Origin of the sequence: Streptomyces cavernicola, assembly GCF_029968035.1 — a bacterium.
In the GTDB taxonomy this organism is placed as follows: domain Bacteria; phylum Actinomycetota; class Actinomycetes; order Streptomycetales; family Streptomycetaceae; genus Streptomyces; species Streptomyces cavernicola.
On record NZ_JASCIQ010000007.1, the window covers coordinates 1 to 57,052 of the forward strand.

The 57,052-nt window shown below is 72.5% G+C and carries 47 protein-coding genes (1 of these 47 cut by a window edge); 21 read left to right on the top strand and 26 right to left on the bottom strand.

Translation table 11 applies throughout. The features are described 5' to 3' along the window. Positions 1–624: 624 nt before the first annotated feature. Both QIS96_RS08515 and QIS96_RS08520 read right to left on the bottom strand, forming a co-directional pair. Positions 625–1,503, bottom strand: a complete 879-nt coding sequence (locus QIS96_RS08515) for an AraC family transcriptional regulator (RefSeq protein WP_282541820.1) — start codon at positions 1,501–1,503, stop codon at positions 625–627. A gap of 293 nt (positions 1,504–1,796) precedes the next feature. Next, on the bottom strand, positions 1,797–3,236 hold the full coding sequence (locus QIS96_RS08520; protein WP_282541821.1) for a dihydrolipoyl dehydrogenase family protein: 1,440 nt from the start codon (positions 3,234–3,236) through the stop codon (positions 1,797–1,799). 157 nt (positions 3,237–3,393) lie between these two features. On the opposite strand from QIS96_RS08520, the gene QIS96_RS08525 reads away from it, so the two are divergent. Continuing rightward, positions 3,394–3,795, top strand: a complete 402-nt coding sequence (locus QIS96_RS08525; protein ID WP_282541822.1) for a thioredoxin family protein — start codon at positions 3,394–3,396, stop codon at positions 3,793–3,795. 100 nt (positions 3,796–3,895) lie between these two features. Here the strand turns inward: QIS96_RS08525 and QIS96_RS08530 are convergent, their stop codons facing one another. Together QIS96_RS08530 and QIS96_RS08535 are read right to left on the bottom strand one after the other, a co-directional pair. Next, entirely contained in the window at positions 3,896–5,332 is a 1,437-nt protein-coding gene (locus QIS96_RS08530) for an aldehyde dehydrogenase family protein (protein ID WP_282541823.1), read from the bottom strand. Positions 5,333–5,472: 140 nt separating this feature from the next. Continuing rightward, the gene (locus QIS96_RS08535) at positions 5,473–6,552 is read right to left on the bottom strand and encodes a LacI family DNA-binding transcriptional regulator (protein ID WP_282541824.1); all 1,080 of its coding nucleotides are present in this window, start codon (positions 6,550–6,552) and stop codon (positions 5,473–5,475) included. 200 nt (positions 6,553–6,752) lie between these two features. On the opposite strand from QIS96_RS08535, the gene QIS96_RS08540 reads away from it, so the two are divergent. Continuing rightward, positions 6,753–8,171, top strand: a complete 1,419-nt coding sequence (locus QIS96_RS08540) for an amidase (RefSeq protein ID WP_282541825.1) — start codon at positions 6,753–6,755, stop codon at positions 8,169–8,171. Positions 8,172–8,184: 13 nt separating this feature from the next. On the opposite strand, the gene QIS96_RS08545 is transcribed toward QIS96_RS08540, so the two are convergent. The 5 genes from QIS96_RS08545 to QIS96_RS08565 form a co-directional block, all read right to left on the bottom strand. After that, complete coding sequence (locus QIS96_RS08545) at positions 8,185–9,282, bottom strand: DUF6183 family protein (protein WP_282541826.1); 1,098 nt, start codon at positions 9,280–9,282, stop codon at positions 8,185–8,187. A gap of 27 nt (positions 9,283–9,309) precedes the next feature. Further along, positions 9,310–9,543 carry a hypothetical protein gene (locus tag QIS96_RS08550; protein WP_282541827.1) on the bottom strand — a complete coding sequence of 78 codons (234 nt, stop codon included), beginning with the start codon at positions 9,541–9,543 and terminating at the stop codon, positions 9,310–9,312. A gap of 131 nt (positions 9,544–9,674) precedes the next feature. Further along, on the bottom strand, positions 9,675–10,094 hold the full coding sequence (locus tag QIS96_RS08555; RefSeq protein WP_282541828.1) for an SRPBCC family protein: 420 nt from the start codon (positions 10,092–10,094) through the stop codon (positions 9,675–9,677). 54 nt (positions 10,095–10,148) lie between these two features. After that, positions 10,149–11,159, bottom strand: coding sequence for an aldo/keto reductase (locus QIS96_RS08560; RefSeq protein ID WP_282541829.1), 1,011 nt, complete (start codon positions 11,157–11,159; stop codon positions 10,149–10,151). A gap of 219 nt (positions 11,160–11,378) precedes the next feature. Beyond that, positions 11,379–13,751 (bottom strand): excinuclease ABC subunit UvrA, encoded by a 2,373-nt coding sequence (locus tag QIS96_RS08565; protein WP_282541995.1) that lies wholly within the window; start codon positions 13,749–13,751, stop codon positions 11,379–11,381. Positions 13,752–13,923: 172 nt separating this feature from the next. Here QIS96_RS08565 and QIS96_RS08570 point away from each other — a divergent pair, with 172 nt between their 5' ends. From QIS96_RS08570 to QIS96_RS08600, 7 genes are all read left to right on the top strand, one after another. Next, positions 13,924–14,400: a type II toxin-antitoxin system PemK/MazF family toxin gene (locus tag QIS96_RS08570; protein WP_408907148.1), complete on the top strand. Its 477-nt coding sequence runs from the start codon at positions 13,924–13,926 to the stop codon at positions 14,398–14,400. A 229-nt stretch (positions 14,401–14,629) separates the two neighbouring features. Next, entirely contained in the window at positions 14,630–16,591 is a 1,962-nt protein-coding gene (locus QIS96_RS08575; protein WP_282541831.1) for a serine/threonine-protein kinase, read from the top strand. Positions 16,592–16,858: 267 nt separating this feature from the next. After that, positions 16,859–18,145, top strand: a complete 1,287-nt coding sequence (egtA, locus tag QIS96_RS08580) for an ergothioneine biosynthesis glutamate--cysteine ligase EgtA (protein WP_282541832.1) — start codon at positions 16,859–16,861, stop codon at positions 18,143–18,145. Continuing rightward, on the top strand, positions 18,142–19,521 hold the full coding sequence (gene egtB, locus QIS96_RS08585; RefSeq protein WP_282541833.1) for an ergothioneine biosynthesis protein EgtB: 1,380 nt from the start codon (positions 18,142–18,144) through the stop codon (positions 19,519–19,521). The genes egtA and egtB overlap by 4 nt, the downstream gene beginning before the upstream one ends. Continuing rightward, entirely contained in the window at positions 19,521–20,339 is an 819-nt protein-coding gene (gene egtC / locus QIS96_RS08590) for an ergothioneine biosynthesis protein EgtC (RefSeq protein ID WP_282541834.1), read from the top strand. Before egtB ends, egtC begins: the two co-directional genes overlap by 1 nt. Further along, positions 20,336–21,295, top strand: a complete 960-nt coding sequence (egtD, locus tag QIS96_RS08595) for an L-histidine N(alpha)-methyltransferase (protein WP_282541835.1) — start codon at positions 20,336–20,338, stop codon at positions 21,293–21,295. Before egtC ends, egtD begins: the two co-directional genes overlap by 4 nt. Before the next feature lie 1,062 nt (positions 21,296–22,357). Continuing rightward, complete coding sequence (locus QIS96_RS08600; protein WP_282541836.1) at positions 22,358–22,576, top strand: dodecin; 219 nt, start codon at positions 22,358–22,360, stop codon at positions 22,574–22,576. Between the two features lie 18 nt (positions 22,577–22,594). On the opposite strand, the gene QIS96_RS08605 is transcribed toward QIS96_RS08600, so the two are convergent. Further along, positions 22,595–23,083, bottom strand: coding sequence for a phosphatase domain-containing protein (locus QIS96_RS08605; RefSeq protein WP_282541837.1), 489 nt, complete (start codon positions 23,081–23,083; stop codon positions 22,595–22,597). A gap of 59 nt (positions 23,084–23,142) precedes the next feature. Here QIS96_RS08605 and QIS96_RS08610 point away from each other — a divergent pair, with 59 nt between their 5' ends. Both QIS96_RS08610 and QIS96_RS08615 read left to right on the top strand, forming a co-directional pair. Then, on the top strand, positions 23,143–24,189 hold the full coding sequence (locus QIS96_RS08610; RefSeq protein WP_282541838.1) for an MsnO8 family LLM class oxidoreductase: 1,047 nt from the start codon (positions 23,143–23,145) through the stop codon (positions 24,187–24,189). Between the two features lie 65 nt (positions 24,190–24,254). After that, the gene (locus QIS96_RS08615) at positions 24,255–26,651 is read left to right on the top strand and encodes an excinuclease ABC subunit UvrA (RefSeq protein WP_282541839.1); all 2,397 of its coding nucleotides are present in this window, start codon (positions 24,255–24,257) and stop codon (positions 26,649–26,651) included. Between the two features lie 11 nt (positions 26,652–26,662). On the opposite strand, the gene QIS96_RS08620 is transcribed toward QIS96_RS08615, so the two are convergent. Further along, the gene (locus QIS96_RS08620) at positions 26,663–27,220 is read right to left on the bottom strand and encodes a YceI family protein (RefSeq protein WP_282541840.1); all 558 of its coding nucleotides are present in this window, start codon (positions 27,218–27,220) and stop codon (positions 26,663–26,665) included. A 101-nt stretch (positions 27,221–27,321) separates the two neighbouring features. Between QIS96_RS08620 and QIS96_RS08625 the strand changes: the two genes are divergently transcribed. Continuing rightward, positions 27,322–28,176 (top strand): helix-turn-helix domain-containing protein, encoded by an 855-nt coding sequence (locus QIS96_RS08625; RefSeq protein ID WP_282541841.1) that lies wholly within the window; start codon positions 27,322–27,324, stop codon positions 28,174–28,176. 37 nt (positions 28,177–28,213) lie between these two features. Here the strand turns inward: QIS96_RS08625 and QIS96_RS08630 are convergent, their stop codons facing one another. The 4 genes from QIS96_RS08630 to QIS96_RS08645 form a co-directional block, all read right to left on the bottom strand. After that, complete coding sequence (locus QIS96_RS08630; RefSeq protein WP_282541842.1) at positions 28,214–28,687, bottom strand: protease inhibitor I42 family protein; 474 nt, start codon at positions 28,685–28,687, stop codon at positions 28,214–28,216. Positions 28,688–28,793: 106 nt separating this feature from the next. Next, positions 28,794–29,543, bottom strand: a complete 750-nt coding sequence (locus QIS96_RS08635) for a succinate dehydrogenase/fumarate reductase iron-sulfur subunit (protein ID WP_282541843.1) — start codon at positions 29,541–29,543, stop codon at positions 28,794–28,796. Beyond that, entirely contained in the window at positions 29,543–31,492 is a 1,950-nt protein-coding gene (locus QIS96_RS08640) for a fumarate reductase/succinate dehydrogenase flavoprotein subunit (protein WP_282541996.1), read from the bottom strand. Before QIS96_RS08640 ends, QIS96_RS08635 begins: the two co-directional genes overlap by 1 nt. Before the next feature lie 9 nt (positions 31,493–31,501). Continuing rightward, positions 31,502–32,215: a succinate dehydrogenase gene (locus QIS96_RS08645; RefSeq protein WP_282541844.1), complete on the bottom strand. Its 714-nt coding sequence runs from the start codon at positions 32,213–32,215 to the stop codon at positions 31,502–31,504. Between the two features lie 96 nt (positions 32,216–32,311). Here QIS96_RS08645 and QIS96_RS08650 point away from each other — a divergent pair, with 96 nt between their 5' ends. Beyond that, on the top strand, positions 32,312–33,199 hold the full coding sequence (locus tag QIS96_RS08650) for a LysR family transcriptional regulator (protein ID WP_282541845.1): 888 nt from the start codon (positions 32,312–32,314) through the stop codon (positions 33,197–33,199). Between the two features lie 375 nt (positions 33,200–33,574). On the opposite strand, the gene QIS96_RS08655 is transcribed toward QIS96_RS08650, so the two are convergent. Next, positions 33,575–35,731 (bottom strand): putative bifunctional diguanylate cyclase/phosphodiesterase, encoded by a 2,157-nt coding sequence (locus tag QIS96_RS08655; RefSeq protein WP_282541846.1) that lies wholly within the window; start codon positions 35,729–35,731, stop codon positions 33,575–33,577. Continuing rightward, positions 35,728–36,537: an SAM-dependent methyltransferase gene (locus QIS96_RS08660; protein ID WP_282541847.1), complete on the bottom strand. Its 810-nt coding sequence runs from the start codon at positions 36,535–36,537 to the stop codon at positions 35,728–35,730. Before QIS96_RS08660 ends, QIS96_RS08655 begins: the two co-directional genes overlap by 4 nt. 693 nt (positions 36,538–37,230) lie before the next feature. Between QIS96_RS08660 and QIS96_RS08665 the strand changes: the two genes are divergently transcribed. Continuing rightward, a complete protein-coding gene (locus tag QIS96_RS08665) occupies positions 37,231–37,464 on the top strand; it encodes a hypothetical protein (protein ID WP_282541848.1) in 234 nt (77 codons plus the stop codon). A 265-nt stretch (positions 37,465–37,729) separates the two neighbouring features. Beyond that, positions 37,730–38,320: a hypothetical protein gene (locus tag QIS96_RS08670; RefSeq protein WP_282541849.1), complete on the top strand. Its 591-nt coding sequence runs from the start codon at positions 37,730–37,732 to the stop codon at positions 38,318–38,320. A gap of 388 nt (positions 38,321–38,708) precedes the next feature. Here the strand turns inward: QIS96_RS08670 and QIS96_RS08675 are convergent, their stop codons facing one another. Then, complete coding sequence (locus QIS96_RS08675) at positions 38,709–39,203, bottom strand: hypothetical protein (protein ID WP_282541850.1); 495 nt, start codon at positions 39,201–39,203, stop codon at positions 38,709–38,711. 335 nt (positions 39,204–39,538) lie between these two features. Here QIS96_RS08675 and QIS96_RS08680 point away from each other — a divergent pair, with 335 nt between their 5' ends. Then, positions 39,539–40,201 (top strand): class F sortase, encoded by a 663-nt coding sequence (locus QIS96_RS08680; RefSeq protein WP_282541851.1) that lies wholly within the window; start codon positions 39,539–39,541, stop codon positions 40,199–40,201. 76 nt (positions 40,202–40,277) lie between these two features. Here QIS96_RS08680 and QIS96_RS08685 read toward each other — a convergent pair whose 3' ends face one another. Continuing rightward, entirely contained in the window at positions 40,278–41,123 is an 846-nt protein-coding gene (locus QIS96_RS08685; RefSeq protein WP_282541852.1) for a polysaccharide deacetylase family protein, read from the bottom strand. A gap of 398 nt (positions 41,124–41,521) precedes the next feature. Here QIS96_RS08685 and QIS96_RS08690 point away from each other — a divergent pair, with 398 nt between their 5' ends. Then, the gene (locus QIS96_RS08690) at positions 41,522–41,950 is read left to right on the top strand and encodes a PPOX class F420-dependent oxidoreductase (protein WP_282541853.1); all 429 of its coding nucleotides are present in this window, start codon (positions 41,522–41,524) and stop codon (positions 41,948–41,950) included. Positions 41,951–41,967: 17 nt separating this feature from the next. On the opposite strand, the gene lysX is transcribed toward QIS96_RS08690, so the two are convergent. Continuing rightward, positions 41,968–45,300 carry a bifunctional lysylphosphatidylglycerol synthetase/lysine--tRNA ligase LysX gene (lysX, locus tag QIS96_RS08695; RefSeq protein WP_282541854.1) on the bottom strand — a complete coding sequence of 1,111 codons (3,333 nt, stop codon included), beginning with the start codon at positions 45,298–45,300 and terminating at the stop codon, positions 41,968–41,970. Between the two features lie 97 nt (positions 45,301–45,397). Here lysX and QIS96_RS08700 point away from each other — a divergent pair, with 97 nt between their 5' ends. Then, positions 45,398–45,862, top strand: coding sequence for a universal stress protein (locus QIS96_RS08700; RefSeq protein ID WP_282541855.1), 465 nt, complete (start codon positions 45,398–45,400; stop codon positions 45,860–45,862). A gap of 108 nt (positions 45,863–45,970) precedes the next feature. Next, positions 45,971–47,398, top strand: a complete 1,428-nt coding sequence (locus QIS96_RS08705; RefSeq protein ID WP_282541856.1) for an amino acid permease — start codon at positions 45,971–45,973, stop codon at positions 47,396–47,398. 205 nt (positions 47,399–47,603) lie between these two features. On the opposite strand, the gene QIS96_RS08710 is transcribed toward QIS96_RS08705, so the two are convergent. After that, entirely contained in the window at positions 47,604–48,920 is a 1,317-nt protein-coding gene (locus QIS96_RS08710) for a CapA family protein (protein ID WP_282541857.1), read from the bottom strand. Between the two features lie 497 nt (positions 48,921–49,417). Here QIS96_RS08710 and QIS96_RS08715 point away from each other — a divergent pair, with 497 nt between their 5' ends. Beyond that, the gene (locus QIS96_RS08715; protein WP_282541858.1) at positions 49,418–49,927 is read left to right on the top strand and encodes a hypothetical protein; all 510 of its coding nucleotides are present in this window, start codon (positions 49,418–49,420) and stop codon (positions 49,925–49,927) included. A 78-nt stretch (positions 49,928–50,005) separates the two neighbouring features. Here QIS96_RS08715 and QIS96_RS08720 read toward each other — a convergent pair whose 3' ends face one another. The 3 genes from QIS96_RS08720 to QIS96_RS08730 all read right to left on the bottom strand — a co-directional run bounded on the left by QIS96_RS08720 (position 50,006) and on the right by QIS96_RS08730 (position 54,578). Continuing rightward, positions 50,006–50,869 carry an Fpg/Nei family DNA glycosylase gene (locus QIS96_RS08720; protein WP_282541859.1) on the bottom strand — a complete coding sequence of 288 codons (864 nt, stop codon included), beginning with the start codon at positions 50,867–50,869 and terminating at the stop codon, positions 50,006–50,008. Between the two features lie 64 nt (positions 50,870–50,933). After that, positions 50,934–53,036 (bottom strand): SpoIIE family protein phosphatase, encoded by a 2,103-nt coding sequence (locus tag QIS96_RS08725; protein ID WP_282541860.1) that lies wholly within the window; start codon positions 53,034–53,036, stop codon positions 50,934–50,936. 363 nt (positions 53,037–53,399) lie between these two features. Beyond that, positions 53,400–54,578, bottom strand: a complete 1,179-nt coding sequence (locus QIS96_RS08730) for a DUF6777 domain-containing protein (RefSeq protein ID WP_282541861.1) — start codon at positions 54,576–54,578, stop codon at positions 53,400–53,402. A gap of 94 nt (positions 54,579–54,672) precedes the next feature. On the opposite strand from QIS96_RS08730, the gene QIS96_RS08735 reads away from it, so the two are divergent. Next, positions 54,673–56,109 carry a lipase maturation factor family protein gene (locus QIS96_RS08735; RefSeq protein ID WP_282541862.1) on the top strand — a complete coding sequence of 479 codons (1,437 nt, stop codon included), beginning with the start codon at positions 54,673–54,675 and terminating at the stop codon, positions 56,107–56,109. Here QIS96_RS08735 and QIS96_RS08740 read toward each other — a convergent pair. Then, complete coding sequence (locus QIS96_RS08740) at positions 56,097–56,945, bottom strand: amidohydrolase family protein (RefSeq protein WP_282541863.1); 849 nt, start codon at positions 56,943–56,945, stop codon at positions 56,097–56,099. The genes QIS96_RS08735 and QIS96_RS08740 overlap by 13 nt on opposite strands. After that, a protein-coding gene (locus QIS96_RS08745; RefSeq protein WP_282541864.1) for an L-rhamnose mutarotase crosses the window boundary here: on the bottom strand, positions 56,942–57,052 show its 3' end. The gene runs 204 nt beyond the window's last position; the window shows 111 of its 315 coding nt (coding positions 205–315); its start codon lies beyond the right edge, outside the window — the gene reads right to left on this strand; the stop codon is at positions 56,942–56,944. The genes QIS96_RS08740 and QIS96_RS08745 overlap by 4 nt, the downstream gene beginning before the upstream one ends.

Below are 57,052 nucleotides of genomic sequence, written 5' to 3' on the forward strand. Positions count from 1 at the left end.
CTGCTTCGCAAGGGACGGTGCGGCCACCTTGGTGGTCGTCGGTTGCTCGCTCATGGGTTCCTCGGAGTTCGAAGGAGTTCGGGGCGTGCTTCAGCGGGAAGTCGGGCTCCGCGAGAGGGGGTTGGGGCAGCACGCTGGTCCGCGCATCCGGCTGCCGACCCGGCACCGATCGGGCATCCCGTCACGGGAATGCCGTACGCGGACGGAAGTGCTGGCGTGGCGGTGCGGGCGAGGTGCACCGGGTGGCCGGGTGGGCCAAGGCCAGACCGTAAGCCATGAACGGGGAATTGAAAACCGTCGGTTCGCCGGGGCACCCCCGGCACGTCACCGGCGCCTCACCGGGTTTGAGCAGATGTATGAAACCGGCTGCTCGGGCCTCTTGCATCTGTCCATGGTGCGGGCGAGCGGCCGCTCCTAGGTTCGCTGTACGCGGGAAAGCGCCGGGTGATCCCCGGCGCTCCCGTCAGTCAGGGCGGCCCCGCCGGGGCCCGGCGAGACCTGGCACTCCCAGTCCCACGTAAACCTTGCGCACCCGCCTCTCCAACCCACCCTCCACACAGGTCGGTTGACGGTTCCGGCGGCGGCCCGCCCGCCGTACGCCTCCGTAAAGTCCCCTCAGTACCCTCAGTCCCCGTCCCGCTCCACCGGGATCCACAGTTCCGCGTCCGCATGCGTGCCGTCCTCGGACAGCCGAGTGCGGGACAGCGAAGGGCCCGGCCGGCTGCGGTACGGGTTCGACGGGAACCACTGCGTGTACACGTCCCGCCACAGGTACTGCACCGCCTGCGGGAACACGCCCGACGACTCGAACACCGCCCAGGCCCCCGCCCCGACGTCGAGGCTCTCCGAAGCGCCCGGCACCTCCACCTCGCTCACGAGGCCGTGGAAGTAGTCGAGTTCGGTGCCCTCGGCGTCGTCGGCGGAGTGGTTGCTCACGGCGGCCACGACACCGCCGGGCTCCCCGTCCGCGTACTCCTCCCAGCGCGCCAGCGTCTCCTTGCCGATGCTCTTGACGAACTCCACGATCGCCGGGTTCATCCCCTCGTAGACCAACGGGACCCGGGCCCCCCTGCCGACGAGCCTGAACGCGTCCTTCTCCACTACCCGGTACCGCATGCTGCTGCTCCCTTCGACGATCAGCCGGAAGGACATCCGGGGCTGGGAGTGCAGGGCCGCGCCCGTCCGCCGCGCCTCGCCGGGGCCGACCCCGTGCACGGCGCGGAAGGCACGCGCGAACGCCTCGCCCGAGCTGTAGCCGTACCGCACCGCGACATCGAGCAACGTCCGCTCCCCCGCGAGCACTTCGGCCCCCGCGAGCGTCAGCCGCCTGCGGCGGACGTACTCGGAGAGCGGCATGCCCGCGAGCGCGGAGAACATCCGCCGGAAGTGGTACTCCGACGTCATCGCGATACGGGCCAGCTCGGCCGCGTCGACGGACTCCTCGGGGTGGCCCCCGATGCGGCCCTCGATGTGGTCCATCGCCTGGTTGAGCCGCTCCAGCACTCCTGGCCGTCCTTCCCTCACTGACCCCCACGCTAGGGACGCCCCACCGTGCCGCACCCGACAACCTGTGCCCGCTGCGGTCGGGGCGCACCGCCCCGCCGCCACCCTGTCGCGCCGCAGTCCCGCACTCCTGCAATCTGCGGCCTACGGGTCCGACTCCCTCTCCGACAGGGGTACTTGCGGCCGAGGAGAACACGGCGGCCGGTCGTACCCGTACTCGTATCCGTATCCGAATCCGAGCCCGAGTCCCGACCGGCCGCCGTCGCCGTCGCCGTCGCCGTCGCCTACCGGGCCTAGCCCCGGTAGGCCTCAAGGAGCCGCAGCCACACCTCGCTGATCGTCGGGTAGGCCGGCACCGCGTGCCAGAGGCGTTCCAGGGGGACCTCGCCGGCGATCGCGATCGTCGCCGCCTGGAGCATCTCGCCCGCGCTCGGCCCCACGAACGTCGCGCCGAGCAGGATCTCCCGGTCCAGGTCGACGACCAGGCGGGCGCGGCCCGTGTAGCCGTCGGCGTAGAGGCCGGCCCCCGCTGCCGAGGCCATGTCCTGGTCGACGGCGCGGACCCGGTGGCCCATGGCCTCGGCCTCCGCGGCGGAGAGGCCGACGGCGGCGACCTCCGGGTCCGTGAAGACGACCTGCGGCACGGCGGCGTGGTCGGCGGTGGCCGCGTGGGCGCCCCAGCGGTCGGTCTCCAGGATCGGCGTGCCGGACGCTCGCGCGACGATCGCGGCCCCCGCGATACGGGCCTGGTACTTGCCCTGGTGGGTCAGGAGCGCGCGGTGGTTGACGTCGCCGACCCCGTACAGCCAGGTGCTGCCCTCCACCCGGCAGCTGTCGTCGACGCTCAGCCACGAGCCGTCCGGGAGGCCCACCGATTCGAGGCCGATGCCGTCGGTGCGCGGGGCGCGGCCGGTGGCGAAGAGGACCTCGTCGGCCTCGACCTTCGAGCCGTCGTCGAGGGTGAGTGTGACGATGTCGCCATCGCGGGCGACGGAGGTCACGGAGACGCCGGTGCGGACCTCCGCGCCCGCCTCGCGCAGCGAGTCCGCGACCAGCTCGCCCGCGAACGGCTCCATCCGGGGCAGCAGGCCCTCGCCGCGTACGAGCATCGTGACCTGGGCGCCGAGGCCCTGCCAGGCCGTGGCCATCTCGGTGCCGACGACGCCGCCGCCGACCACCGCGAGCCGGCCCGGCACCGCGTGCGCGCTCGTCGCCTCCCGGCTGGTCCAGGCGCGGGCGCCCGGCAGGCCCGGCAGGTCGGGCAGGACGGCGCGGCTGCCGGTGCTGACGACGACCGCGTGCCGTGCCTTCAGGGTGTGGTGCTCGCCCTCGGGCGAGGTCACCTTGACCTGCTTGGGCCCGTCGAGGCGTCCCTCGCCGCGGTAGAGGCGCGCGCCGACCGAGTCGAGCCAGCCCGCCTGGCCGTCGTCCTTCCAGTGGCTCGTGTACGCGTCGCGGTGGGCGAGGACCGCCGCGGCGTCGAGCGGGCCCTGCACCGCCTGGCGCAGGCCGGGCACGCGGCGGGAGTCCGCGCGCGCGATGACGGGGCGCAGCAGTGCCTTGCTCGGCATGCACGCCCAATAGGAGCATTCGCCGCCGACGAGCTCGCTCTCCACGACCGCGGTGCTGAGGCCCGCCGCGCGGGTGCGCTCGGCGACGTTCTCGCCGACCGGGCCCGCGCCCAGGACGACGACGTCGTACTCGGTGGCTGCTGTTGCGTGTGGCTGTCCCATAGGCGCCAGTCTTCCCGCATGTGTGCGCGCGGGCCACAGGGGCAGGGGCATCGGTGTCCCGCGTTCCGGGTGCGCACAGGCACCGGAATAGGGAGCTGACCCGCACCGTTGTGCGGGGCAGTACCACGCACCCCCGACCGCGAAGAGGTAGGTCAACTTGAGCACCCAGGAACTCACCAAGGAGAACTTCGACGAGATCGTCACCGGGAACGATTTCGTCCTCATCGACTTCTGGGCGTCCTGGTGCGGCCCTTGCCGCCAGTTCGGCCCGGTCTACGAGGGTGCGTCGGAGCGCCACCCCGACCTCGTCTTCGGCAAGGTCGACACCGAGGCGCAGCCGGAGCTCGCGCAGGCCTTCGGCATCCAGTCGATCCCGACGCTTGCGATCATCCGCGACAAGGTCGCGATCTTCGCGCAGCCGGGCGCGCTGCCGGAGGACGCCCTGGAGGACGTGATCGGCCAGGCCAGGAACGTCGACATGGACGAGGTGCGCAAGCAGATCGCCCAGGAGCAGGCGCAGCAGGCGCAGGGCGAGGGCCAGCAGCAGCCCGAGGCCTGAAGCGCCCCCTTCTCGTAGGCCGGGCCCGGATCGCATTCCGGGCCCGGCCTTCGTGCGTACGGAGCCTTCGTGCGTACGTGACCTGTTCTGGGCCGTGTCCTCAGAACGGGTACGTGGCCGTGTCCCCGCGCACCGTCGTCCAGCGCAGCTCGGTGAACGCCTCCAGGTTGGCCTCGCCGCCGAAGCGCGCGCCGGTACCGGAGGCCGCGATGCCGCCGAAGGGGGCGACGGCCTCGTCGTTGACCGTCTGGTCGTTGATGTGCGCGATGCCGGTGGGGACGCGGTCGGCGAGGGCCAGGCCGCGCGCGACGTCGCGGGTGAGGATGCCGAGCGAGAGTCCGTACGGGCTCGCGGCGGCGAGGGCGGCGGCCTCGTCCTCGGTGCGGAAGGCGCGGACGGGCGCGACGGGACCGAAGACCTCCTCGCGGTACGCGGGGGTGTCGTCGTCGACGTCGGCGAGGACCGTCGGCCGGTAGCAGAGGCCGACGTGGCTGCCGCCGGCGGCGAGCCGGGCGCCACTCGCCGTGGAGGCCTCCACCAGGCCGTGCACCTTGGCGAGTTGGCCGTGGTCGATGAGCGGGCCGAGGTGCACCGGGTCGCGGTGCGGGTCGCCGACGGCGAGCGAGTCGGCCTTGGCGGCGAGGCGGTCCACGTACTCGTCGTAGAGGGAGGCGTGCACCAGGTGGCGGCCGGTCGTCATGCAGATCTGGCCCTGGTGGAAGAAGGAGCCCCAGGCGGCGGTGGAGACGGCCGCGTCGAGGTCGGCGTCTTCCAGGACGAGGAGGGCGGAGTTGCCGCCCAACTCCAGGTGGGCGCGCTTGAGTTGGCGTCCTGCGGCCTCTCCGACGGCGCGGCCGGCGGCGGTGGAGCCGGTGAAGGAGATGACCGGGACGCGCGGGTCCGCGACGAGGGCCTGTCCGGTCGCGGCGCCGCCGGGCAGCACCTGGAGGAGGCCCTCGGGCAGGCCGGCCTCGGCGAAGACCGCGCCGAGCGCGAGGCCGCCGCAGACCGCGGTGCGCGGGTCGGGCTTCAGGAGTGCGGCGTTGCCGAGGGCGAGGGCGGGCGCGACGGAGCGGATGGAGAGGATCAGCGGGGCGTTGAACGGGGCGATGACGCCGGTCACGCCGACCGGGACGCGCCGCGTGTACGACAGGCGCGGGGCCTCGCTGGGCAGCACCTGGCCCGCGGGCCGGGAGGCGAGCGCGGCGGCCTCGTAGCACTCCTGGGCGGCGACGTGCAGTTCGAAGTCGGCCTTGCCGGGGACGGAGCCGGACTCGCGGACCAGCCATTCGCGCAGTTCGTCGGCGTGCGCGGTGAACAGGTCGCCGGCCCGGCGCAGTACGGCCGCGCGCGCGAAGTGCGGGGTGGCGGCCCAGGCGCGCTGTGCGGCCTGCGCGGCTTCGGCGGCCGCGGCGACGTCGTCGCCGTCGGCGAGGTCGAGCGTCCCGAGTTCCTCGCCCGTCGCCGGTTCCCTGACGGTGTGCGCACCGCCGAGCAGCGGGTGCGGCTGCCAGGTCTTCGGGTCGAGTAGCGGCATGCCGGTTCTCCGTTCCACGAATTTGGTTAAGCGTGCAACATCCTAGCCATGCGGCACGTGCCGGGAGCCGTGCGGGAGGACCGTCTTTGAAACCTCAACTCCCTTATGTACAAGGAGAGTTGAGGCAGGAGAAGCAGGCCTCAGGTGGAGTCCCTCGGCACCGCCTCCGCACCGAGCAGCCGATGGACCTCCGGGTCGCCGGACGGGTCGCGCACCGCCCGGTCCACGAGCTCCGCAAGCCGCTGCCCGGAGGGGAGTTCCATCCGGACGGTGCTCAGGCGGGGCCGCAGGAGCCGGCCGAGCAGCAGGTCGTCGGCGCCCATGACGGCCGTCTCGCCCGGCACGTCGACGCCTGCGTCCTGCAGCGCGCGGAGCAGCAGCATCGCGTACTCGTCGTTGTACGCGAAGACCGCGTCGAGCCCCGACTCCCGCCAGCGCGCGGCGAGTTGGGCCGCCGACTGCTCGTTGTAGCCGAGCTCCAGGGGGACCACGCGGGCCCCGGCCGGCTCGGCGGCGGCGCGCACGCCCGCGAGGCGGGGCACGGAGAACGTCTCGAAGCCCGGCTCGCGCGGCACGACCACGCCGATGCCGCCGCGCCCCCGGTCGAGGAGGTGCGCGGCCGCGCACCGGCCGACGGTGCGCTGGTCCATGAGCAGCGCGTGCGCCCCCTCGACGCGCTGCGGCCCGAGCGTCACGACGGCCTTCGCACCGGAGCGCTTGAGCACCTGCACGCCGCGCGGGGTGAGCGTGCCGTCGCCGGGCGCGAGGACGGCGACGGGCCGCAACTCGGCCCAGGCGCGGGCCGCTTCGTCACCGCTCGTCCCGAGGCTGCCGAACTGCACCACGGTGTAGTCGAGCCGGCGAAGCGCCCACTGGAGCTCGTTGAAGAAGTGGCGGTAGAGGGCGCCCACGGGCATGGACGGCGCGGGCATCAGGACCATCCGGCTGTGCCCGGCGCGCAGGCTGCGGGCGGCGGCGTGCGGCACGTACCCCAGCTCGTCGGCCGCCTCCCGGACGCGGCGCCGGGTCGGCTCGCTGATCCGTACGGAGGTCGCGTTGTTCAGGACGTACGAGACGGTGGCGCGGGAGACGCCGGCGAGGCGGGCCACGTCCGCGCTGGTCGGCACCGGCGCGGGGGACTGCCGCGCCCCGGCGCGCGCGAGATCGGACGCGCTGTCCGCGTCCCGCCGTACTGACTGCTGCTCCGGTATGTGCGCCATGAGCCCCGCATCCTCGCAGACGCTCGCCAGGAGGGCGCGGGCCGGTACCCGTACCCCCGGTTACCCGGCTGCCACCTGCGCCAACTCCCATCCCCTCGTACCCATTTCGGCCGCTCGCCGCTAACGTTCGTGCGTACGAACGAGTAACCGCCAGGCATGACCGAGTCCCGTCGAACCGAGTCCCGTCGAGAGGCACCCCCATGACCCCCGACCGCCCCGCAGGTCTCGTACGCAGCGCGCGGGCGCTCGCCGACGGCGACGTGTCGTCGCGGGAGCTCGTCGAGCGCGCGCTCGCCCGGATCGAGGCCGCGCAGCCGAGCCTCAACGCCTTCCGGCTCCTTCGCCCCGAGGCCGCGCTCGCCGAGGCCGAGGACGCCGACGCCCGGCTCGCCGCGGGCGAGCGCCTGCCGCTGCTCGGCGTGCCGGTCGCCGTCAAGGACGACATGGACGTGGCCGGCACGCCGACCGCGTTCGGCTGCGCCGGCGACTTCCCGGTGCGGACGGCGGACGCGGAGGCGGTACGGCGGCTGCGCGCGGCGGGCGCCGTCGTCGTCGGCAAGACCAACAGCAGCGAGCTGGGGCAGTGGCCGCACGCCGAGGGGCCCGCGTTCGGCGACACCCGCAACCCGTGGAACACCCGCCACACGCCCGGCGGTTCGTCCGGCGGTTCGGCGGCCGCCGTCGCGGCGGGGCTTGTGCCTGCGGCGCTCGGCTCGGACGGCGCGGGCTCGGTGCGCATCCCCGCGGCCTGGACGCATCTGGTCGGCGTCAAACCGCAGCGCGGCCGGATCTCGACCTGGCCCGACCCGGAGGCCTTCCAGGGCATCACCGTCAACGGGCCGCTCGCCCGGACCGTCGCGGACGCGGCCCTGCTCCTCGACTGCGCGAGCGGCAACCACCCCGGCGATCTGCACCGGCCGCCCGCCCTGCGCCTGAGCGACGCGGTCGGCCGCGAGCCCGGCCGGCTCCGCATCGCCCTGTCGACCAGGATGCCGTTCACGGCCACCCCGAAGCAGCTCAGCGGCGAGGTGCGGGCCGCGGTGCACGGGCTCGCCGACCGGCTCGCCGCCCTCGGCCACGAGGTCGAGGAGGCGGACCCGGCGTACGGCCCCATCGGCCTGACCTTCGTGCCGCGCGCGACGGCCGGGATCGCCGAGTGGGTCGAGCGCGTGCCGGACCCGGCGCTGCTCGACCCGCGCACCCGGGAGTCGGCCCGGCTCGGCCGCGCGCTCAGCCGCACGCTCGGCGGTGCGCCGCTGCGCTGGGCCCGGCGCGCGGAGGCGGGCCTGCACCGGCGGGTCGGCGCGGTGTTCCGCCGCTACGACGTGGTGCTCGCGCCGACCACGGCCGCTCCCCCGCCCCGCGTGGGCGCCCTCGCGGGCCTTGACGGCCTGGCCACGGACCGGGCGATGATCGCGGCGTGCCCGTACGCCTGGCCGTGGAACGTCCTCGGCTGGCCCGGCGTCAACGTGCCTGCGGGCTTCACCGCCGACGGCCTCCCGCTGGGCGCCCAACTCCTGGGCCCGGCCAACAGCGAGCCGCTGCTGATCTCCCTCGCCGCCCAACTGGAGGACGACCAGCGGTGGTTCGAGCGGTGGCCCACCGCGTACGGGGCATGACGGGCGGGTCCGCTCAGTCCGTGTCCGTCGCCGCGAGGACCGCGAGGCGGTGGCGGTCGTCGGTGACCGCGGCGAGCCCGAAGTCCCAGGCCACCTGCTCGAACCAGGGCGCGTCCGACTCGAAGCCGTACCAGGCGCAGGCCCGGACGCATCCCTCCAGGTCCGCGAACTCGGCCCCTTCCTCGGCCCCGGCGAGCGCGCCCAGGGACTGCCACGCTTCCAGCCGGCCGTAGGCGCCCTGCACACCGGAGTTGTACGCCCCGCCGGAGCAGGCCGCGCCGAACAGCGCGCGCCAGGCGTACGCCGGGTGCACCGGCGTGACGGAGAGCGCGGGGCGGCCCTTCCTCCCGTCGCCCGCCAGGCAGTGGAGGCCCAGGGAGCGGAGTGCGCCCGGTATCGCGTCCTCGGCCAGGGGCTGGTCGAGGAGGAACTCCCGTGCTTCGACACGGCCGTTGGAGCCCTCGGTCCAGTTCCGTGCGGCCGTGCCGATGGACCGGGCCACGGCTTCGGTCGTCGTCTCCGAGGCGTGCGGGACTTGCGGGGTACGGGTGCGCGCGCGGGTGCGGGCGTCCCCGCCGGCGGGTGGTCGGTCGCCGTCGGTCTCCAGGTCCGAGCGGGTCAACGGCAGTCGGCCCAGCGGGTGGTAGCGCCAGTGCCGGGACGTCGCCCAGGCCTCGGCGGCCGGGATGCGGCTCAACTGCACGTCCCTGAGCACCAGTTCGTGGACGAGGCAGGCTCGCAGCTCCTCCGAGGCGTGTCCGGTGAAGGCGGCCGCGAGATGCTCGGGCGGCTGCTGGAACGCGAGGAGCGCTGCGGTGCTGCGATCAAGGGCCCGGCCCGCGACCTCCGGCGCGCGGACGAGCCGCAGAGCCTGGACGACGCCCGCGCGGCCGGGGGTGGCGGCGACGAGCCGCAGTACGTGGTCGAAGACGCAGCGGTACGGCCAGGGTTGACGCCCGCCGGGGCGGAACGCCTCGGTGAGCGCGATGCCGAAGTCTGCGGTCAGGGCCACGTCCCCGTACGCATGGACGTGCTCGGCGAATGCCCACACGGCGTGGATGTCCTGCATCTCGTGGAGTCTGGCGACGATCTTCGCTGTCCATTCGGTCACGGGGCCGAGCCTAGAAGGCAGGGCCCTTCAGACCCCGTCCGCCATAGCGATCAGCACCCTGCGGTGCACCCGCTTCAGCCCGCTGACGAGCGTGACCAGGATCAGCGCGAGCAGCAGCACGGAGGCCGGTGGCGGCGGCCACATCGTGAGTTCCGCGCCGACGGCGAGCGCGACCAGGCCCGCCAGGGTGGCGCGGGACCGGGGTCGGTGCGGTGAGCGCGGCTGTGACGTCGGCCAGGAGCGGATCGCCGGCAGGGGCACGACGAACACCCGACGCGAAGGCGTCCGGGTATGCCGCAGCCCCGGGCACGCTGGTGCGTGTCCGGGCTTGCGTGGTACGGCAGTCGGGCCTCGTACGCCCGGGTGCCCGGTGCGGGCTTGTGCCTGTGGGGTCAGGCGGACAGCTTCTGGTGGAGGGCCTCGAGGCCGTCGCGGTAGATCCCGGCGAAGAGGTCTTCCGCTTCCTCGTCGCTGACGCCGTCGGGGTTGAAGCGGCCCGACCACTGGACCTCGGCGACGTCGTCCCGGCCGGGGAGGGTGTGGACGCGGAGCGTGGAGACGTACCCGTTGACGGGGAACGGGGCTTCGAGGATGGCGTAGCTGTAGTGCCGCTCGGCCTCGTCGAAGCCGACGAGACGCTCGACGATCACTTCGCCGTCCGGGTTGGCGAGGCGACGGACCCGGCCGCCTTCGAGAGCGGTGCTCTCGGGGATGTACGGGAGCCAGTCGGGGAGGGCGTCGAAGCCGCCGATGAGGTCCCAGACCTGCTGCGGGGGTGCGGGTACGACGCGGCTGACGGAGGTGGATGCCATGGGTCTTGCTCCAGGTTCAGGCGTGGGGGTGCGGAGAAAGGAGGGTGCGGGTGCTCAGGCGTTGTTCGGGAGCGGGGCGGCCGGGCTGACGAGGCCGGCGGCGCGCAGGCCGGTCCAGAAGGCGGCGGGGATCTTCTCGTTCAGGGCCGCGGTGTCCTCGGCGATGCGGCTGGGCCGGGTCGCACCGGGGATGACGGCGGCGGCCGCCGGGTGGGCGAGGGAGAACTGCAGGGCGGCGGCCTTGATGGAGATGCCGTGCTCGGCGGCGAGCCCCTTCAGGCGGGTGACCTTCTCGATGATCTCGGCCGGGGCTTCCTGGTACTCGAAGTGGGCGCCGCCGGCGAGGACGCCGGAGCTGTACGGGCCGCCCACGACCATGTCCACGTTCTGCTGCTGCGCCATCGGCAGCAGTCGCTGCAGGGCGTGCTCGTGGTCGAGGAGGGTGTAGCGGCCGGCGAGGAGGAAGCCGTCGGGCTGCGGCTCGTCGAGGGCGAGGGTCATCTCGATGGGCTCGGTCTTGTTGACGCCGAGGCCCCAGGCCTTGATGACGCCCTCGTCGCGCAGCCGGGACAGGACCCGGAACGCACCGGTGCGGGCCTCCTCGAACTTCTGGACCCAGGCGTCGCCGTGGAAGTCCTGCGCGATGTCGTGGACCCAGACGATGTCGAGGCGGTCGGTGCCGAGGCGCTTGAGGGATCCCTCGATGGAGCGCTCGGTGGCCTCGGCCGTCCACTCGTGGAGGATCTTGTTCGGGTTGCCGTGCTCGAACAGGCCGCCCTTCTCACCGAAGTCGGGGGTCTCGGTCTCGTGCTCGTCGAGGATGACGCGGCCGACCTTGGTGGACAGGACGTACGAGTCGCGGGGCCTGGTGGAGAGGACCTCGCCGAGGCGCTCCTCGGCGAGTCCCGCACCGTAGAAGGGGGCGGTGTCGTAGAGGCGGATGCGCTGGTCCCAGGCGGCTTCGACGGTGGCACGGGCCTCGTCGTCGGGGATCGCGCGGAACATGTTGCCGAGCGGGGCGGTGCCGAAGCCGAGCTTGCCGGGGAGGATTTCCTTGAGCGACATGTGAGTACCTTTGCGGGGGGATGGCCCGCGTTCGCATTTACCTGCAAACGCGCCTTACACGCAGAGACAATACTTGCAGACGCCGACTAATGCAAGGGCGGGCTGCTCGCGTTCTTCGCAGAAGGGACACAACGACCGAGGGCGGGCCGCAGAGCGACAACCGGAACCCGGTCAACTCCCCACAGCCCGCCCTCCGTTGAGAGCTCCACTCAGCTCCGCTCAGCTCCCCACGTACTCCCCCAGCGCCTGCCCCGTGAGCGTCGACCCGTCCGCGACCAGCTCCGCGGGCGTGCCCTCGAAGACGACCTTGCCGCCGTCGTGGCCCGCGCCGGGGCCGAGGTCGATGATCCAGTCGGCGTGGGCCATCACCGCCGGGTGGTGCTCGATGACGATCACCGACTTGCCCGCGTCCACCAGACGGTCGAGGAGCCCGAGCAACTGCTCCACGTCGGCCAGGTGGAGACCGGTCGTCGGCTCGTCCAGGACGTACACGCCGCCCTTGTCCGCCATGTGCGTGGCCAGCTTGAGGCGCTGCCGCTCGCCGCCGGAGAGCGTGGTGAGCGGCTGGCCGAGGGTGAGATAGCCGAGGCCGACGTCGGCGAGCCGCTCCAGGATCTTGTGCGCGGCCGGGATGCGGGCCTCGCCCGCGGCGAAGAACTCCTCGGCCTGCGCCACCGACATCGCGAGGACCTCGCTGATGTCCCGGCCGCCGAAGCGGTACTCCAGGACCGGGGCCTGGAACCGCTTGCCCTCGCACTCCTCGCAGGGCGTCGAGACCCCCGCCATCATCGCCAGGTCGGTGTAGATCACGCCCGCGCCGTTACACGTGGGGCACGCGCCCTCGGAGTTGGCGCTGAACAGGGCCGGCTTCACGCCGTTGGCCTTGGCGAAGGCCTTGCGGATGGGCTCCAGGAGACCCGTGTACGTGGCCGGGTTGCTGCGCCGCGAACCGCGGATCGGCGTCTGGTCGACGGACACCACGTCCGCCGAGGCCGGCACCGAGCCGTGGATCAGGGAGCTCTTGCCGGACCCGGCGACCCCGGTGACGACGCAGAGCACGCCGAGCGGCACGTCCACGTCGACCTTGCGCAGGTTGTGCGCCGTGGCCTTGCGGATCTCCAGGGCGCCGTCCGCCTTGCGCACCGTGTCCTTGAGCGCGGCCCGGTCGTCCAGGTGCCGTCCGGTGACGGTGCCGCTCGCGCGCAGCCCGTCGACGGTGCCCTCGAAGCAGACCGTGCCGCCCTCCGTACCGGCGCCGGGGCCGAGGTCGACGACGTGGTCGGCGATGGCGATGGTCTGCGGCTTGTGCTCCACGACCAGCACGGTGTTGCCCTTGTCCCGCAGGCGCAGGAGCAGGTCGTTCATGCGCGCGATGTCGTGCGGGTGCAGCCCGGTGGTGGGCTCGTCGAAGACGTACGTGACGTCGGTGAGGGAGGAGCCGAGGTGGCGGATCATCTTGACGCGCTGCGCCTCGCCGCCGGAGAGGGTGCCGGAGGGCCGGTCGAGGGCGAGATAGCCGAGGCCGATCTCCACGAACGAGTCGAGGGTCTGCTGCAGCGCGTCGAGCAGCGGCGCGACCGAGGGCTCCGCGATGCCGCGCACCCACTCGGCGAGGTCGCGGATCTCCATCGCGCAGGCGTCGGCGATGCTCTTCCGCTTGAACTTCGACGCGCGGACGGCCTCGCTGAGCCGGGTGCCGTCGCAGTCGGGGCAGGTGGTGAAGGTGACCGCACGCTCTACGAAGGCCCGGATGTGCGGCTGCATCGACTCCTTGTCCTTGGCCAGGAACGACTTCTGGATCTTCGGGATCAGACCCTCGTACGTGAGGTTGACGCCGTTGACCTTGACTTTGACCGGCTCCCCGTACAAGAAGGCCTGGAGTTCCTTCTTGGTGTACTCGCGGATCGGCTTGTCCGGGTCGACGAAGCCGGACTGGGCGTAGACCTGCACGGTCCACTGGCTGTCGGACTTCCAGCCGGGGATGGTGAAGGCGCCCTCGGAGAGCGACTTGGAGTCGTCGTACAGCTCACTGAGGTCGATGTCGGAGACCGAGCCGCGGCCCTCGCAGCGGACGCACATGCCGCCGGTGCGGCTGAAGGTGACCTTCTCCGTCTTCGTCTTGCCCGCCCCCTTCTCCACGCGGAAGCCGCCGCTGGCGGAGACGGAGGCGGTGTTGAAGGAGTACGCGCCGGGCGGGCCGACGTGCGGCTTCGCGAGGCGGCTGAAGAGGATGCGGAGCATCGCGTTGGCGTCGGTGGCGGTGCCGACGGTGGAGCGCGGGTCGGAGCCCATGCGCTGCTGGTCGACGATGATCGCGGTGGTGAGCCCGTCGAGGACGTCCACCTCGGGGCGCGCGAGCGCCGGCATGAAGCCCTGCACGAAGCTGCTGTACGTCTCGTTGATCAGCCGCTGCGACTCGGCGGCGACCGTGTCGAAGACCAGGGAGCTCTTGCCGGAGCCGGAGACGCCCGTGAACACCGTGAGGCGGCGCTTCGGGATCTCGATGCTGACGTCCTTCAGGTTGTTCTCGCGCGCGCCGTGCACCCGGATCAGATCGTGGCTGTCGGCCGCGTGCGGCTCGGTCTTCGCCATGGTGGTCGTCTCTCCGTCCGTCCGCGGGGCGGTGTGCACGCCCCGGCTGCTCCTGCCCGTCACATTAGGGGCGCGGCGCGGCCGGTGCTTCTCCATTCCTGACCTACTTCGTGACCGGTGTTCCTGACGGCATTCCTGACCGCCGGGACCCCTCCCGAGGCGACCGCCTAACCTGCCCTGCGTGACGACCTTCAGCGAAGACCGCCGTACCCCCGACTCCCCCGACTCCCCCGGCCGCAGCGGCCCTTGGGCCACCGTGGAGGCCGCGCCGCACGAGGTGCGCGCGGTCCGCACGGAGTACGCGCCCGCCCACGACGGCGACCCCGACCCGGGCGAGATCATCTGGACCTTCGTGCCGTACGAGGAGAACGACGGCCGCGGCAAGGACCGGCCCGTCCTGATCGTGGCCCGCGAGACGGCCGGCACCGTGCTCGGCGTGCAGCTGTCCAGCCGCCGGCACGCGGGCGACCGCGAGTGGGTGCCGCTGGGCAGCGGCCCCTGGGACAAGTCGGGCCGCGACTCCTGGGTGGACCTGGACCGGGTGCTGCGGGTGCACGAGCAGGGCATGCGCCGCGAGGCCTGCGCCCTCGACCGGATGCGCTTCGACCTCGTCGTGAAGCGGCTGCGGGAGCGGTACGGCTGGCGGTGAGCGCGGCGGGCGGACGGCGGTGCGCGCTCGCGGCCCGGTGATCGCCGCGCGCCGCCGTACGTCGTAAGGTGAGTACCGCTCAGCTCCGAACCACCGTCCGTGAGTGGCGAGTTGGGAAGAACCGGGCCGCCCTCGCAGGCGTCGTGACCATCGGTGTGGCGCACACGCCGACAGACGCAGCCGGGCGGGCCACGGCGCCAGGCCGGACGATCAGGGGGAACAGACCGCGATGACCAGTGCGACCGGCGGGGGCGACGCGCACACCGAGGGCGCGGGCGGCGTCAAACCGCTCACCGCGGCGGACCCGACCCACTTCGGGCCCTATCTGCTGCTCGGCCGGCTCGGCGCGGGCGGCATGGGGCGGGTGTACCTGGCCCGTTCGGAGAGCGGCCGCACGGTCGCGGTGAAGGTCGTGCACGAGGAGCACGTCACGGACGACCAGTTCAGGGCGCGGTTCCGGCGCGAGATCGGCGCGGCCCGCAAGGTCGGCGCCCGGTACACCGCGCCCGTCCTCGACGCCGACCCGGACGCCGAACTCCCCTGGGTCGCCACCGGATACGTGCCGGGGCTCTCCCTGGAACAGGTCGTACGCGGCCACGGCCCGCTGCCCACGGAGGCGGTGCACGCGCTCGGCGACGGCATGCTGCGCGCGCTCGCGGACATCCACGGCGCCGGGATCGTGCACCGCGACCTGAAGCCGTCCAACGTGATGCTGACCGTGGACGGGCCGCGCGTCATCGACTTCGGCATCGCACGGGCCGTCCAGACCGACGTCGAGTCGATGCTGACCAGCACCGGCATGGTCATCGGCTCGCCCGGCTTCATGGCCCCGGAGCAGATCCTCGGGGAGAGCTCGGGCCCGAAGTGCGACGTGTTCGCGCTCGGCTGCCTGCTGATGTACGCGGCCACGGGCGTGCTGCCCTTCGGCCACGGGGCCAGCAACCAGCACGCCGTGATGTACCGCATCGTCGAGGGCGAGCCGGACCTCGGCAGGCTGGACGACGAGCGGCTGCGCGCCCTGGTCGCCCGCTGCCTGACGAAGGACGTGGCCGAACGGCCCGACGTGGCCGAGCTGTTGGCGGACGAGGAGCGGCTCGCGGCGGTGCCGTCGGGTACGCGGCTGCCCGGCGCGGTCGTCACGCACCTCGCGCAGCAGTCCGCCCGGCTCCTGGACGCGGAGGCCACCACGCCCGTACGCGAGGAGTCCGCACCGCCCGCGGAACGGGAACGGGACCAGGCCCCGGACCCGGACCCGGACCCGGACCGGGCGACGGCCCACCTCGGCGGGCCCAGGCCGAAGCCCGCGGCACCGGCCGGAGCGGCCGGAGCCGCCGGTTCGGAAGAGGCGGCAGGAGCGGAAGGGGCGGCAGAGGCGGCAGGAGTGGCAGGAGCGGCTCTGGCCGAGCCGAAGCGTGTGCGGCGGCGCAGCCCCTGGCTGCTCGCCCTGCCGGTGGTCGCGGTGCTCGCCCTCGGCGGCGGCACGTTCGCCTTCCTCCAGGACTTCGGCGGCCCCGGCGGCGACGACGCGCCCCCGCAGGGCGGCCCGGCCGCCTCGTCAGGCCCCAACTCCCTTTCCAAGCCGAGCAGTTCACCCTCCGGTGACGGCAAGGACGACAAGAAGAAGGACGGCAAGGACAAGGACAAGGACGGCGGCAAGGAGGCGGGCGGCGCCGGCGACGACCAGGGCGAGGCCGGCTCCGGGGGCCCGTCCGGCACGGACTCCGCCGGGTCCGACGGCGACGCGGCGGGCACCGGGGCCGACGGCACCGGCTCCGGAACGTCCACCGGTAGTGACTCCGGGTCGGCGGACGGCGGCGGCTCCGACGGCTCCGGCTCCTCCGACGGCGACGCGAGCGGCGGAGGTGCGGTGCCTGACTTCTTCGTCGACACTTGGAGGTACGCCGAGTCCGCCAACGTCAACAGTCAGCCCGAGACGGTCACGATCTCCGCGGGCGGCTCGGTGCGCATGGTCGTCGATGTGAACGGCTCCAGCTGCTCGTACACGGCCCATGTGACGTCCAAGTCCAACCAGAACACCCGCATCGACATCGGTACGGCGACGCTCACCACCACCGGCGTCCCCTACTGCTACAAGACGAAGGACCCGTCGTACTTCACCGTGAACGGCAGCGGGATCCAGCACAACGTGGGCCCCGCACACAGCGACGGCTACTACTACAAGCGCTCCTGACCGTGTGCCCGCACCGGCGCCCCCGCCCCGGGGAACGCCGGGCGGAACCGCCCCGTGACAGCGGCGGTCGCCGCGCCCCGTGAACGGTGGGCGACGGCGCCGCCAACGGCCGCCCAACGGCGACCGGCCGTCGTCGGGGCGCTCTTGTGCGGACCGTCGCGAGGGTCTTGGGTGGACGGATGCGTCTTCCGGGGCGGTGTGCGCGCACCGTGTGCGCGCACACTCGCGGAGGTCGCCGCAACGGCCTTCGAACAGGAGGAACCGGCCATGAGTGAGGCCGACTGTACGGAGCACGAGACGCTGGTGACCGAGGACGAGGTGGAGGCGCTCGTCCACGGCATCTGCTTCAAGACCGGACCGCCCAGGACCGTGGGCGTGGAACTCGAATGGCTCGTCCACGAGGTGCGCGCCCCCCGACTCCCCGTGACCCCCGAACGGCGCGCGGCGGCCGCCGCCGCACTGCGCGCCCTGCCCCTCGGTTCGGCCCTGACGGTCGAACCCGGCGGCCAGCTGGAGCTGAGCTCGCTGCCCGCCGCCTCCCTGACGGAGTGCGTCGCCTCCGTCTCGGCCGACCTCCGCCTCGCCCGCACCGCCCTCGGCGACCTCGGGCTCGGCCTCTCCGGGCTCGGCCAGGACCCCTGGCACCCGCCGCGCCGCCTCCTCGACGACGCGCGGTACGTCGCCATGGAGCGCTACTTCGACCGCTTCGGGCCCGCCGGGCGCGCCATGATGTGCTCCACGGCCTCGGTGCAGATCTGCCTCGACGCCGGGTACGAGGAGCCGGGCCCGCTCGGGCACGGGCGGCGCTGGCGACTGGCCCATCTGCTCGGCGCGGTCCTGGTCGCCGCGTTCGCCAACTCCCCGTTGGGCAGGGGCCGTTCGACCGGTTGGCGGTCCACCCGGCAGGCGGTGTGGGCGGCCATCGAACCGGGCCGCAGCGCCGCCCCCGCGGAGACCGCCGAGCCCCGCACCGCCTGGGCCCGGCACGCCCTGGACGCCCCGGTGATGTGCGTGCGCACCCCCGAGGGGCCGTGGCTGGTGCCGGAGCGGGTCAGCTTCCGGGACTGGCTGCGCGGCGGCGCGCTGCCCCGGCCGCCGACCCGCGCGGACCTCGACTACCACCTGACGACGCTGTTCCCGCCGGTCCGGCCGCGCGGCCACCTGGAGCTGCGGATGATCGACGCGCAGCCAGGGCCGGACGGCTGGCTCGTGCCGCTCGCCGTCACCGAGGCCCTGTTCGAGGACGCGCAGGCCGCGGAGCGCGCGTACCGCACCGTGAAGCCCCTGGCCGAGCGGGCGCTCGGCGAGGACGGCGAGACCGCCCCGGCGCCGTGCAACCCGCTGTGGCTGGACGCGGCGCGGCACGGCCTGGCCGACCCGGAGCTGCGCGAGGCCGCCGCGGACTGCTTCGCCGCCGCCCTGGAGGCGCTGCCGCGGCGCGGCGCGTCCACGGAGGTGGTGGACGCCGTCGGCGCGTTCGCGGAACGCCATGTCGCGCGGGGCCGCTGCCCCGCCGACGACCTGCTCGACGAAGTGCACGGGAGGACACCTTGAGCACCCCCCTGGACCCGCCCGACGAGGAAGCCCTCCGCACCGCCGCGCGGGCCGCCCTGACCACGGCGAGGGACCGCACCCGGCTGCTCACCACCTGCGTGGACGAGGCCGAACTCACCGCCCAGCACTCGCCGTTGATGTCCCCGCTCGTCTGGGACCTCGCGCACATCGGCAACCAGGAGGAGCAGTGGCTGCTGCGCGCCGTCGCGGGGCGCGAGCCGATGCGGCCCGAGATCGACTCGGTGTACGACGCGTTCGAGCACCCGCGCGCGGAGCGCCCCTCGCTTCCGCTGCTTCCGCCGGACGAGGCGCACCGGTACGCGGCGGAGGTGCGCGGCCGCGCCCTGGACGTCCTGGACACCAGCGCGCTGCGCGGCTCGACCCTGGTGGACGCGGCGTTCGCGTTCGGCATGATCGCCCAGCACGAGCAGCAGCACGACGAGACGATGCTGATCACCCACCAGCTCCGCAAGGGCCCGGCGGCGCTCACCGCGCCCGAACCGCCCCCGGTCGCACGACCCCTGACGGTGCGTGAAGTCCTCGTACCCGGCGGCCCGTTCACCATGGGCACGTCGACGGAGCCGTGGGCCCTGGACAACGAGCGCCCGGCGCACCGCCGCGAGGTGGCGGCGTACTGGATCGACACGGCCCCGGTGACCTGCGGCGCGTATCTGGAGTTCCTGGCCGACGGCGGCTACGACGAGCCGCGTTGGTGGGACCCGGCGGGCTGGGCGTACGTACGCGAGCACGGCCTCGCGGCGCCGCTGTTCTGGCGCCGGGACGGCGGGCAGTGGCTGCGCCGCCGCTTCGGCGTCACGGAGCCGGTGCCGCTGAACGAGCCGGTGCTGCACGTGAGTTGGTACGAGGCGGACGCGTACGCCCGCTGGGCGGGCCGCCGCCTGCCGACCGAGGCCGAGTGGGAGAAGGCCGCCCGGCACGACCCGGCCGCCGACCGCTCCCGGCGCTACCCGTGGGGCGACGCCGACCCGACCCCGGACCTCGCCAACCTCGGCCAACGCCACCTGCGCCCGGCCCCGGCGGGGGCGTACGAGGCGGGCCAATCACCCCTGGGCGTACGGCAGTTGATCGGTGACGTGTGGGAGTGGACGGCGAGCGACTTCCTGCCGTACCCGGGGTTCGCGGCGTTCCCGTACCGCGAGTACTCGGAGGTGTTCTTCGGCGGCGACCACAAGGTGCTGCGCGGCGGCTCGTTCGCCGTGGACCGGGTGGCCTGCCGGGGCACGTTCCGCAACTGGGACTATCCGGTGCGGCGGCAGATCTTCTCCGGCTTCCGCACGGCGCGGGACGCGAGCGTGGACGAGGCTGCGGGGGCCGCGGGGGCCGCGGGGGCCGCGGGCGGGGCGGTGGTGCGCTGATGTGCCGCCACCTCGCCTACCTGGGCCCACCGGAACCCCTCGGCGAGCTCCTCGTCCGCCCGCCGCACAGCCTGTACGCGCAGTCCTGGGCGCCGCGCCGGCAGCGGCACGGGACGGTCAACGCCGATGGTTTCGGGGTGGGTTGGTACGCGGACGGCGACCCGGTGCCGGCCCGCTACCGGCGCGCGGGGCCGGTCTGGGGCGACCTGTCCTTCGCCGACCTGGCGCGGGTGGTGCGCAGCGGCGCGCTGCTCGCGGCGGTACGGGACGCCACGCGCGCGGACGCGGACGGGGAGGCCGCGGCGGCCCCGTTCGCGTACGGCCCGTGGCTGTTCAGCCACAACGGCATGGTGGCCGGCTGGCCCGACTCCCTTGCCGATGCCGCCCGTTCACTGCCGCCGGCCGAGTTGCTGTCCCTGGAGGCACGCTGCGACTCGGCGCTCGTCTGGGCGCTGCTGCTGCACCGGCTGCGGTCCGGGGACGAGCTGCCGCAGGCGCTCGCCGACACGGTCGCCGAGGTCGCGGCCGCCGCGCCGCATTCCCGCCTCAACCTGCTCGTCACGGACGGCACGGTGATCGCGGCGACGGCCTGGGGCGACAGCCTCTGGTACCTGCACGACCCGGCCGCCGGCCGCACGGCCGTCGCCTCCGAGCCGTACGACGACTCCCCCGAGTGGCACGAAGTGCCCGACCGGACACTGCTGACCGCGATCCGCACGGACGTGCTGCTGACCCCGCTGAAGGACCCGGACCCGAAGGACCCCGAACCGCGGAACCCCGACCCGCGGAACCCCGAGCCGAAGGAGCCGATGGCGTGAGCACGTTGCAGTTCACCCGCACCCTGCCCGAGGACGCCACCGGCGCCGCCCTGCGCACCGACGTCCGTACCGGCCTGACCGCCTCGCCGAAGACGCTGCCGCCGAAGTGGTTCTACGACGCGCGCGGCAGCGAGCTGTTCGACGAGATCACCACCCTGCCCGAGTACTACCCGACCCGCGCCGAGCGGGAGATCCTCCTGACCCGCGCCGACGAGATCGCCGCCGCGACCGGGGCGCGCACCCTCATCGAGCTGGGCTCCGGCTCGTCCGACAAGACCCGCCATCTCCTGGACGAGCTGGGCGAGTTGAAGATGTACGTGCCGGTCGACGTCAGCGAGAGCGCGCTGCGGCAGGCGGGCGAGTCACTGCGTGCGGAGCACCCCGCCCTCGACGTGCACGCCCTGATCGCCGACTTCACGGCCCCGCTCACGCTGCCCGCCACGCCGGGGCCGCGCCTGGTGGCATTCCTCGGCGGCACGCTCGGCAACCTGCTCCCCGCGGAGCGCGCCGCGTTCCTGTCGTCGGTACGGGCCCTGCTCTCGCCGGGCGACACGCTGCTGCTCGGCACGGACCTGGTCAAGGACGAGGGGACGCTGGTGGCGGCGTACGACGACGCGGCGGGGGTGACGGCACGGTTCAACAAGAACGTCCTGAACGTCATCAACCGCGAACTGGGCGCCGACTTCGACCCGGCCGCGTTCGACCACGTGGCCCGCTGGGACCGCGAGCGGGAGTGGATCGAGATGCGGCTGCGGGCGCGGGCGGACCTGTCCGTGAAGATCCCGGAACTGGAGCTCGCGGTGGACTTCGCGGCGGGTGAGGAGTTGCGCACGGAGATCTCGGCGAAGTTCCGCGAGGGCGGCGTCCGCACCGAACTCCAGGCAGCGGGCCTCACCCCCACCCACTGGTGGACGGACGAAGCGGGCCGCTTCGCACTGTCCCTGTCACGGGCGTAGCAAGCGGGCCTGAGGCTTTCCGGCTTCCCCCTCCCCACCCCTTCCCGAAAGCCCTACCGGACAGCCCCGGGGGCCAGCCCCCGGACCCCCGCTCCTCAAACGCCGGAGAGGCTGGATTTTGCGGGCTCGGCCTGGATTCAGCCCGGGTTGGACCCGAGGCTGAGGCAGGCCCCGCAAGACCTGGCCTTTCAGGGGCGCGAGGAACTGCGCGACCAGCCACGACGCACCCGGCAGCCGAAAACACAGCGCCGCAGGCTTTCGGAAAGGGGCGGGGAGGGGCAGGCCCCGCAAGACCTGGCCTTTCAGGGGCGCGGGGAACTGCGCGACCAGCCACGACGGCGCCGGCAGCCGAAAGACAGCCGGGGAACGGGGGCGCAGCCCCCATAGCCGTCCGCAGGACTTTCGGGAAGGGGCGGGGAGGGGATAACCACGACGGCACGACCGCCAAGGCCACAGCCGGAGGGAACTGGGCCGGGGCAGCCCCGGGACGGGGGGCGGGGTTGTCCGCAGAGCGGGGCGGGGCCGTCTCCGGAAGCGGGGGCGGGGTTCTCGCCGGAGCGGGGCTGGGCGGCAGCCCCGGCACGGGCGGGGGCGAACGCGGAGCGGGGCGGGGCCACCCCCGGAACAGGGCGGGGTTGTCCACGAAGCGGAGCGGCGGCACCCCCGAAGCCGGGCGGAGGCGTCCCCAGAGCAGGGCTGAGGCATCCCCAAAGCCGGACTGGGGCGGCAACCCGGCACGGTGCGGGGTTGGCCGCGAAGCAGGGCAGGGCCGTCCCCGAAGCAGGGGCGGGGTTGTCCGCAGAGCAGGGCAGGGGCACCCCCGAAACGGGGCGGAGGCCCCCGGAGCGGGGCAGGGCTGGGGCGGCAACCCGGGGCGGTGCGGGGTTGGCCACGAAGCAGGGCAGGGGCACCCCCGAAGCAGGGCGGTGGCACCCCCAAAACAGGGCGGGGCCCCCGAAGCGGGGTGTCAGGGGCTGCCCCTGGCGACGAGTCGCCTCGCGCCACGCCGCCCCCTGGGGCACGGTGGTGGAGTCGTCACCACGCGAAAGGAGTGCGGCCGCCATGTCCGACCACACGTACCGGGTCTCCGAGATCGTCGGCACCTCACAAGAGGGCGTCGACCAGGCCATCCGCAACGGCATCGCCCGCGCCGCACAGACGCTGCGCGGCCTCGACTGGTTCGAGGTGACCCAGGTCCGCGGCCACATCGTCGACGGGCAGATCGAGCACTACCAGGTCGGCCTCAAGGTCGGCTTCCGCATGGAGGACGCGGAGGGCTGAGCTCCGGAGGGGCGGGCCTCAGGTCCGCCCCTCCCGCTCCTGCGCGTCCTTCAACTCGGCCGACGCGTCCGCCCAACGGGCCCGTACGACCCGGAATCCCGCCTGCCGTGCGGCCTCGCAGACCAGTTCGTCGTCGTCGACGAGGACCCGCACCTCGCGGCCGCGGGCGAGGCGGCGCAGCACGTCCAGCTTGGTGTGCCGGGCGGGCCTGCGGTCGCTGTCGCTCCGCATCCAGATCCGCCCCGCCGGCAGCCCGTACCGGTCGAGCCAGGCCTCCGTGTCGGCGCGGCAGCGCTCGGGGCGGCCGGTGAGGTACTGGATCTCGCACTCCTCCGCGTGCTCGCGGACCAGGGCGAGGCCGTCGGCGAGCGGCGGGTCGTCGGGGGCGGCCGCGAAGAAGCCGTTCCAGTCGCGCGGCCTGCCTTGAAGGAAGTGCTGGCGGTGCGCGGTGTCGGCGAGGGTGTTGTCGAGGTCGAACAGGGCCAGCGGCCGGGACACGTCGCTCATCCGGCCAGCGTATCGACGGGTTCGGGAAGTCCGCGCGGCCGTCGGGCGTTGTACGGACCGTGACTTCAGCGACCGCATCGACCCCACCGGCCCCGCCCCCTGCGCTCGCGCGCACGCGTTTCTCCGTGCTCGACCGCTCCCGCACCCTGCGAGGGCAGGACGCGCCCTCCGCGCTCCGCGCCACCGTGGCCTTCGCGCAGCAGGCGGAGGCGCTCGGCTACCACCGCTTCTGGGTCTCGGAGCACCACAGCGTGCCCGGCGTCGCGGGCTCCGCGCCGACCGTGCTCGCGGCGGCGGTGGCGGCGGCGACGCGGACGATCCGGGTCGGCACCGGCGGCGTGATGCTGCCGAACCATCAACCCCTCGTCGTGGCCGAGCAGTTCGGGGTCCTGGAGTCGCTGTTCCCCGGCCGGATCGACATGGGCCTCGGCCGTTCCGTCGGCTTCACGGGCGGGGTGCGCAAGGCCCTCGGCCGGGACAAGGACGACGCCCGCGACTTCGGCGCCCAGCTGCGCACCCTCCTCGGCTTCCTCACCGGCGACCAGACGGAGCACCCGCAGGTGCACGCCCACCCCGCGGAGGGGCTGCGGATCCCGCCGTACGTCCTGGCGATGGGCGAGGGCGCGACGCTCGCGGCGGAGGCCGGGCTGCCGCTCGTCATCGGCGATCTGCGCGGCCGCACCCGCATGCTGGAGGCGATCGGCCGGTACCGCGACGGCTTCAAGCCCTCCGTCTGGGCCGACGAGCCGTACGTGATCATCTCGGGCACCGTCGCCGTGGCGGCCGACAGGGCGGCGGCGCGGCGACTCCTCGTCCCCGAGGCCTGGGCGATGGCGTACTCGCGCACCCACGGCACGTTCCCGCCCCTCGCCCCCGCCGAGGAGATCGAGGCGCGCGAAATGACCGCGAAGGAACGGGAGTTCTACGAGTCGGGCCTCGCCGGACAGGTGCACGGCACCGAGGACGAGGTGGCCGCCGCCCTGGACGACCTGATCACGGCGAGCGGCGCGGACGAGGTCCTGGTCACGACGTCCACGTACGACCGCGACGGCATGCTGGACTCGTACCGGAGGCTCGCCCGCCTTGCCGGTCTCACGACCGCCTAGAATCTTGGGGTTTGTCCAGCGATACGCCAAGACACCGAGACCCCGAGACCCCCGCGGAGCGCCCCGTGACGACCAGTCCGCCGACGATCGGTCCGCAGCCGATCAGTGCCCAGGAGCACGACCCGTACGTCCGGGTGCGCGGGGCCCGTGAGCACAATCTGCGGGGTGTCGACGTGGACGTGCCGCGGGACGTGCTCGTGGCGTTCACCGGGGTGTCCGGCTCGGGGAAGTCGTCCCTTGCGTTCGGGACGATCTACGCGGAGGCGCAGCGGCGTTACTTCGAGTCGGTGGCGCCGTACGCGCGCCGGCTGATCCACCAGGTGGGGGCGCCGAAGGTGGGCGAGATCAGGGGCCTTCCGCCGGCGGTCTCCCTGGAGCAGCGGCGCTCCGCGCCGACCTCGCGCTCCTCGGTGGGCACGGTGACGACGCTCTCCAACTCGCTGCGGATGCTGTTCTCGCGCGCGGGCGACTACCCGGAGGGCGCCGAGCGCCTCGACTCCGACGCCTTCTCCCCCAACACGGCCGCGGGCGCCTGCCCCGACTGTCACGGCCTGGGCCTGGTGCACCGTACGACGGAGGCGCTGCTCGTGCCCGACCCGGCGCTCTCCATCCGGGAGGGCGCGATCGCGGCGTGGCCGGGCGCGTGGCAGGGCAAGAACCTGCGCGACGTGCTCGACGCGCTCGGGTACGACGTGGACCGGCCGTGGCGTGAACTGCCGCAGCGGGAGCGGGACTGGATCCTGTTCACCGACGAGCAGCCGGTCGTCACGGTGCACCCGGTGCGCGAGGCGGGCCGCATCCACCGCCCGTACCAGGGCACGTACATGAGCGCCCGGCGGTACGTGCTGAAGACGTTCGCGGACTCCAAGAGCCAGACGTTGCGCGCGAAGGCCGAGCGGTTCCTGGAGAGCACTCCGTGTGCGGGCTGCGCGGGGCGGCGGCTGCGCCCGGAGGCGCTCGCGGTGACGTTCGCGGGGCGCACCATCGCGGAGTTGGCAGCCCTGCCGCTGACCGCGCTCGCGGCCCTCCTGCGGGAGTCGGACGGCGACGAGACGGCCCGCGTCCTCACCGCCGACCTGCTCGCCCGGATCGAGGTCATCACCGAACTCGGCTTGGGCTACCTGGGGTTGGACCGCTCGACGCCCACGCTCTCGGCGGGCGAGCTGCAACGCCTGCGCCTGGCAACGCAGTTGAGGTCCGGGCTTTTCGGCGTGGTGTACGTCCTGGACGAGCCGTCGGCGGGCCTGCACCCGGCGGACACCGAGGCGCTGCTCACGGTCCTGGACCGGCTGAAGGCGGCGGGCAACTCGGTGTTCGTGGTCGAGCACCACCTCGACGTCGTACGACGGGCCGACTGGCTGGTCGACGTGGGCCCGCGGGCCGGCGAGCACGGCGGGCAGGTGCTGCACAGCGGTCCGCCGGCGGCGCTCGCGGACGTCGCGGAGTCGGCGACCCGGCGCTTCCTGTTCGAGCCGCCGAAGGCGGGGACGCGGACGGTGCGCGAGCCGGACGGCTGGCTGAAGCTGGCCGGGGTGACGCGGCACAACCTGCGGGACGTCGACGCGGAGTTCCCGCTCGGCACGTTCACCGCGGTCACCGGGGTGTCGGGCTCGGGCAAGTCGACCCTGGTGGGCCAGGAACTCCCCCTGGCCGCCGAGGAGTCGACGTCGGTGCGGCGCGTGGTCCAGGTCGACCAGCGGCCCATCGGTCGTACGCCGCGCTCCAACCTGGCCACGTACACGGGTCTCTTCGACGTCGTACGGAAGGTGTTCGCGGAGACGGAGGAGGCGCGGGCGCGCGGGTACCGGGTGGGCCGGTTCTCCTTCAACGTGTCCGGCGGGCGCTGCGAGACCTGCCAGGGCGAGGGGTTCGTCTCGGTCGAGCTGCTGTTCCTGCCCAGTACGTACGCGCCGTGCCCGGACTGCGGCGGGGCCCGCTACAACCCCGAGACGCTCCAGGTCGCGTACCGGGGGCGGACCATCGCCGAGGTGCTCGACCTGACTGTGGAGGCGGCCGCCGAGTTCTTCGCGGACGTGCCGGCGGCGGCGCGCAGCCTGGCCTCGCTGCTCGACGTGGGCCTCGGCTATCTGCGGCTCGGGCAGCCCGCGACGGAGCTGTCCGGCGGCGAGGCGCAGCGCATCAAACTCGCCAGCGAGCTGCAGCGGGTGCAGCTCGGTCGCACCCTGTACGTGCTCGACGAGCCGACGACGGGCCTGCACCCGGCCGACGCGGAGGTCCTGATGCGGCAGCTGCACGGCCTGGTGGACGCGGGCAGCACGGTCGTGGTCGTCGAGCACGACATGGCGGTGGTGGCCGACGCGGACTGGGTGATCGACCTGGGGCCCGGCGGCGGCGACGAGGGCGGCCGGATCGTCGCCGCGGGGCCGCCCGCGCGGGTGGCACGGGCGGCGGGGAGCCGGACGGCGGCGTACCTGGCGGCGGCACTGGAGGCCGGTTCCTGAGGCCCGGCCGCTCAGCCGTCCTCGGCGGGCGGCGCCACGAACTGCACGTCGAGGACGATCTTCACGACCTCGCCGAGCAGTCCGGGCGCGAAGTCGAGGCCGTAATCGCTGCGCCGCAGCTCGCCCGTGGCCTCGAAGCCGGCGTGCTTGCTGCCGTCCATCGGGACGTCCACGAGGCCGCCGAACTCCACGGCGAAGGTGATCGGCCGGGTGACGTCGCCGATGGTGACGTCGCCGACGAGCGTCCAGTCCTCGCCCGCGCCCTCGATCCGGGTGGAGCGGAACGTCATGGTGGGCCGCTCGGCGACGTCGAGGAGGTCGGAGGCGCGGACGTGCGCGTCCCGGTCGGCGTTGCCGGTGTCGATCGAGTCGAGGGCGACGGTCGCCGTGATCTCGGTGTCCGCGAGGGTCTCGCCGACGACGAGCGAGGCCTCCAGCCGGTTGAAGCGGCCGCGGACCTTGGCGATACCGAGGTGCCGGATCGTGAAGCCGACGGCGGAGTGGAACGGGTCGAAAGCCCAGGTCCCGGCGGGCAGGGGCAGTACGGGGGCAGTGGTCTGCGAAGTCATGCGGCAAGCCTGCGGCTCCGGCGGGCACGGGAGGAAGGCCGTACCGAGGCTGGTAGTGGCAGGGCCACGCTGAGCACGCGCCGCGACCGTACGATCGACGGGTGAGCGACAACGACCTGGGCGTCTACCTCCGCAGCCTCCGCGAGTCCGTGACCCCGGCCGACGTGGGCCTGCCCGCGGGGCCGCGCCGCCGCACGCCCGGCCTGCGCCGCTCCGAGCTGGCGATGCTGGCGGGGATCAGCGTCGAGTACCTGGCCCGCCTGGAGCAGGGCCGCGACCGGCACCCCTCGGCGCAGGTCCTGGCCTCGCTCTGCGACGCCCTGCAGCTGCCCCTGGAGGCGCGGGCCCGGCTGCGGAACCTGCTGAAGGCCGAGGAGGGCTCGTACATGTGCGGGGCCGCGCCGATGCCGGCCCGCGAGGTGCGGCCGACGGTGCGCGTGCTGATCGACCGCCTCGAACCCACTCCTGCGGTCGTCCTGAACCTCCTCGGCGAGGCCGTCGCGTACACGGAGGCGTACGCCCGCCTCGTCGGCCCGGTCGGCGCCCTGGACGACGACCCGCCGAGCCTGCTCCGCTACCTCTTCACGGACCCGCGTGCGCGGGCGGCCTACCCGGACTGGGACCACGTCGCGGACGAGCAAGTGGCCGCGCTGCACTACGACTTGAGCCGCTCGGACCCGTATGTCGCGGAGCTGGTCGAGGAGTTGACGATCACGGCGGGCACGGAGTTCACCGACCGCCTCGCCGGCGGCCGCCTCCCCACCCCCATGGGCATGACCCGCTTCGTCCACCCGGAGGTGGGCGAACTCCGCCTGGCCTACGAGACGTTGACCCTCCCGGAGACGGACGGCCAACACGTCCTGATCCACCTCCCCGCAGACGCGGCCACGGGCCGGGCCCTGGACCGGTTGCAGGGGCTTCGGCCTGGGGGGTTGCGGGCGGTCTCGGGGGAGTGAGCTTGCTTGTGCCGAGGGCTTGCTGGAGAGCGTGGAGTCAGCGAACGGTGATGTCGAAGACGTAGTACGCGGGCTCGCTGCCCGGCGTCGAGGTGGCGGTCGGCAGGGGCGCGCCGGAAGGCGGGGGCGTCCCGCCCTCTCCGCCGCAGTCCCCGTTGACGCAGTACAGCAACCTCACCTTCGTGCTGCCGGGCTCCACCCCGCGGAACGTGAAGTGCTGGGTGCTGCCGTCCCCGCCGTCGTTGTCCCCGCTGTCCCCGCCGTCCCGGCCCCTGCCGACGAGGCGGACGACATCGCGGTCCGGCCGCGGATCCGCCAGCGACCAGCTCTGCCCCCGAGAGACCCCGGCCGGCAACTCCAGCTCGAACTCCTCCCCCGCGTCCACTTCGATGGACCGGTCGACGGGCTCGTACGAAGCCGGCCCGAAAAGCCCGCAGCCCGTGAGGACGAGGAGAGCCGGCACCAGGCCGAGAGGGGCGAGGCGGCGGCTTGCGCGAGGCGAGGCGATCATGGGCGGTGAACCTAACAGAGAGCGATGACGGCCCCCAACTGCCGTCATCGCTCTCCTCGTTCACCGCACGCGCCGTGGCCGCTCAGCCGACGGTGCGGGCCCGGGGTCAGCCCCGGGAGACCTTCCGATTCGCCCGCAGCCACTCCTTGTTCATCGCCGCGATCGAGGGCAGCGGGATCCCCTTCGGGCAGGCCGTCGCGCATTCGCCGGTGAGGGTGCAGCCGCCGAAGCCCTCCGCGTCCATCTGGCCGACCATGTCGAGGACGCGGGTCTCGCGCTCGGGGGCGCCCTGCGGGAGGACGTTGAGGTGGTTGACCTTGGCCGATGTGAACAGCATCGCCGAACCGTTCGGGCAGGCCGCCACACACGCCCCGCAGCCGATGCACTCGGCGTGCTCGAAGGCGTAGTCGGCGTCCGGCTTCGGGACCGGGGTGGCGTGCGCCTCGGGGGCGGAACCCGTCGGGGCCGAGACGTAGCCGCCGGCCTGGATGATGCGGTCGAAGGCCGAGCGGTCCACGACCAGGTCCTTCACCACCGGGAACGCCGCCGCCCGCCACGGCTCGATGTCGATCGTGTCGCCGTCGCGGAAGGACCGCATGTGGAGCTGGCAGGTGGTGGTGCGCTCGGGCCCGTGGGCGTCGCCGTTGATCACCAACGAGCAGGCGCCGCAGATGCCTTCGCGGCAGTCGTGGTCGAAGGCGACGGGGTCCTCGCCCCGGAGGATCAGCTCCTCGTTCAGGGTGTCCAGCATCTCCAGGAAGGACATGTCGGACGAGATGCCGTCGACCTCGTACGTGGACATGGCGCCGTCGGCGTCGGCGTTGCGCTGCCGCCAGACGCGCAGGGTCAGCTTCATCAGGCGTAGCTCCGCTGTGTGGGGTGGACGTACTCGAAGACGAGGTCTTCCTTGTGGAGGGTCGGGGCCTGGCCCGTCCCCGTGAACTCCCAGGCCGCCGCGTACGAGAACTCCTCGTCGCGGCGCTCGGCCTCGCCGTCGGGGGTCTGGGACTCCTCGCGGAAGTGGCCGCCGCAGGACTCGGCGCGGTGCAGCGCGTCGAGGCACATGAGCTCGGCGAGCTCCAGGTAGTCGATGATGCGGTTGGCCTTCTCCAGGGACTGGTTGAACTCCTCGCCGACCCCGGGGACCTTGATGCGGCGCCAGAACTCGTCCCGGATCTGCGGGATGCGGTCGAGTGCCTTGCGCAGCCCCGCCTCGGTGCGGGCCATGCCGCAGAACTCCCACATGACCTCGCCGAGTTCACGGTGGAAGGAGTCGGGCGTGCGGTCGCCGTCGACGGCGAGGAGTCGGGCGATCCGGTCCTCGGTCTCCGTCAACACCTCACGGACGACGGGGTGTCGGTCGTCGACCTCGTCCTTGTGGGGGTTGCGTGCGAGGTAGTCGTTGATGGTGGAGGGGAGGACGAAGTAGCCGTCGGCGAGGCCCTGCATCAGCGCGCTGGCGCCGAGCCGGTTCGCGCCGTGGTCGGAGAAGTTGGCCTCGCCGATCGCGAACAGGCCGGGCACGGTGGTCTGCAGGTCGTAGTCGACCCACAGGCCGCCCATCGTGTAGTGCACGGCGGGGTAGATCCGCATCGGGACCGTGTACGGGTCCTCGTCGGTGATCCGTGCGTACATGTCGAAGAGGTTGCCGTACTTGGCCTCGACGGCCTTGCGGCCCATGCGCTTGATGGCGTCCGCGAAATCGAGGTAGACGCCCTGGCCGCCGGGGCCCACTCCCCTGCCCTCGTCGCAGACGTTCTTCGCGGCGCGCGATGCGATGTCGCGCGGGACGAGGTTGCCGAAGGACGGGTAGATGCGCTCCAGGTAGTAGTCGCGCTCGTCCTCGGGGATCTTGTTCGGCGGCCGGTCGTCGCCCTTGGCCTTGGGCACCCAGATACGGCCGTCGTTGCGCAGCGACTCGCTCATCAGCGTCAGCTTCGACTGGTGGTCGCCGGTGCGCGGGATGCAGGTGGGGTGGATCTGCGTGAAGCAGGGGTTGGCGAAGTACGCGCCGCGCCGGTGCGCCCGCCACACGGCCGTGGCGTTGGAGTTCATGGCGTTGGTGGAGAGATAGAAGACGTTGCCGTAGCCGCCGCTCGCGAGCACCACCGCGTCCGCGAAGTACGTCTCGATCTTGCCGGTGATCAGGTCGCGGGCGACGATGCCGCGGGCCCGCCCGTCGACGACGATGACGTCCAGCATCTCCGTACGGGGATGCAGTTCGACGTTGCCCGCTGCGACCTGCCGGGACAGCGCCTGGTACGCGCCGAGCAGCAGCTGCTGGCCCGTCTGCCCGCGGGCGTAGAAGGTCCGCGACACCTGCACGCCGCCGAAGGAGCGGGTGTCGAGCAGACCGCCGTACTCGCGGGCGAAGGGCACGCCCTGCGCGACGCACTGGTCGATGATCTCGACGGAGATCTGCGCGAGCCGGTGCACGTTGGACTCGCGGGCCCGGAAGTCGCCGCCCTTGACCGTGTCGTAGAACAACCGGTGCACGGAGTCGCCGTCGTTGCGGTAGTTCTTCGCGGCGTTGATGCCGCCCTGCGCGGCGATGGAGTGGGCGCGGCGCGGGGAGTCCTGGTAGCAGAACTGGACGACGTGGTAGCCCTGTTCGGCAAGGGTCGCGCCCGCCGAGCCGCCCGCGAGGCCGGTGCCGACGACGATCACGGTCTGCTTGCGGCGGTTGGCGGGGTTGACCAGCTTCGCCTCGAAGCGGCGGGTGTCCCAGCGCTCGGCGATCGGCCCGGTGGGCGCCTTGGCGTCGACGACCGGCTCGCCGGTGGCGTAGTCCTCGTACGAGTTCAGGGTGCTCATTCAGCTCACCACTCCGGTCATGACGGCGACGGGTACGGACACGAAGCCCACGGTCAGCAGCAGCGCGAGCCCGTTGGCGGCGGTCTTCAGGGCGCGGTCCCTGGCGGCGCTGCCCACGCCGAGGGTCTGGGCCGCGCTCCAGAAGCCGTGCCGGACGTGGAAGCCGAGGGCGACCATCGCGACGATGTAGATGACGTTGCCGTACCAGGTCGAGAAGGTCGCGACGACGTTCTGGTACGCCTCGCCGTGCACCGCGTGCTCGTTGACGGTGAGGGTCGTCAGGTCGAGCAGGTGCCAGACGATGAACAGGCCGAGGATGATGCCGCCCCAGCGCATGGTCCGGGTCGCGTAGCTCGCCCGCTTCCGCTTGTGCACGTACTTCGTCGGCCGCGCGTTGATGTCCCGCCGGCTCAGCTGGTACGCGGACACCGCGTGCGCCACGACGGCCAGGACGAGGACGATGCGGACCAGCCAGAGCGTCCACTCGTAGTGCATGAAGGGCTCGCCGACGGTGCGCAGCCAGTGCGCATAGCCGTTGAACTCGTCCGTCCCGAAGAAGATCTTGAGGTTGCCCAGCATGTGGACGACCAGGTACAGGAGCATGACGAGGCCGCTCACAGCCATCACCGTCTTCTTGCCGACGGTCGATTCCCAGAAGCCGGGTGTCTTCGACGGCCGTCGGTCCATCCGCGTTGCCCGCGTTGCCAGAGCCATGACTCAGGACGCTACGGGCCGAAGGCCCCAGAGGTCCAAGACATGGTCCCGCTGATTTCCATAGTGAATGCCTATCGACCGGTTACACTGGGCCTCATGCAGTTGCAGCAGCTCCAATACTTCGTCGCGGTGGCCGAGACCCGGCACTTCACCAGGGCCGCGGAGCAGGTGCACGTGGCGCAGCCCTCGCTCTCCCAGCAGATCCGGTCCCTGGAACGGGAGTTGGGCGCGGAGCTGTTCAGCCGGGCACGCGGCAACATCACGCTCACGGACGCCGGCGAGACCCTCCTCCCGCTCGCCCGGCGGATCCTCGCGGACGCGGACACGGCCCGGCAGGAGGTGCAGGAGCTGGGCCGCCTGGAGCGCGGCCGGGTCCGGCTCGGCGCGACGCCGTCGCTCTGCACGGGGCTGCTCCCGGACGTGCTGCGCACCTTCCACGACCGCTATCCCGGCATCCGCCTGCTCATCGAGGAGGGCGGCTCCCACGATCTCGTACGCGAACTCGCCCGCGGCGCGCTCGACTTGGCCCTGGTCGTCCTGCCGCTCCCGTCGCCCTCCCCTGCCCTCACCACCCTTGAGCTGCTGCGCGAGGACCTGGTGGTGGTCTCCTCACCGGAGGCTCCGGCGCCGGGGGTGCGCGGGCGTTCGGTGCGCGTCGCCGACCTGCAGCGCGAGCGCCTCGTGATGTTCCGGCACGGCTACGACCTGCGGGAACTCACGGTCGCCGCATGCCGGGCGGCGGGGTTCGAGCCGGACTTCGCGGTGGAGGGCGGCGAGATGGACGCGGTCCTCGGGTTTGTGCGGGCGGGGCTGGGGGTGGCGGTGGTCCCGCGCATGGTCGCGGCCCGCGCGGGGCGGGGGTTGCGGGTCACACCCCTGACCCGCCCCGGCCTCCACCGCACGATCGCCCTCGCCCACCGCAGCGACGTGGCTCCGCCTCGGGCGGCACGGGAGTTGCAACGGATGCTCATGGAAGCCCCCTAAGGGGCGCGGGGAACTGCGCAAGGGCTAGGCGCAGCCAGCCCTTCCAGGGGCGCGGGGAACTGCGCGAGCAACCCCCACCCAGCCGCAGCGGCCTGCACACCGAAACCCAGCACTACGTGCCCCGATCAGGGGCGCGGGGAACTGCGCGAGCAACCCCCCACCGGCGTGCAGCCCAGGCACAACGGAAGGGCACCCGGCACCGGGGCGCTGTACCCACCCGTTCCGCCCTGCGGAACGCCTGCCCACAGCGTGGAGCGTGGGGAGGGGAAGGAGAGCCGGGAAGGAGCCCCCAACGCGCCGGAGTCGCAAAGGGAAGCAGGGCGCACCCGCAGCCGGAAGGCAAAGGGGAGGCAGGGGGCTTCGCCCCCTGGTAGGTCAACCCGTCGCGTCGACCAACGCCAGCGCGTGCAGCCGGTCCGGCGGCCCCGGCCGGGCGTAGTACCACCCCTGAGCCGTATCGCACCCCAGCTCCCGCAACTGCTCCGCCTGCGCCCCCGTCTCGACCCCCTCGACGGTGACCGACAGGTCGAGACTGTGGGCGAGGGAGACGACTCCCTCCACGATCTTCAGGTCCACCGGATCCACCGGATACCGCTGCATGCCCTGCGTGAACGACCGGTCCAGCTTCAGCACGCTCACCGGCAGCCGCCGCAGGTTCGCCAGGTTCGAGTACCCCGTACCGAAGTCGTCGAGGGCGATGTCCACCCCCATCTCGGCGAGCCGCCGCAACGGCTTCAACAAGTCGTCGTCGGCGCCGATCAGCGCGGACTCCGTGACCTCCAGGCACAGCGCGCCCGGTTCGAGCCCGACCCGCTCCAGGATCTCGACGGTGTCGGAGACCAGGTGCGGGTGGTGCAGCTGTACCGGGGACAGGTTGACGTTGATCCGCAGCGGCCCGGCGTCCGCGTGCCGCTGCTTCCAGTCGCGGGCCTGGCGTACCGCCTCCTCCAGGACCCACCGCCCGAGCGGAACGATCAGGCCGGTGTGCTCGGCGAGCGGGATGAACCGGTCCGGGCCGAGCACCCCGTGCTGCGGATGCGTCCAGCGCACCAGCGCCTCGGCGCCGCTCACCGACCCGTCCGCGAGGTGGACGAGCGGCTGGTACTCGATGAAGAACTCGCCGCGCGCGAGCGCCGCAGGCAGGGCGGTGGTCAGTCCGTGGCGCGTGATCGTACGGGCGTCGACCTCCGGGTCGGCCAGTTCGAAGCGGTTGCCGCCCGCGGACTTGGCCCGGTACATCGTGATGTCGGCGCTGCGCAGCACCTCGGCGGGGCTGCGCTCGCCCGCCGGGCCCTCGACTATGCCGATGGAGCCGCGCACGGTGATCTCGCGGCCCTCGATGCGTACGGGGATCGCGAGCATGGACAGGATGCGTCCCGCCAGCTCGTCCACCTCCCGCTCGGTGTCCGTGCCCGTCGTGAGCGCCACGAACTCGTCGCCGCCGAGTCGCGCCACCATCTCGCCGGGCGCGGTCGCGCAGGACTGCAGCCGGTCGGCGACCTCGACGAGCAGCCGGTCGCCGGCGGCGTGGCCGAGGCTGTCGTTGATGGCCTTGAAGCCGTCGAGGTCGAGGTAGCAGAGGCCGTAGCGCATGCCGTCGCCCGCGGACAGGGCCTTTTCGAGGCGTTCGAAGAACAGGGTGCGGTTGGGCAGTCCGGTGAGCGCGTCGTGCGTCGCCTCGTACCGCAGGCGCAGGTTGAGGAGGCGCCGCTCGGTGGTGTCCTCCATCAGCGCCAGCTGGTACTGCGGGCGGCCCTCGGCGTCGCGGAGCAGGGAGACGGTGAGGTTGGTCCACAGGACGGTGCCGTCGTGGCGGTAGAACGGCTTCTCTACGCGGTACTCCTCGCGCTCGCCGCGGACCAGCTCCTCGTAGAGCCGCCAGACCTGCGGGGCGTCGTCGGGGTGGGTCCAGTCGCCGATGTTGCGGCCGCGGATCTGGTGGTCGAGACCGCCGCCGAACATCCGGGTGAGGGTGTCGTTGACCTGGAGGATGGTGCCGTCGAGGTCGGCGATGCCGATGCCGATCGCGGCGCCCTCGAACACGGCGCGGAAGCGGGCCTCGCTGGCGTGCAGGGCGGCGGCGACCGCGTGCCGGGCGTCGAGCGCGGCCCGCGAGATGGCCTCCTGCTCGGCGAGGGTGCGTTCCTTGAGGGCCTGCGCGAAGCCGGCGGCGACGGCGTGCTGGAGGCGGGAGCAGCGCGATCGGAGCTGGTCCTTGCCGCGCTGTTCGTCCTGCTGGCCGCAGTACAGGACGAGGTACGCGTCGACCACGTCGAGGGTGCGGCTGAGCGCCTCCGGGTCCGTGCAGTGCGTGCCGACGAGGGCGGCGCCGACGGCCTGGCCCTCGGTCGCGTCGAAGGCGTGGGCGGCGAGCGCGTCCCGCAACCGGCGGGCCAGCGGCACCAGTTGCTGTTCGAGCTCGGCCCGGCTGAGCGAGGTGGCCGTGGCGGGGAAGACCGCACGGCTCCAGATCGTGGCGAATCTGCGCAGTCTTCCCTCGGGCCCGTCCGGCGCCGCGCTCTGCTCGGTCACGCGGTGCGCCCCACGCCCGCGTACCCGGAGAACGTGAAGGGGTCCTCCTGCTCCGGGGGCGTCTCGGGCCGCCAGTGCGGCATCTGCACGAGCCCTGGCTCGACCATCTCGTACCCCTCGAAGAAGCGCGCGATCTCTTCGCGCGTGCGCATGACCAGCGGGTTGCGGGTCTTTTCGTAGACACCGACGGTTCCGGCGGCTTCCTCGCGTGCCGGGACGCCGTCGTACGAGGCGTGGGTGACGACGAGGAGGCTGCCGGGCGCGAGCCGGTCGCGCAGCTCGGCGACGGCGGCGTACGGGTCGTCCGCGTCCCCGACGAAGTGCAGGACCGCCACGAGGAGCAGGGCCACCGGCTGCTCCAGGTCCAACATGCCCTTCACCTCGGGGCTGTTGAGGATCTCCTGCGGGCTGCGCAGATCGGCCGCGAGGACCGTCGCCCCCTCGTTTCCTTCGAGTACGGCCCTGCTGTGCTCGACCGCCACCGGGTCGTGGTCGACGTACACGACCTTTGCCCGTGGATTTGCCGCCTGCACCACTGCGTGAACGTTTCCGAACGTGGGAATGCCGGAGCCGATATCGAGGAACTGAGTGATTCCCGATTCGACCGCAAATCGCAGAGCTCGCCTCATGAACGCCCGATTCGCCTGCATGATCTTGGGAAGTCCAGGCATGAACTCCATGGCCTTGCGGGCCGCTTCGCGATCCACCTCGAAATTGTGCGATCCGCCCAGGTAGAAGTCATACATACGGGACACGCTGGGCTTCGAGATGTCGATGCCCGGCGGGGCCCAGGCGGGTCGATCCATCGTGTCTCCAAGGCGTAGGCGAGCCGGTGTTCGAGCCGAGGCTACTGATCGCTCGCCAACGGGTCGAGCAGAACCGGAAATTACTCATCCGTTCTCGGTCACACCCTGCAGCGAGTGCACCTGCAGCTGCACGTGCACTTGGCCGATTGCAGATGCACACGACTGCAGCGCCGCTCCGCCCAACTCGGAGCCGGGGCTTGCCGATCGGGACTCACCGAGGATCGGCGCCCGCACTCCGCTCGCTCCGCGTGACCGCCAACCCCATCCCAATTTCGGGCCTTTTACGGACTGTTGTCCACCTCATGGAGGCACGGACCCGCCACGCGCGGTCACTTCGCCGCCCTGTCGAGCCGCACTGTCGAGCCGCTCGGCCGGTGCACCTCACCAAGCACCGCCCGCGGCACCGGAGTTACCTCCGCCCCGGCCGGTTGTCGCTCGCGCCGCCGGGACCTCTCCCCGCGCCACGGCGGCACAACTACCCGATGAGTAGGCCAAGTTGCCCGACCGCCGCCGCGACCGCCGACAGACCGAGGATGCGGCCCGTACGACCCCGACCGTCGCCGCTTTGACTCGTTCTCGCTGACACATCTCCGGACGGACAGGGGCAAGCCGGTCGACGGTCGGCCGCCGGACATCTGGCCTGGCAACCCGCTTCGAGCTGCGCAGGCCCCACCCCTGGCGCACTCTGAGGGCATGCCCTGGCAAGCGCCGATCGTCGTGCATCCGTTCCTCGCGAGGGACGGACGGCCGGTCAGCGTGCGCGGCCGCCACCTCGGCACCGCGCACAGCGACCGCGAACTGATCGAGCTGCTGCTCGGCGCGGGCCTGGACGAGGCGGACGCGGCGCTCGGCGACCCGCACCTGGTGGAGTGGCGCGGCGCGGCCCCGCACGAGTGGGCCCCGCCGCCCACCGACCGCGACGCCTGAGCGCCCGAGCAGGCCTCGGAGTCCGCACTCGACATCCGTACGCGACATCCGTACGCGGCGTCCGTACGCGGCGTCCGTACGCGACGTTCGTGCGGCGAAACCTTCTCCCCCGCCGTTCCCCTGTGTGGCCCACGTCCATGCCCCATTCGCCCGACACGAATCGCGACCACCGGAGGGCATACCTAGCGTTTCGGGCATCGAGGTGCTTCACCGGTTGCAGCGGAAGAGGTCCGCACCCGCTCCTCGGGGACCGTAAGGATTGCTCATGCGCGCGATATCCCTCGCATCCGCGGCCGTCGTCACGGCGGGCGCCCTGGCCCTGACCGCTCCGGCCGCCCATGCGACGGTCGCCGGGGACAAGGACAACAACATCACGTCGTTCGGCTTCAGCGTGACGCCTTCGACGGTCGCCGCCGGCGGCAAGGTCACCTTGAAGGTGGACGGCTGCGACGCGGACGCGCACGCCACGTCGGGCGTCTTCGACAAGGTCACGATCCGCAAGGGCCGGACGGCCACCGCCGCCGTCGACTGGGACGCCAAGCCGGGCGCCATGTACACCGTCACGTTCGAGTGCAAGGGCGAGACGGGCACCACGGATCTGACCATCTCCACCGGCGGGGGCCAGCACACCGGCGGCCAGCACACCGGCGGCCAGCACACCGGCGGCATGAACACGGGCGGCATGGACACGGGCGGCCGGCAACACAACACCCAACGGGGTGTGAAGGCCGGCATCGGCGGCGCCTTCAGCGACCTCGACTTCAGCGAACTCGCCCTGGGCGCCGCCCTGATCGCGGGCGCGCTCGGCTCCGCGTACTACTGGGCGCGACGCCGTCCGAACGAGGACGGCGCCTGAGCGCGGGGCCCGGACGTCTCCCATGTCCACTCTCACGTCCACGGACGCGACCACGGGGCCCGACGGGGCCGTGACGCCGGCCGGAACAGCGGTTCCGGACCCGGCCGCCACGGCCCCTGCACCCGTGCCCGCACCCGCACCCGCACCCGCACCCGCACTGCTCATATCCGCACCTGTACGCGGGCTCCGACTGCCGTACGCGCACGGGGCCCGGCTGCCGTACGTGCACCAGACCCGACTGCCGTACCCGTACCCGTGCTCGCGCAAGCCGCGACCGCCGCACCCGTACAAGCCCCAACTGCCCGACCGCGGACAGCACTTCGCCCCGGGATCCGCACCGGTCCCGGGACGAAGTGCCGTCGTGTGCGCCCGTGGGCGCGCGGGTGGGTCAGGCCCGGCCGCCCCTGGCCTCGCCGCGGCGGCGCAGCCAGAAGACACCGCCGCCGACGGCCGCTGCGGCCACCAGGGAGCCGCCGATGGCGACGTCGGTCGGCGTCGCGCCGACGCTGGAGCTGCCGCCGAGGCCGCCGCCGGCGCCTCCATGGATGACGGTGAGGGCGGCCTCCCGGGTCACGCTGCCGGCGCTGCCGCAGGTGGCGGTCACGCTGTGGGAGCCGATGTGGGCGTCGTGCTTGATCCGCACGTTGGCGGTGGCGACGCCGCCGCTGGTGTGCAGCCGGGTGCTGGGGAAAGCCGTCGAGGAGACGCGGCCGCCGTTGTTGCACTCATGGGCGTTGACAGTCACCGTGACCGAGCCACCGCGGTGGGTGGTGCTCGGCGAGACGGAGATGGTGCTTCCGTCCCAGGCACTCGCGGCAGGCGCTGCGAGTCCGATGAACGCACCAGCTGCGGCCGTGACCGCCAGGGCACGAGAAGTACGCATGAGAACCTCCGCGGGAGAGCGCCCCGAGGAACCGTCCCCGGGCAGGATTGGCGAGATCGCCCTCCCAGACCGACCCTCAGGTGCCGTGCACAAGCCCGCATTTCGGAGCTGGTCCGTCCTGGTGAGGCGACACGCCGGAGAAGGGTCCCGCAAAGAGAAGTAGGCGCAGGTCACAGGCCGTCAGAAATTCCCTGGAACAGGAAACTCAGATGGCGCACGGACCGTTCGGCCGCCACCCGTTCGCCTCCGCTCTGTCGCCCCTTTTCCATCCGGCCCTTAGCGTTCTGCCATGCACAATGGACGCGGCAGGCTGTCGCGTTGAGAGGGGATAGCTCATGCCTTCGTCCCAGTCCGCCGCCGAAGAGGAGCCGCAGCGGAAGCGCGCCCCGTGGGGAGTGATAGCGCTTGTGCTGCTGACCGGACTCGCCTTGATAAGGAATGGTTCCGGCGAGTTCGCCGTAGGGCCGCCGCAGCCGGCTTCGGCGGCGGCGACCGACAACCGGACGCACGGCCAGACCCGGGCCGAGGGTCCGAACCCGCTGCCGTTCTCGTTCGCCGAACGGGTCAGGATCCCGGCGATCCAGGTGGACGCCCCGATCCAGCCGGTCGGCCTGGACGCGCAGGGCTGGATCGACGCACCGCCGCCCGCGGACCCGAACCTGGCGGGCTGGTTCAACGGAGCCGTGTCGCCGGGCGAGAAGGGCACCTCCGTGATCGTCGGCCACGTCGACAACAACGCGGGCCCCGCGGTCTTCTACGGCCTCGGCTCACTCGCCAAGGGAAACCACATCGAGATTCAGCGCAAGGACGGCATCACCGCTGTATTCGAGGTGTACGGGATCGAGGTATTCAACAAGGAGAACATCCCGGCCCCCAAGGTGTACGGCGACAAAGGCGGAGCCGAACTCCGGGTCATCACCTGCGGCGGCGGATTCACGAAGGAAAGGGGCTACGACGGAAATGTCGTGGCGTTCGCCAGACTCGTGAAGACGACCTGACTGCAAAGAACCACGACACAACTGCCGGGCGGGCTCGAATGATTCGAGCCCGCCCGGCAGTTGTTTCCCTTCGCTCTTATGCGAATGTGCGGCTCGGCACCCCGATCCGATATCCCTCGTCGATAAGGCGTGGCAGATAGGTGCGCAGCGCCTTCACGGTCTGGGAGCGGTTGCCGCCCGCGTCGTGCGAGAGCACCACGACGCCGGGGCCCGCGCCCTTCAGGACGCGCCGGACGATGCTGCCGGTGCCCGGCTCCTGCCAGTCGAGGGTGTCGACGGTCCAGGCGAGCGGCTCCATGCCGAGCTCGGCGCCGATCTCGAACGCCGAGCGGTTCCAGGCCCCGTACGGCGCACGGAACCACAGGGGCGGCTGCCCCACGGCGTCCAGGACGGCGCCGCTGGTCCGCTCGATCTCGTCCCGGATGCCGGTGCGCCGCATCAGGGTCAACTGGGGGTGCGTGAAGGTGTGGTTGCCGATGGTGTGGCCCTCGTCGATCATCCTGCGCAGCAGGTCGGGGTTGGACTTGGCCATCTCGCCGCAGACGAAGAACATCGCGCGGACGTCGTGCTTGCGCAGCGTGTCGAGGACGCGCGGGGTGTAGAGCGGGTCCGGACCGTCGTCGAAGGTGAGGACCATGTCACGGCCGTGGTTGTCCATCCGCAGAATCGGCTTGCTGCGCACGGGGGTTCGGCGCACGGCGGCTCGCTGCGGCCCATAGCCCGTCATGGGCTGCAGCCGGTACGCGGAAGGCTTCTGGGGGCGGGCCGCCTGGGGGCCCGCGGCGGGGCCCGGCGAGTTGGACGGGCGGGCGGGGGCGCCGGAGCGCTCGGTGCCGACGCAGCCGGCGGTGGCCGCGAGGGCGAACAGGGCGGCACCGCGCAGGAGTACGCGACGCCCCGGAAGCAGTTCATCCGTTTTCATGACTTATGCGTCGCACGACCGAACCCGCCCGCCGCCCATCAACACGGCCCCCGGAAGGAAAGCACCTGATGAGACCGGCCCAGGGTGCGGGCGCCCGCTCCACGAGGTAGGAAGGATGCGCCCCCTGCGCATCCCGCAGGGCCTGCCGACCGGTGCGCATCGGGGCCAACTCGCCTGCGCAACGGCCTAGTTCGGCATGCGTCGCGCTGCACCGATGGAGTCGGCCCTGCGCCGGTCCTGAACCGGCGTTCGGTACGGGACAGGGTCTGGCGTTCGGTCAAGCCCTGTTGAAGCGCGTGCAGTTGGCGTCCAGGGGGGCGGTGACCCCCTTCGACTTCGCCGCTCGCCCTCCGCGTACCGTGATCACCGCGTACGTCAGCACACGAAAGAGGAGAGCAATGGCCCAGCTCACGCAGGATGTCCGGGATCGAATCGCCGGGACCGGGATCTGGTTCGTGGCGTCCACCAACCCGGACGGGTCGCCGCACGTGAGCCCGATGTGGGTCGACCTGGACGGTGACCACCTCTGGTTCAACACCTCGGTCGGGCGGGTCAAGGAGCGCAACCTCCGCAACGACCCGCGCATCTGCCTCTCCAACGCGGACACGGCCAACCCCTTCGACCGGGTGCAGCTGCACGGCCGCGTCGCCCGGTTCGTGGAGGGCGAGCAGGCCAAGCAGGACATGGACCGGCTCGCGCACAAGTACATGGGCACGCCCTACGAGTGGCTGCTGCCCGACGAGCAGCGCATCACCGTCGTCGTCGAGCTGGAGCGGGTGCGGCGGATCGTGGGCGTGGAGCCGTTCGGCCCGCCCCCGCAGGCCTGACGCGCCTCACCAGCGTCTCACCGGCGTCTGACCAGCGGGAACGGCAGTGTCTCGCGGATGGTGAGGCCGGTGAGGAACATGACGAGGCGGTCGACGCCGATGCCGAGGCCGCCGGTCGGGGGCATCGCGTACTCCAGGGCGTCGAGGAAGTCCTCGTCGAGCTCCATCGCCTCCGGGTCGCCGCCCGCCGCGAGCAGGGACTGCGCGGTGAGGCGGCGGCGCTGCTCCACGGGGTCCGTCAACTCCGAGTAGGCGGTGCCGAGTTCGGTGCCGAACGCGACCAGGTCCCAGCGTTCCGCGAGCCGCGGGTCGGTGCGATGCTGGCGGGTCAGCGGGGACACGTCGGTGGGGAAGTCCTTGTAGAACGTGGGGAGTTGGGTTTTCTCCTCCACCAGGCGCTCGTACATCTCCAGGACCACGTCGCCCCGGCCGTCCTCCGGGGTGTACGGGACGCCGGCGCGGTCGCAGAGCCGGAGCAACTCGGGCAGTTCGGTGTCGGCGGTGACCTCCTCGCCGAGGGCCTCGGAGAGCGCGCCGTAGACGGTCTTGACCGGCCACTTCCCGGAGATGTCGTGCTCGGTCAACTTCCCTTCCGCGTCCGGCTTGTGGGCCACCTCGCGGCCGAAGGCGGCGCGGGCGGCGGCCTGGATGAGCTCGCGGGTGAGGTCGAGCATCACGTCGTAGTCGGCGAAGGCCTGGTAGGCCTCCAGCATCGTGAACTCGGGGTTGTGCTTGTACGAGACGCCCTCGTTGCGGAAGGTGCGGCCCAGCTCGAAGACCTTCTCCAGGCCGCCCACGCACAGCCGCTTCAGATACAGCTCGGGTGCGATGCGCAGGTAGAGGTCCAGGTCGTAGGCGTTGATGTGCGTGGTGAACGGGCGGGCGTTGGCGCCGCCGTGGATCTGCTGCAGCATCGGCGTCTCGACCTCGAGGTAGCCGCGCTCCAACAGGCCCTGGCGCAGGGCCTGTACGGCGGTGGAGCGGCGTCGCACGACATCGCGGGCATCCGGGTCGGCGACCAGGTCGACGTAGCGGCGGCGCACCTTCGCCTCCGGGTCGGTGAGGCCGCGGCGCTTGTCGGGCAGCGGGCGCAGGCATTTGCCGGTGAGCTGCCAGCCGGTGACGAAGACGGACAGCTCGCCCTTGTCGGAGACGCCGACCTCGCCGGTCGCGGTGATGTGGTCGCCGATGTCGGTGCGCGAGGTGAACTCCCGTAGCGCTTCGGGGTGTTCGCGGGTGAACGCCAGCTGCAGATCCCCCGACCAGTCCCGAAGTACCGCGAAGGCGACGCCGCCCAGGTCCCGTACGAGCATGACCCGGCCCGCGACCGTGACCTGTTCCCCGGTGCGGGCGCCCGGGGGCAGTGCGGGGTGGGCGGCGCGGATCTCGGCGAGGGTGTGGCTGCGAGGCGCGATGCCGACCGGGTACGGGTCGACCCCGGCGTCCTGGAGGCGGCGCAGCTTGCGGTGCCGGACGCGGACCTGCTCGGGCAGCCCGTCCACGGGGTCCGCCGGGCCCGACTCCCGTGCGTGCAGGCCGAGTTGGTCGATGGGCGGCAGGCCCTCGGTGGTGGACGGCTGCACGAGCGCCGACGAGCGGTGGCCCTTGCCCCACAGCTTGCGCATGCTCGGCACGGAGACGAAGCCCTCGGCGATGCCGGAGGCGAGCGAGACGCGGGGGAGGGAGCCGGCGTCCCCGTAGCAGATGAACCTCGGGTACCACTCGGGGTCGTACTTGGCGTTGGAGCGGTAGAGGGCCTCCAGCTGCCACCACTTGGAGAAGAAGAGCAGCAGCCTGCGCCAGAGCCGCAGCACCGGACCCGCGCCGATCCGCGACCCCTCCTCGAACACGGAGCGGAACACGGCGAAGTTCAGCGAGACCCTGCGTACGCCCAACTTGCCCACGACGGCGCAGAGTTCGGCGACCATGAACTCCATCACCCCGTTGGGAGCCGTGCGGTCGCGGCGCATCAGGTCGAGCGAGATGCCGTCCCGGCCCCACGGCACGAACGAGAGCAGGGCGAGCAGCCGGCCGTTCGCGTCCAGGCACTCCACGAGCAGGCAGTCGCCGTCCTGCGGGTCGCCGAGCCGGTCCAGGGCCATGGAGAAGCCGCGTTCCGTCTCCGTGTCGCGCCAGGCGTCGGCCTTGTCGATGACCTCCTCCATCTCCGCGTCGGAGAGGGTGGAGTGGCGGCGGACCCGGCAGCTCGCGCCGGTGCGCCTGACCCGGTTCACGGCCTGCCGGGTGACGCGCATGTCGCGCCCGTCCAGGTCGAACTTCGCGACGTGCAGGATCGCCTCGTCGCCGAGCTGCAGCGCGCCGAGCCCGTGCCGTGCGTAGGCCCTGGCGCCCTCCTCGGACGCGCCCATCACGGCCGGCGCCCACGCGTACCTGCGCGCGATGCCCAGCCACTGCTCCACCGCCTGGTCCCAGGCCCCCGCGTCCCCCACCGGATCGCCGCTGGCCAGACACACCCCGGCCTCGACGCGGTAGGTGACGGCGGCCTTCCCGCTCGGCGAGAACACCACCGCCTTGTCGCGCCGGGTCGCGAAATAGCCGAGCGAGTCCTGCTCCCCGTACGCGCCGAGCAGGGCGCGGATGCGGGGCTCCTCGTCGCCGTGCAGGGCCGCGTCCATGCGCTGCGAGCGGAACAGCACGTACACCGCGTAGAGCAGCGACAGCGCGCCGAACAGGCCGAGCAGGAAGTGCACGGGGCGCGGCGGCGCGCCGTCGAAGGTGCCGGGCGGCACGACGCCGCCGCAGACCCGGGTCACCGCCCACAGCAGCCGCTGCCCGCGCACCAGGCTGCCGGGGACCAGCTCGACCAGACCCCAGCCGACCAGCGACGAGACCGCGAGGCCGACGACGAGCACGCCGAGGGCCCGCAGGAACGCTCCGCGCCGGGCGTCCGCGTAGAACTCCCGGTGCGCGAGGACGAGCAGGAGCAGCGCGAGTCCGCAGACGATCGCCGAGGGCAGCGCGTCGCCGACGTCACCGACGGCGATCTGCAGCCCGTCCAGAATGATCAGGATCGACAGGTACGCGACCACGAGCCGCCAGGCGATCGTCTTGCGCGAGGCGCAGGCCGCGGCAAGGAGGAACAGGAACACCGCGTAGGCGAGGTTGGCGCTGACCGGCACCGTCGCCGCGTCCAGGGCCCGCGACACGGGGCGCAGAAGGCGTCGCAGCGGGGCGATCACGGCGATCAGCACGCAGTACGCGCCGAGCAGTCCGAAGAACGTCGCGAACCCGTCGGGCACCCGACTCAGGAACCCGGCGCCGCGTGGGCCCCGCCGCCGCGCCGCCGCGTCGGCTATCGCGGGCCCGGACTCCTGCACGCTGGCGCTCATGGTCCCGACTCTAAGAACGCGGCCGCCGCGCCGCCCGTCGAACGTCCGCCAAGGGGTGGCCGCCGCGGACTTGGGCCCAGGGGCTAGCCTCTCGGGCGTGACGGAACACCAGTCTCACGCGTTCGAGCGGGGTACGGACGGCCCCAAGGTGATCGTCGTCGGCATCGACGGCTCCGACTCGTCGCTGCGCGCGGCCGCCTACGCCGCGGGGCTCGCCCGGCGGCAGCGGGCGCTGCTCGCGATGGTCTACGTGCAGCCGGTGATGGCCGCGGGCGCCGCGCTCGGGGCGCCGGTGGCGAGCACCACCGACGAGGTCGCCGAGTCCCTGATCCAGGAGATCCGGGAGGCCGCCGAGCGGGTGCGGCACATATACGACCACCTGCGCTGGGAGTTCCACACCTTCCGCGGCGACCCGTACAACGGGCTCGTCGAGGCGGCCGAGAGCCTGACCGCGGACGCCGTCGTCGTCGGCGCGTCCGAGCAGGCAGGACACCGTTTCGTCGGCTCGGTGGCGGTCCGCCTGGTGAAGGCGGGACGCTGGCCCGTCACAGTGGTGCCGTAGCTCCAACGCACCCCTGCGCTGCTCCCCGTCTTCCGTCGGGGGCGCTTCTCGGCCATCATGATCGCCCATCACCCATCACCCACTGGCGTCCACTTCGAGGTGAGGCTCATGGCCGGGCTACGTATGGGACAGGGCGTTCTGCGCCGGAAACCGATCGATCTGATCGAGGAGGGCGCCCCCAGCGAACAGCTGACGAGGACGCTCGGCCTCTGGCAGCTCACCGCGATCGGCGTCGGCGGCATCATCGGGGCCGGCATCTTCAGCCTCGCCGGCGCCGTCGCCAACGGCACCGCGGGCCCCGCGGTCCTCGTCTCCTTCCTGATCGCCGGCGTCGCGAGCGCCGCCGCGGCGTTCTCGTACGCCGAGTTCGCGGGCATGATCCCGAAGGCGGGCTCCGCCTACACGTACGGGTACGCGGTGCTCGGCGAGCTCGCCGGCTGGTTCATCGGCTGGGACCTGCTCCTGGAGTACACGGCGATCGTGGCGGTGGTCGCCATCGGCATCTCCGGCTACTTCGGCTTCCTCGTCGAGTCGTTGGGCGCCGAGCTGCCGGCCTGGATGCTGGGCGCTCCGGGCACCGGCGACGGGCACCGGATCGACCTGTTCGCGGTGGTCCTCTGCCTGTTCATCGCGTACCTGCTGACCCTCGGCATCAAGAACGCGGCCCGCTTCGAGACCGTCGTGGTGATCCTCAAGGTGCTCGTGGTGCTCGTGGTGATCGCCGTGGGCTTCTTCCACATCGACACGGCCAACTACAACCCGTTCTTCCCGTACGGGGTGGGCGGCGCGTTCACGGGCGCGGCGACGGTGTTCTTCGCGGTGTTCGGGTACGACGCGATGTCCACGGCGGCCGAGGAGTCCAAGGACTCGCAGCGCCACATGCCGAAGGCGATCGTCTACTCGCTCGCGATCTCGATGGTCCTGTACGTCCTCGCCTGCCTGGTCCTGACCGGCATGCAGAACTACAAGGAGGTCGACAAGGAGAGCGGGTTCTCCACGGCCTTCGAGTCGGTGGGCCTCGGCGGGCTCGCGAACATGATCGCGATCGGCGCGATCATCGGCATCCTCACCGTGATGTTCACGTTCATGCTGGGCGTGACCCGCGTCTGGTTCTCGATGAGCCGTGACGGGCTGCTGCCGCACTGGTTCGCCAAGACGCATCCGACCCGGCATGTGCCGACGCGGGTCACGTGGATCGTGGGCGTGCTCTCGGCGGCGATCGCCGGGTTCATGCCGATCGGCGAGGCGGCCGAACTCACCAATATCGGGATCCTGTTGGCGTTCGTCGTGGTGTGCGTCGCGGTGATCGTGCTGCGCTATCGGCGGCCTGAGCTGCCGCGGTCCTTCAAGTGCCCGGGGATGCCGGTGGTGCCGGCGATCGGCGTGGTGTTCTCGCTGTGGCTGATCACGTTCCTGCAGTGGCAGACGTGGGCGCGGTTCGCGGTGTGGTTCCTGGTGGGGTTGATCGTGTACTTCGGGTACTCGTACCGGAGGTCGAACCTGGCGCGGGAGGGCGAGCCCACGGCCAAGCCCTGACCTCTCCCCTCCCCGCCCCTTCCCGAAAGTCCTGCGGACGGCTTCGGGGGCCAGCCCCCGGACCCCCGCTCCTCAAACGCCGGAGGGGCTGGAAGTGCCCCGATAGGGGCGCGGGGAACTGCGCGACCAGTCACGACGGCGCGGCAGCCGAAAGACACCGCCGGAGGCTTTCGGGAAGGGGCGGGACGGGGAGCAAAAAAGTGCGCTACTTCGCTGCCACAAGGCCCTGCTTGGCCGCGCCGCGGCTGAGGACCACGCGGTGGACCCGGTCGCGCACCTCCTCGTACTCGCCCCGCTTCGCCGCCTCGTCGAGGAGGACGGAGCGCCCCGCGTCCGTGTCGAAGAAGAGCGGGACGAACTCGGCGCGGCTCACCTCCCAGCGCCCGCCGGGCTTCTTCGGCGGTACGAAGGTGAAGCGGCCGATGGTGCTCTGGTTGCCGCGGTCGTCCTCGGCGCCGTCGTGGTTGATCATCGCCCCGGCGACATGGTCGCCCATGCCGTACACCACCCACGTCCCGTTGACCTTCTCGTACGCCTGCGGGACGTGTGCGTGGGTGCCGATGATCAGGTCGATGTCGGGGCGGCCGCCGGTCCGGGACGCGGTCAACTCCTTTGCCAGGCGCAGCTGTTCGGCGTCGGGCTCGTCCTGCCACTCGGTGCCCCAGTGCGGGGAGAACACCACGACGTCGGCGCCGGCCTTGCGTGCCGCGCGTGCCTGCGCGATCACCTTGTCCTTGTCGAGCATGTTCACGGCCCAGGGCCTGCCCTCGGGCAGCGGATAGCCGTTGGTGCCGTAAGTGGCGGCGATGTGGGCGACCTTGGCGCCGCCGACGCTCAGCAGCGTCGGGGTCCGCGCCTCCTTCTCCGTACGCGCGGAACCGGCGTGCTTCACGCCCGCCTTGTCCAGGGCGCCGAGGGTGCGGTCGATGCCGTCGGCGCCGGCGTCCAGGGTGTGGTTGGAGGCCGTGGAGCAGCCGTCGTAGCCGGTGTCGGCGAGGGCGCGGGCGATCTCGGGCGGGGACTTGAAGGCGGGGTAGCCGCTGTAGTCGCCGTCCGCGCCGTAGACGGTCTCCATGTGGCAGAGGGCCAGGTCGGCCTTGGAGACGACGGGTTCGACGCCGCCGAGGATCTTGCTGAAGTCGTAGCCGTCACCGCCCGCGTCGGCGGCGGCCTGCCGGATGATCGAGTCGTGCGGGAGGACGTCGCCGCTCGCGGCGAGCGTGAACCCGCGCTGCCGCGCCGCTCCCCCGGCGGCGGACGCTCCGGTCCTCGGCCCGGCGGACTTCGGCCCCGCGGACTTCGAAGCGCTGGTCTTCGGGCTGCCCGGCCTCGGGGACGCCGGCTTCGCGGCGCCGGGCTCCGTGGGCGGGGTGTGTTCTTCGGCGGTGCAGGCGGTGGCTCCGAGCAGGAGGGCCGCGAGGGCGGCCGCTCCGTGACGGGTGCGCCTGGTGCGCGCGTGCTGGGCGTGGTGGACGTGCTGGGCGTGCTGGGCGTGCTGGGCGTGCTGGGCGTGCTGGGGCATCGGGGGTGGCTCCGTGGTTCGGGGGCGCGACCCCTCGAATCCACATTCGTTACATATGTGACTCAAGCCGCAATACCGACATACGCCCGCACGGACCTCCAAGTCCCCTCAGCTGCGCGGCATCTGGCGGTGCGTCAGCGAAGCGCGTGCGCGGACCGCGCGGCGTCCACGCGCGGCCACCCGCCTGTCGTAGACGAAGCGGTCCGGGTGCGCCGGCGGCCCGGCGGCCCGGTACCGTGTGGTGCCGGGCGCGCGGACCCGCGTGCACGGCAGCGAGCCGACCACCGCGTGACCCCACCGAGGGCCCCAGGACCAGCGGCGAAACCGGCGGCCCGGTCAAGCCTCCGTAAAACACCTTGCTCGCCGCCCCGTCGGGTAATCGGCTGGCCCCATCCGCACCGCGGTGCGAGGGGACCTGCCCGCGCGGGGACCTGCCCGCGCACGGTCCGGAGACACCGTCCGGAGACACCGGAGGAGAGCTGAGGAAGGCGATCAGGATGCCGCACAGAAGCACCAACGGCGCCGACGGCCGTGGCGAGTTGACCGTGCCGATGGCCTGGCTCTACGCCGAGTACATCGCCGACGAACTGCTGCGCACCGGCGACCTGATGCCGCCCACGTCCTTCGAGTACCGGGCGGGCCGGGACGCTCTCGCGCTGACGATCTTCCTCTCCGACGTGGAGCGCGAGCTCTCCCGTATCCGCGTCGTCTCGCAGCTGGACACCTGGCTCTCGCTGACCGCGTACGACCGGGCCTGGGAGGACTGGGTCGCCGAACGCATGGCCGCTCTCGCGGCCGAGGCCCGCGCGTCCGGCGGCGCGGACGCCGACCTCGACCTGGCCAGGGCCGCCTGGCGCTGGCTGGAGGAGACCGAGCTGCTCGCACCCGACCTGGACGCGGCGCTCCTGGAGGGCGCCGCACGGGACGAGGAGGAGGGGCCGCAGGTGTGGACGCCGGCCTGGCAACTCGGCTTACCCCTGGGGCACTTGGCGATCCATCTGTTCTGACCGCCGCCCCGTCCCCCGGTGTCCCCTCGGCCCCCAGGCCCCCCTCGGCTCCCCTCGGCCCCTTCAGGTCACTTCAGGTCACTTCAGGAAGCGCGACGTCCTGCGGTCCGCGAGCGGCTTGCCGCCGGTCTGGCAGGTCGGGCAGTACTGCAGCGACGAGTCGCTGAACGACACCTCGCGGATCGTGTCCCCGCACACCGGGCAGGGCTCCCCCGTCCGGCCGTGGACGCGGAGCCCGCTCTTCTTCTCGGCCTTCAGCCGCCCCGCGGCCACCCCGTGCGAGCGCTCCACCGCCTCGCCGAGGGTCGCGCGCAGCGCCTCGTAGAGCCCGGTGAGCTCCTCGTCGGTGAGACTCCCGGCCGGTTTGTACGGGGACATCCGGGCGGCGTGCAGGATCTCGTCGCTGTAGGCGTTGCCGATGCCCGCGATCAGGCTCTGGTCGCGCAACGCGCCCTTGATCCGGCGGCGTTCACCCACGAGGAGCGCGCCGAGCGCCGCCCGGTCGAAGCCGGGGGCGAGCGGGTCGGGGCCGAGGCGGGCGATGCCGGGGACGTCGGCCGGGTCGGCGACGACGTACACGGCGAGGCGCTTCTGGGTGCCCGCCTCGGTGAGGTCGAAGCCCGAGCCGTCCTCCAGGGCGACGCGCAGCGCGAGCGGGCCCTTGCCGGGGCGGGGCGCGCCGTCCGGCAGCCGGTCCTTCCACTGCAGCCAGCCCGCGCGGGCGAGATGGGTCACCAGGTGCGGGCCGTCGGCCGTCGCCAGGTCGAGGAACTTGCCGTGCCGGGCGACCCCGGTGACCTCCCTGCCCTCGACGGCGGTCAGCGGCGGGTCGTACGTCTTGAGGACGCTGATCGCGACGGGCAGGACCCGCACGATCGCGCGGCCCACGAGGTGCTCGTCCAGGAAGTCCCGCAGGGCCTCCACCTCGGGCAGTTCCGGCATGCTCCTCCCTCACCTCCGCCATACGGTCGGGCCCGGGTCAAGCCCCCCGGGGGGGGCCGGGCCGTCAGTCTCGCGCGGGCACGATGAACTCGCACCAGACGCACTTTCCGCTCCCTCGCGGCTCCACGCCCCACACGTCGGCGAGCCGGTCGACGAGGAGCAGTCCGCGCCCGGACACCCCGTCGTCCCCGGCCTCCCGGCGGCGCGGCAGGGCGCTGGAGGTGTCCTCGACCTCGACGCGCAGCCGCCGGTCCACGCCGGACAGGACCCGGAGGGTGACGACGGCGGCCCCGTCGGTGTGCATCAGGGCGTTGGTGATCATCTCGTCGGCGACGAGTTCGATCTCGTCGGCCCGCTCCCCCGCGCCCCAGGCGCGGACCGCGGCGCGGATCATGTGGCGGGCGCCGACCAGCGCGTCCGGGTCGTTCGGGGCGACATGCTCCTTGAGGCGGCCGCCGGAGCGGGGCGCGTCGCTGAGGCGGCGGCGCAGGAGCAGCAGCGCCACGTCGTCGGCGCCGTCCCGGTCCTCGACCGCCTCGCACAGCCGGTCGGCCAGCTCGCCGAGGTCGAGGGGGCCCGCCCAGATCTGCCGGGTGAGGCGCTGCATGCCGTCGTCGAGGTCGGCGCCCGGCTCCTCGACGAGGCCGTCGGTGCACAGCAACAGCGTGTGGCCCGGGTCGAGTTCGACCGTGGTGACCGGGTACTCGATGCGGCCGAACTCCGCGGACAGGCCGAGCGGGAGCCCGCCCTCGACGGGCACGCGCCGGCAGGTCCCGTCGATGCGGCGGATCAGCGGGTCGATGTGTCCGGCGCGGACGAACTGCACGACGCCGGTGGTCAGGTCGACCTGTGCGTACAGGCAGGTGGCGAAGCGGTCGGTGTCCAGCTCGTGCAGGAACACCGAGGCGCGGGCCATCACCGTCGCCGGGGTGTGCCCCTCGGCGGCGTACGCGCGCAGCACGATCCGCAGCTGGCCCATGACGGACGCGGCGTGCGTGTCATGGCCCTGCACGTCACCGATGACCGCGCCGACCAGGCCGCCGGGCAGCGGGATCAGGTCGTACCAGTCGCCGCCGATGTCCCGGCCGAGCTTCGCGGACCGGTAGCGCACCGCGAGGTCGACGCCCGGCACGGCGGGGATGGAACGCGGCAGCATCGCCTGCTGCAGGCCCTGGGCGAGGTCCTTGTCCTGCTCGTACAGCATGGCGCGGGCCAGGTTCTGGGCGATGCCGCTGCCGAGGGCGACGAGCAGGTTGCGGTCCTCGGCGGTGAAGCCGATCTTGTCGCGGTAGAGCAGGCCGAGCGCGCCGATCGGGCGGGCCTGCGCGATCAGCGGCAGGTAGACCGCCGAGGTGACCTGCAGATGCGAGATGTGCGGCCAGAGGATCGGGTACGACTCGGCGAAGTGCTCGCGGCTCTCGATGAAGAGCGGGCTGAGCGTGCGCACCACCTCGCTCATCGGGTACGGCTCGTCGATGCGGGTGAAGCGGGTGCCGGGCACGAACGCGCCGGGCGTGCCCTCGGCGACCAGGTGGATGCGGCCGCCCTCGACCAGGCCCATGACGAGGCTGGCGGCGCCCAGGTGGGCGAGGCCCTCGCTGTCCTGGAGCACGTCGATGACGTCCTCGACGGTACGGGCGTACGACAGGGCCGCGGTGGCGCCCTCGACCACGCTGGTCAGGCGGCGCGTCTCGGCGTCCCTGAGCATCTGGACGCGGGTGTCGCTGAGCTCCTGCGTGGCGTCCCTGACGACGCCGATGATGCGGCGCGGGCGGCCGGACTCGTCGCGCCGGATGTAGCCCTGGGTGTGCGTCCAGAGCAGGCTGCCGTCGGAGCGGCGGATGCGGAAGTAGGTGCCGTAGTTCTCGTCGCCGCTCTTCAGGGCCTGCGAGACGATCGCGTCGAGCCGCTGCCCCTCGCCGGGCGGGACGCGGCTCGCGAGGCTCTCGGGGCGGCCGTCGTACTCGCCGGGGCGGACGTCGAAGACCTCGTGGGCCCGCGCGTCCATGTGCATCAGGCCGGTGTCGAGGTCCCAGTCGAAGGTGCCGAGGTGGTTGAGGGCGAGGATGCCGTCGGGGCGGGCAGGCCAGTCGAGGGGCGGCGACAGGGCGTCGCCTCCGCGGTCGGCCTGCCGGTCGTCCCCGGGATCGGCACCCTGATCGACCATGGGGTCACCTTTTCACCAGTTCGAGCATTTTTCGATATTTACGGTGTAGGCCCGGTTCCGTCGACTCGGGCCCCGCCGATCGCCCTGCGGGCTCGTCCTCAAACGCCGGACGGGCTTTCCTTTGCTCCCCTCCCCGCCCCTTCCCGAAAGACTGCCGTCGGCTTCTGGGGGCCAGCCCCCAGACCTCCGCTCCTCAAACGCCGGAGGGGCTGAATCTGGGCGGTGATACGTGCCCCGACAGGGGCGCGGGGAACTGCGCGACCAGCCACGACGGCGCAGCAGTCGAACGACGGCCGGGGGCCGGGGGCGCAGCCCCCGTGGCCGTCCGCCAGGACTTTCGGGAAGGGGCGGGGTGGGGGCAGATCAGCTGTTGAACGTGTCCGCACCCCCGTCAGGGGCCTCGCTCGGCGGCACCGCGTTCTCGTCCGGCTCCGGCTCCGGCTCCGGCCCCGGCTCCGTAGGCTCCTCGCTCTGCGGCTCGTCGGTCTGCGACTCCGGCTCCGGCGGGGTCGGCGGGGTCGGGCAGCCCGGGGGCGGTGTGAAGTCGCGGCCGTCCGGGTCGGGCGGGGGCTGCACGGTCGGGCAGTCGTCCGGGGTCGGCGTCGGGCAGCCCGGCGGCAGCTCCGGCTCGCGGCCGTTCTCGTCGACGGGAGGCGGCTCCGCCGGACACGACTCACTCGGCGACGGCGAGCTCGGGGACGGGGACGTCGGCGAGGGCGAGGTCGGGGAGGGGGACGTGGGCGCGGGCGAAGTGGGGCTCGGCTTCGGGCGCGGTACGACCTTGTCCTCGCTCTTGTGCCCCGTGGGCCGCTCGATCCAGGTGTTGTTGGTGATGTTGATGATCGTGATGTTGGTGATCACGACGGGCGCCGGGGTGACCACGACGACCTTGCTCGGCCGGTAGCCGCTCCACGGCTTGCCCCGCACGGTGGGGTCGCTCTTCAGGGGGGCCGGCGGCGTCAGCGGGTTGCCGCAGGAGCAACGCACCCGCGGCATCCCCCGGTTGTCGACGAGTACGGCCGTGCCCGCCTGGAGCACCGACTGGTACGAGTCGGCGCGGCCGTCGCGGAAGCCGTGGTTGGTGACGCGGGTGTCGCCGCGCAACTGCACCGCGGTCAGCCCGCGCAGATAGCCGGGCACCTCGTTCGCGGCGACGCCGACGGTGTCCGCGAACGCCTGCTGCTTGCCGCGGTTCGCGCCGAGGAAGCGGATCTGCGCCTCGACGTCGCAGCTCGCCTTGTCCCGCGTACCGCCGTAGAGGCCGGGGGTGTCGCCGGAGACGGCGCGGACGCCCTGCTCGGTCGGGGTGGGACCGGTCTGCACCGGCTGCGGTGTTCGGGTGACGGGCGGCGGGGTCTCGGTGACCTCCGACGTGGACTGGGTGAAGGGGTCGGGGCCCGGCGCGGCCACGGGTTGGAGGAACACCTCCCCCTCGGCGTCGGCGGCGGTCGGGGCCATCTCTTCGCCGCTGGAACAGCCGGCGACCAGGAGGGCCGCGGATATCGCGAAGGCCGTTGCGTAGCGCCTGGTCGTTCGGTACACGCCTGTTGCTCCCGCCTGTTTCCGGGCATTTCGTCCCTCATTGTCTGCGGGCTGCGGCAACGCCTCGCAAGCCGGGGCGCGTCACAATGGGGGCGTGGAGTGGTTCACGGAACCCGGGTACTGGCTCGCCCGGCTGATCTTCCAGCGCGCCCTGGCCGCCGTGTACCTCGTGGCGTTCCTCTCGGCGGCGCTGCAGTTCCGGGCGCTGATCGGGGAGCGGGGCATGCTGCCGGTGCCGCGGTTCGTGGCGCGCGTGCCGTGGCGGCTCGCGCCGAGCCTGTTCCAACTGCGCTATTCCGACCGGCTGTTCGCGCTCACCGCGTGGGGCGGGGCGCTCTGGTCGGCGGCGCTGCTCGCGGGCGTCGACGGTCTCGTGCCGCTGTGGGCGGCGATGCTGCTGTGGCTGGCGCCGTGGGCGCTGTACCTGTCGATCGTGAACGTGGGGCAGACCTGGTACAGCTTCGGCTGGGAGTCACTGCTCCTGGAGGTCGGCTTCCTCGCGGTGTTCCTCGGCAACGACGAGGCCGGCCCGCCGGTCCTGGTCCTTTTCCTGCTGCGCTGGGTGCTGTTCCGGGTGGAGTTCGGGGCGGGGCTCATCAAGATGCGCGGCGACCGCTGCTGGCGCGATCTGACCTGCCTCTACTACCACCACGAGACGCAGCCGATGCCGGGCCCGCTGAGCTGGTTCTTCCACCACCTGCCGCGCCCGTTGCACCGCGTGGAGGTGGCCGCCAACCACTTCACCCAACTCGTCGTCCCGTTCCTGCTGTTCACGCCGCAGCCGGTCGCCTCGTACGCGGCGGCGCTGATGGCGCTGACGCAGTTGTGGCTGATCCTGTCGGGCAACTTCTCCTGGCTGAACTGGCTGACGGTGACGCTCGCCCTGTCCGCGATCGACTGGTCCCCACTGGCGGACGGCCCGCCGCCCGCGTTCCCGGAGACGCCCGTCTGGTACGCGGTCCTCGTCATCGCCGTCACGTGTCTGGTCGCGGGGCTCAGCTACCACCCGGTCCGCAACCTGCTCTCCCGCAGGCAGGTCATGAACACCTCGTTCGACCCGTTGCGCCTGGTCAACACGTACGGCGCGTTCGGCAGCATCGGCCGGGTGCGCACCGAGGTGGTCGTGGAGGGCACGAACGAGCTCACGCCGTCGATGGACGGCCAGGCCTGGCGGGAGTACGGCTTCAAGGGCAAGCCGGGTGACGTGCGGCGGCTGCCGCGGCAGTTCGCCCCGTACCATCTGCGGCTCGACTGGCTGATGTGGTTCGCGGGCCTGTCCCCCGCGTACGCCCGCTCGTGGTTCGGGCCGTTCGTGGAGCGGCTGTTGGTGAACGACCCGGACACGCTGCGGCTGCTGGGCCGCAACCCGTTCCCGGACGAGCCCCCGAAGTACGTGCGCGCGCGGCTCTACCGCTACCGGTACACGACCTGGCGCGAGCTGCGGGAGACCGGGGCGTGGTGGCACCGGACGCACGTGCGCGAGTTCTGGCCGCCGACGCGGCTCGACACGCCCGCGGATCACATCCGGTAGACGCGGGCGGCGGTGCCGGAGAACAGCCGGGTGCGCTCGCCGGGGCTCAGCCGCGACGTCAACTCCCTTGCCGCGCCGATGACTTCACCGTAGCTCGCGGCCAGCGTGCACACCGGCCAGTCCGAGCCGAACATCAGCCGGTCCGGGCCGAAGGCGTCGAGGGCGGTGTCGACGTACGGCCGCAGCACGTCCGGGGTCCAGGTCGTCCAGTCGGCCTCGGTGACCAGGCCGGAGAGTTTCGCCGCCGTGTTGGGCAGGGCGGCGAGCGCGGCGAGCCGTCCGGCCCACGGCCCGTGCTCCCCGGCGGCGATCGGCGGTTTGCCCAAGTGGTCGAGTACGAAGGTGAGTTGGGGGTGTTCGGCGGCGGCACGGGCGCAGGCGTCGAGCTGGTGGTCCAGGACGACCAGGTCGTACGCGAGGCCCGCGGCGGCCACCGCCGACAGGCCGCGGTGCACGTCGGGGCGGAGCAGCCACTCCGGGTCCGGCTCGCCCTGCACCTGGTGCCGGATGCCCACCAGGCGTTCCCCGCCCGGGAGTTGGCGGAGCCGGGCCAGCTCGTCGGCGACGTCCGGTGCGGTCAGGTCGGTCCAGCCGACGACGCCCGCGACCAGGTCGGGGCGGGCGGCGGCGAGGGCGAGCAGCTCCGGGGTCTCTTCGGGGACGGTGACGGTCTGCACGAGCACGGTCCCCGTGACCCCGGCCGCGCGGGCCTCGGGCGCGAGGTCGTCGAGTGCGAAGTCCCTTCGTATGGGGGCGAGTTCGGGTCCGGTGATCCAGTCCTGGTCGCGTACGGAGAGGTCCCAGACGTGGTGGTGGGCGTCGATCACACCGGTCATGGCAGCTCCCACACGACGGGCAGGCCCGCGTCGGCGCCCTCGGCGGAGTAGTCGTGCGTGACGTCGAGGAGCTCGGCCATGCGGGCCTGCCAGGCGACGTTGACGGG

Excerpts from the sequence above, each read along its gene's own strand:
- QIS96_RS08520 (WP_282541821.1), bottom strand. The coding sequence starts at position 3,236 with ATGGGACAGCCACACGCAACAGCAGCCACCGAGTACGACGTCGTCGTC.
- QIS96_RS08530 (WP_282541823.1), bottom strand. The coding sequence starts at position 5,332 with ATGCCGCTACTCGACCCGAAGACCTGGCAGCCGCACCCGCTGCTCGGC.
- QIS96_RS08535 (WP_282541824.1), bottom strand. The coding sequence starts at position 6,552 with ATGGCGCACATACCGGAGCAGCAGTCAGTACGGCGGGACGCGGACAGC.
- QIS96_RS08540 (WP_282541825.1), top strand. The coding sequence starts at position 6,753 with ATGACCCCCGACCGCCCCGCAGGTCTCGTACGCAGCGCGCGGGCGCTC.
- QIS96_RS08555 (WP_282541828.1), bottom strand. The coding sequence starts at position 10,094 with ATGGCATCCACCTCCGTCAGCCGCGTCGTACCCGCACCCCCGCAGCAG.
- QIS96_RS08560 (WP_282541829.1), bottom strand. The coding sequence starts at position 11,159 with ATGTCGCTCAAGGAAATCCTCCCCGGCAAGCTCGGCTTCGGCACCGCC.
- QIS96_RS08565 (WP_282541995.1), bottom strand. The coding sequence starts at position 13,751 with ATGGCGAAGACCGAGCCGCACGCGGCCGACAGCCACGATCTGATCCGG.
- QIS96_RS08575 (WP_282541831.1), top strand. The coding sequence starts at position 14,630 with ATGACCAGTGCGACCGGCGGGGGCGACGCGCACACCGAGGGCGCGGGC.
- egtA (WP_282541832.1), top strand. The coding sequence starts at position 16,859 with ATGAGTGAGGCCGACTGTACGGAGCACGAGACGCTGGTGACCGAGGAC.
- egtC (WP_282541834.1), top strand. The coding sequence starts at position 19,521 with ATGTGCCGCCACCTCGCCTACCTGGGCCCACCGGAACCCCTCGGCGAG.
- QIS96_RS08600 (WP_282541836.1), top strand. The coding sequence starts at position 22,358 with ATGTCCGACCACACGTACCGGGTCTCCGAGATCGTCGGCACCTCACAA.
- QIS96_RS08605 (WP_282541837.1), bottom strand. The coding sequence starts at position 23,083 with ATGAGCGACGTGTCCCGGCCGCTGGCCCTGTTCGACCTCGACAACACC.
- QIS96_RS08620 (WP_282541840.1), bottom strand. The coding sequence starts at position 27,220 with ATGACTTCGCAGACCACTGCCCCCGTACTGCCCCTGCCCGCCGGGACC.
- QIS96_RS08630 (WP_282541842.1), bottom strand. The coding sequence starts at position 28,687 with ATGATCGCCTCGCCTCGCGCAAGCCGCCGCCTCGCCCCTCTCGGCCTG.
- QIS96_RS08635 (WP_282541843.1), bottom strand. The coding sequence starts at position 29,543 with ATGAAGCTGACCCTGCGCGTCTGGCGGCAGCGCAACGCCGACGCCGAC.
- QIS96_RS08645 (WP_282541844.1), bottom strand. The coding sequence starts at position 32,215 with ATGGCTCTGGCAACGCGGGCAACGCGGATGGACCGACGGCCGTCGAAG.
- QIS96_RS08650 (WP_282541845.1), top strand. The coding sequence starts at position 32,312 with ATGCAGTTGCAGCAGCTCCAATACTTCGTCGCGGTGGCCGAGACCCGG.
- QIS96_RS08660 (WP_282541847.1), bottom strand. The coding sequence starts at position 36,537 with ATGGATCGACCCGCCTGGGCCCCGCCGGGCATCGACATCTCGAAGCCC.
- QIS96_RS08665 (WP_282541848.1), top strand. The coding sequence starts at position 37,231 with ATGCCCTGGCAAGCGCCGATCGTCGTGCATCCGTTCCTCGCGAGGGAC.
- QIS96_RS08670 (WP_282541849.1), top strand. The coding sequence starts at position 37,730 with ATGCGCGCGATATCCCTCGCATCCGCGGCCGTCGTCACGGCGGGCGCC.
- QIS96_RS08675 (WP_282541850.1), bottom strand. The coding sequence starts at position 39,203 with ATGCGTACTTCTCGTGCCCTGGCGGTCACGGCCGCAGCTGGTGCGTTC.
- QIS96_RS08680 (WP_282541851.1), top strand. The coding sequence starts at position 39,539 with ATGCCTTCGTCCCAGTCCGCCGCCGAAGAGGAGCCGCAGCGGAAGCGC.
- QIS96_RS08685 (WP_282541852.1), bottom strand. The coding sequence starts at position 41,123 with ATGAAAACGGATGAACTGCTTCCGGGGCGTCGCGTACTCCTGCGCGGT.
- QIS96_RS08690 (WP_282541853.1), top strand. The coding sequence starts at position 41,522 with ATGGCCCAGCTCACGCAGGATGTCCGGGATCGAATCGCCGGGACCGGG.
- lysX (WP_282541854.1), bottom strand. The coding sequence starts at position 45,300 with ATGAGCGCCAGCGTGCAGGAGTCCGGGCCCGCGATAGCCGACGCGGCG.
- QIS96_RS08705 (WP_282541856.1), top strand. The coding sequence starts at position 45,971 with ATGGCCGGGCTACGTATGGGACAGGGCGTTCTGCGCCGGAAACCGATC.
- QIS96_RS08710 (WP_282541857.1), bottom strand. The coding sequence starts at position 48,920 with ATGCCCCAGCACGCCCAGCACGCCCAGCACGCCCAGCACGCCCAGCAC.
- QIS96_RS08715 (WP_282541858.1), top strand. The coding sequence starts at position 49,418 with ATGCCGCACAGAAGCACCAACGGCGCCGACGGCCGTGGCGAGTTGACC.
- QIS96_RS08720 (WP_282541859.1), bottom strand. The coding sequence starts at position 50,869 with ATGCCGGAACTGCCCGAGGTGGAGGCCCTGCGGGACTTCCTGGACGAG.
- QIS96_RS08725 (WP_282541860.1), bottom strand. The coding sequence starts at position 53,036 with ATGGTCGATCAGGGTGCCGATCCCGGGGACGACCGGCAGGCCGACCGC.
- QIS96_RS08740 (WP_282541863.1), bottom strand. The coding sequence starts at position 56,945 with ATGACCGGTGTGATCGACGCCCACCACCACGTCTGGGACCTCTCCGTA.